Consider the following 52,375-nt stretch of genomic DNA (forward strand, 5'->3'; position numbering starts at 1 on the left):
GCATATGGGGACTGGATGGGGCATTGCCGCATCCGGCATCGCGATGCTGCTGGTGACTGCGATCGGCCGCAAACTGCGAATTGCTGATCCCGGCGCTGTCAGCGAGACAGAGGTCAAGCAGATGGCGCACCCGGAAGAGGTGCTTGGTCTAACCGGTCGCAGCGGTCCCATCCTCGTCGAGATAGACTATGGCGTCGACCCCGAGAAAGCGCGCCAGTTTTATGAACTCATGCAGGATGTGGGTCAGTTCCGGCGACGCAACGGCGCGTATCAATGGTCGCTTGCGCGTGATGTCGGCGACGGGTCTGCCTGGGTCGAGCGGTTCAGTTGCCCCACTTGGCACGACTATCTGCGGCAGCGCGATCGCATGACTGCGCAGGATCGTCTGGTCCATGAACTCGCGCTGGAAGTGACCCGGACCGGACAAGTGGAACGCGTGCGCCGGTTTCTGGAACGACCTACAGGTTCGGTGCGCTGGCGTTCTGAAAGTCGCGATCCCGGCGTATTGGTGCCCTTCAGCCCAACCTCTGGCTAAGCACGCAAGAGCGAAGGGCGGTTAGTTTGGGAGATACGCGTATGTCCTCGTCTGCCATTCCGATCGCGCGATGCGCACCCAATTTTCGCGACGTAGGAGGGCTTGCCGCAGGCGGGGGTAGGACGGTGCGGTGCAACGTACTCTATCGTTCGGAACACCTTGCCCCGCCAGAGCAAGACGCAGCAGTCCTGGCGGCACTGCGCATTCACAGCGTGATTGATCTTCGCAGCGACCGTGAAAGGGCCCGGGCGCCGAATGCATGGCTGCATGCCCAAGGTGCCCGGATCCACGATTTCGATGTCACGGCAGACTTCCGCGCCCATGCCATGCCGCACCAAGCTCTGCTTGACGATCCCGGGGAGGGCGGTGCGATCGTGATGATGACCAGCACCTATCGGGAGCTGCCTCACGCCGCCGGCAAGGCGCTGGGCGAGGCGGCCGGTCTTGTCGCGCGTGGCGAAACGCCGTTGTTGGTCCATTGCACGGCGGGCAAGGACCGGACGGGATTTTTATGCGCGATGCTGCTGATCGCGGCGGGCGTTTCACCCGATGATGCCATGGCCGATTATCTGGCCAGCGAAGGCCGGGTGCATCCCCAGGTTCATTTATCTACCAAAGCGGTGATGGCGGATGTCGGCATCGACGCGAGCGATGCGATGCTACGTGTGTTGGGCGGCGTCCGGCGCGAATTCCTCCAAACGTCGCTTTCGGAAATTGATGCCGCGTTCGGAAGCATCGACGCTTACCTGACGCATGTGGGCGTTGACCGCGCCGCGGTACGGGCTGCTCTGGTAAATTAAAACTTGAACGCCGCTGCGGGGCTGTCGCGCCACTCTGCAAGGTCCGTCGGGGTATCGATATCACAGGCCAAGCCTGCTGCAGTGACGATCGTACAGGCATTCCCTGCTTCTCGTTGATGAAACATCAGGCTGCCTGCGCCGAAATGGAATGCGAACGGTCTATTGTCGGCGATGGCGATTGCGTTTGTGCCGTTCCCATGGCGATCCGGGGCGATGGCGCAGCCGGACGATGCGGCGGCGTCCAACAACGCCTGAACCTCTTCCCCCGTCAGGCTCGGCAAGTCGGCATGAATGATCGCGAACGGGCCAGGGGCCAACACGGCACGTGCCAGGGCCAGTTCCATGTTGAGGCCGCGACCATGATCCTCCAGCCAGCCATGGCCGGCTGCGCTGGCGCGGGGCGAAAGCAGGATCACGCGGGCGAGAGGGCGCGCGATGCGACAAACGTGCTGCATCCACTGTTCGGTCAGGCGAACTCGCTCTGCTTTGGATACCGCGCCGGCCAGGCGTTGCTTGCGGTCGTCGGCCGCCTTGAACGGAATGACCAGGTTCCAATTCATCGCATGGTGTCTGCCAGAGCCAGCGCAGCTTTCGCAACGCGCACCTTGTCCGCCAGGCTGTGCATCAGCGTATCCGCATGGCAGACGACGATACCTTCGGGCAGGGCGATCGACGGGTCATCCCGCTCGTCCACCAGCATCGCGTCGATGATGTCGCCGTAGAATTCGGCCACGGCGCAGGCATTGTGCGCCAGGCCCAGCTCAGTCATGATCTTGCTGGTGGGACCTTTTACAGCCTGCCCGCCGACCAAGGGGGATACCGCTACCACTGGCGCGTCGGTCTGGCGCAGGGCGTCGGCGATCCCCGGCACGGAAAGGATCGGCGCGATACTGAGAAAAGGGTTCGATGGCGCAATGATGACCGCGCGATTGTCCGGATCGGTGATGGCCGCCACCACATTCTTGGCAGGCTTCGCGTCGGCCTCACCCATAAACGAGATGTCGCGGACGATGGGGGCGCAGCGCTTCTCGACGAAGTAGCTCTGAAAGGGCAGATCGCCCTCATCTGTGTGAACGATAGTGGCCAAGGGCTGGTCCGTCATCGGCAGCACGCGCATCGTGATGCCCCAGCTTTGCGCGAAGCGCCGCGTGATATCCGACAGGCTTCGGTCATCGCGTAACGCCTGCGTGCGAAGCACGTGCAGCGCCAGATCGCCATCACCCAGATTGAACCAATCGGGCGCGCCGAGGGACTTGGCGGCGTCCATGAACGACCAGGTTTCCCCGTCACGCCCCCAGCCTTGCGCGGCGTTGGCCTTGCCCGACAGGGTGTAGAGCAAGGTGTCAATATCGGGAGAGATGCGCAGCCCCATGTGCTCGAAATCGTCGCCGGTGTTGACGATCGCGGTGATTTCGGCGTCCAGCCCGGCATGCGCCATCCCCAACGCCAGCTTCGCGCCGCCGACGCCGCCTGTCAGGATCACGACCTTGCCGCCTTGGGCCGGGCTTTCTGTCATCGGAACAGGTCCTCGGTGATGGGGCGGACCAATGCCTTTGCAGGCGCATCCGGTGCGGACCATGACAGACCGCGAACATAGACGGCGGGGATGCCCTCTGCGGCCTCGCCCGCGACAAGGCCGGCCGCGCTGGCGATCATGTCAGCCAGTGCCACTTGCGTCACCATCAACAGGCGCCCGTCACGATCGATATCTCCGCGCTGATCGATGATGGAGGGCAGCCCGGCCGCGCCGATCGCCACATTTACCGTGCCCATGCGCCAGGGGCGGCCAAAGCTGTCGGATATGACGATGGCCGGTGCGTGCGCGAAGCGGGTGGCGAGCGTGGTGTGCAGGGCGAGGGCAGACGCGTCGGCATCCTCTGGCAGCAACAGCACTTTTTCGGCATTCCCCTTGCCAAGGTTGGAGCGATCGATCCCGGCATTCGCCATGACATGGCCGCTATGATGACGCGTCACCAGAACTTGCGGCGTTGCGCGGATGATGGCGGAGGATTCGCGCAGGATCAGCTCGATCACGCGGGCATCGCGAGCGGTGTCCGCCGCCATGGCCAGCGCCTGCGGACCGGGCTCGACAGTGGCAAGATCGACCATGCGACCTTCCGCCTTCGAGACGATCTTCTGTGTGACGACGAGCACGTCCTGCGGCTGCGGTTCGATGCCAGCAGCCGTCACGGCATCGGCAAGAAGGGCGGCCAGATCCGCCCCCTCGCTCACTTCCGGCAAGCCATGGAGCGGGTGAAGCTCCAGCATTCGTCTTGGCCTATTCTGCGGTGTGTAGGCGCGTCAGCCGAATGCCGGCGCCATCGGCGGAATAGGTCTTGTTGATGAAGATCAGCACCGAGGTCAGCGCTTCGGCTGCCGCCGAGTTCGCCAGCGCACCAGCATGGATACCGCGCATGCCCATGAGTTCGGCGAGTGCTACGATCCGTTCACGCGCAGCTTTCTCGTCGCCGAAAATCAGCACGTCGCAATCGATCTCCTCATCGGTGATCAGCTTGTGTGCCGCCACGTTGTGGAAGCCGCTGACTATGCTGACGCCTTCACCCAGAATCGCCTGCGCGCGTTGCGCGGCGCTGCCCTCCTTCGGCAGCTGTACGCGCATCACCTTGGGCGGCACCAGCGGCACCGTGGTATCCACCACCAGCTTTCCTGCAACGTGGGGAGCGATCTCGCGCAAAGTCGCCTCATGCGCGGAGAATGGCACGGTGACGATGACGATATCCGCTCCGCGCGCGGCGTCGGCGTTGGCCATGCCGCGAGCGTTGTGACTCAGAGCTTGCGCTGCGTTTTCGGCGCTTTCAGCCGTACGCGAGCCGATGATCACGTTGCGTCCGGCCATGGCGAGGCGGCGCGCAATCGCTGAACCGAGATTGCCCGTGCCGCCGAGGACGGCGATGACTTCAGAGGTATTCTCGAAGCTATTCATGCGAGTTCGACCAATCCTTGGTTTACGTAGAGGGTAGAGCGGCGTTGCGCAGTTCGGTTCGCAGCGCGTGCCATGGCGGCCATCGCGTTGGGATCACAGATCTGGCCGTGCTGGCCGCCGGCGGAGCGCGTGATGGATTCGTCCATCAAGGTTCCGCCCATGTCGTTTACTCCCGCACCCAGCAACCGCGTCACGCCGTCAGGGCCCAGCTTCACCCAGCTGGCCTGGATATTGGTGATGAGCGGATGCAGGACGAGGCGGGCAATGGCGTGCATCATCAGCACCTCGCGGGCGCTGGGACCAGAGCGGGACAGGCCCTTGCGGGCGATCGGTGCACCCATGTGAACGAACGGCAACGGCACGAACTCGGTAAAGCCGCCGGTTTCCGCCTGAAGGTCACGGATCGCCAGCAAGTGCCGCGCCCAATGATCGTAGCGGTCGACATGGCCGAACATGATCGTGGCGGTGGATCGTAGGCCGACGCCATGGGCGGCACGCATCACCTCCAGCCATTGCGCGGTCATCAGCTTGTCGGGGCAGATAACCGCGCGCACTTCGTCGTCCAGGATTTCCGCCGCGGTGCCGGGCAGGCTGGCAAGACCCGCGTCGCGCAGCCTCGTGAGGTAATCGGGCAAGCTGAGACCCAAGGTCTGCGCGCCGTGCGTAACTTCTAACGGCGAGAAGGCGTGCACGTGAAGGTCCGGCGCGGCATCCTTCACCGCTCGCACGACGCTCAGATAATAGTCCCCGTCGAACTCCGGGTGGATGCCGCCCTGCAGGCAGACTTCGGTAGCCCCCCGCTGCACCGCATCGACCGCGCGCTCCGCCACTTCGGCCAATGGCAGGCGATAGGCCGGGCCGCGTTCCGATCGCGTGCTCCCCTTGGAAAAGCCGCAGAAGCCGCATTTGTAGAGGCAGATGTTGGTGTAGTTGATGTTGCGATTGATCACGTAGGTAGCGACATTGCCGCGCGTTTCGTACCGTAGCAGGTCGGCACCCTTCGCGATCCGGGTGATGTCGCCGCCCTCCGCACTGAACAGCGTGACGATGTCAGCCTCTGGCAGCCGCTCGCCTTTTGCGGCTCTGGCGATGATCGTCTCGATTTGCGCTGACAAGGCGGTATCGCCGATGGGCAAATCGAAAGGCATGGTTTGGGCGATGCCGGGGCGCCATCCGTCCACCACGGGCAACCCACGCGCATCGACGACTTCGCGAACTCGGCGGCGCAGCGTCGGATCCAGCCATGTGTCAGGCTGCTGGGCAAAGTGTGGCCCGATCGCCAGGCGCTGTTGCAGGACGCGGCCCGTACGCGCCGTCAGCGTTTCCAGCAGTTCCAGTTGCGGCCAAGGCGCTTCCGGATTCACGTGGTCCGGCGTGACGGGCGAGACGCCGCCCCAGTCGTTCACGCCTGCGCGGAGCAGTTGCACGAAGCTTTCGGGCTCATGCAGGTTGGGCGGCGCCTGGATCGTCATCCGCGCGCCCAGGATCAGCCGGGCTGCGGCGATGGTCCAGAGATGCTCCTCCAGCGAAGGTTCCGAGTGATGAGCCATTCTGGTGTCAGGCTTGGCTCGGAAGTTTTGGATGATGACTTCTTGGATATGGCCATAGCGGGCGTGAAGATCGCGAATGGCGACCAGGGCCTCAATCCGCTCCATCCGGGTTTCGCCGATGCCGATCAGCAGTCCGGTAGTGAAAGGCACGGCGGCGCGGCCCGCCTCCTCGATCGCAGCCAGGCGCAGGGCGGGGGCCTTGTCTGGCGAGCCGTGATGCGGGCCGCCTGGCTCCGTCAAACGAACGCTGGTGCTTTCCAACATCAGTCCCATGGAAGCGGAAACCGGGCGCAGCGCTGCGTAGTCCTGTGCATCCATTAGGCCTGGATTCAGGTGAGGTAGCAAGTTGGTTTCCGCCAGGACATCCGCCGCGCACTGGCGCAGGTAGCCCAGCGTGCTGGCAAAGCCCATGTCGGACAAGGCGTCGCGCGCGGCATTGTAACGCGCCTCTGGCTGATCGCCCAAGGTGAACAGCGCCTCGCGGCAACCCATGGCCTCACCCGCCCGCGCGATCGCCAGCACCTCGTCCCGCGTCAGGTAAGGCTTGATGTGGCGGGGCGTGGTGGCGAACGTGCAGTAGTGGCAAACGTCGCGGCACAACTGGGTGAGCGGAATGAAAACCTTGCGCGAATAGGTGACGAGCGCGCCAAATCCCGACAGCGTCAAAGCCTCCGACGCCGCCAGCATTTCTGTCAGCGGCATCGCCTCGAGCGCGGCAACCACCTCGGTCGCCGTCGCGCCGGTCATGGCGGCGATCGTACCGGGACGCTGCATCAGCATGTGCCATCTTTGCAGGAGTGGAGGGCCGCGTTCCCGGAGCCGGTTGTTTGATGCGTCGTTCTTATCATCGTGGCCTCTCTCAACCCGGCGCGGTGCGGCATCCCGGCTTCCCTGTCACCCGGCCGGCATGTCGCGCGCTGGTCGCGACATGCAGATGAGATGGAAGAAGGGATCAGCGGCCTTTCCAAACACCGGGACGCTTCTCGACGAACGCGGTCATGCCTTCCTTCTTGTCCTGCGTGGCGGTCAGGATCTGGAACAGGCGCCGCTCGGTCAGCAGGCCTTGCGCCAGATTGGTTTCGAACGCGATGTTGACCATTTCCTTGTTCACCATTGCAGCCATTGGCGGCATCGCGGCGATGGCCTGCGCCGTCTTCAGCGCCTCTGCCACCAATTGATCGGCGGCAACGATGCGCGAGACGAGGCCCGAGCGCTCCGCTTCAGCTGCGTCCATATTGCGGCCGGTCAGGCACATCTCCATCGCCTTCGCCTTGCCCACGGCGCGCGTCAGACGTTGCGATCCGCCCATGCCCGGCGCGACGCCGAGCTTGATCTCGGGCTGGCCGAACTTCGCGGTATCGGCTGCGATGATGAAATCCGCCATCATCGCCAGCTCGCATCCGCCGCCCAGCGCGAAGCCGGCGACGGCAGCGATCCAGGGCTTGCGCGTGGCGACGACGCCAGTCTGCCAACCGGAGAAGAAGTCTTCCAGGAAGAAGTCCGCCGCGTCCTTGTCGACCATCTCCTTAATGTCCGCTCCGGCCGCGAACGCCTTTTCACCGCTTCCGGTCAACACCGCGCAGCGTTGTGTGACATCGGCGTCGTAGGCGTTGAACGCCGCTGTCAATTCCGTCAGCACCTGGCTGTTCAGGGCATTGAGCGCCTGCGGCCGATTGAGCGTTATCAGCGTAACGGCACCCTGCTGCTCGACCAAGATGGTTTCGTACGTCATGATAATCGCTCTTCTTGCTCCACTATCGCTTGCGCTTATATAGCGCCGTCGTTGACCGCAAGCGCATGGCTGATTTTGCGGTGAAGAGACGCCTCTCATAGGTTTAGCGGAACGAAGATGCCAAGCCCGGAAGGCGGGTCTTGGGCAGTCCGGTGGCTTCTTATCATAACCATCATGCATTTGATGTGTTTAGAGGGGACTTGCATCAGTGTGCTGATCGTTGCCCTGTCAGCACGTTGCCGCCTCGCCGGCGATCGTGGTGATATTGCGCATCCCGGCGAGGAACATGCCAAGACGATTTGGCCGACCACGGGAGATGGCACGCAATGACAATGACAGTGAAGTTGAACGATGGCCATGTGATGCCCCTGTTGGGGCTGGGCGTGATGCAGATCGCGGACGACGATACGCCCCGGGCGATGCGCCAGGCGGCGGACCTGGGCTATCGCCTGTTTGATACAGCACCGGTCTATGGCAACGAAGCGGGAACCGGTCGGGGCGTACGCGAATGTGGCCTGCCGCGCGAAGACGTGTTCGTCACCACGAAGCTGTGGAACACCCGCCAAGGCTATGACGAGGCGTTGCGGGCCTTTGATGAAAGCCAAGCTGCGCTCGGGCTGGACTATGTCGATCTGTACCTGATCCACTGGCCGGTTCCGCATCGTAACCTCTACCTTGATAGCTGGAAGGCTTTGATCCGGCTGCGTGACGAAGGTCGGGTGCGTTCGATCGGGGTATCGAATTTCATGGTCGAGCATCTCGATCATATCGTGGCCGAGACAGGCGTGGCGCCGGCGGTCAACCAGATCGAATACCATCCGGCCTGGCAGCAGCGCGAAGCCGCCGAACGCGGGCGCGCCCATGCCACGGTGACGCAAGCGTGGAGCCCGCTGGGCCGCGGGCCGATCTTGTCTGATTCGCGGGTCGTGGAGGCAGCGGCCCGGATCGGCTGCACCCCGGCCCAGTTGGTGCTGCGCTGGCTGACGCAATCGGACATCGCCGCGATACCCAAGGCTTCCGGCGAGGCGCACATGCGTGAAAACCTGGAAAGCTTGAAACTGGAACTGGATGCTTCCGCGATCGCACTTTTGGATGGGATGCACGATGTGGCCGGACGGATCGGCCCCGACCCTCACGTTTTCGAGAACTTGGTACGGTGATGCCGCTGGCGACGAGCCAGACGGTTCGTCGCTAATAGATCCGATTATCACATGGGCGTAGTCCATTCGGAACAGAACCCGTTGACCAATTCCTGAAAACAGCGTCTAAGGCGTTCTTCTTAATTTGAGCGACGGAGCACGTCGCCGACCTTGAGAGGAACGTCGATGACCGATGCTGACGCCGTGCCGGCCGCGCTGAGCGCCATGTTCGGACTGACCGGCAAGGTTGCGCTGGTCACGGGCGGGGCGGTCGGCATGGGGAAGGCGTGCGGCTTGGTCCTGGCGGCGGCGGGTGCCACGGTTGTGCTGGCTGACGATGCGGATCGTATCGCATCTCTCGCCGATCTTCCCAGCACCGTTTCCCTCGCTACTATCGACATAACGTCACCAGCCTCAGTCGAGCAGGTGGTGAGCGATGTCGCCAAGGCGCACGGCGGGATCGATATCCTGATCAATGGCGCGGTGGTCAATCACAACAAGCCGCTGCTGGATATCGATGCCGAGGAGTGGGACCGGGTCCAGGCGGTGAACCTCAAGGGTGCGTTTCTGATGATCAAGGCGGTGATACCGCATATGCGCAATCGCGGCGGCGGCCGGATCATCAACATTACCACGATGGGCAGTGTCCATCCGGTGCTCAACGGCAACGGTGCCTATTCCGCGTCACGCGCGGGACTCAACCAGCTGACTCGCAATGTCGCGCTGGATTTTGCTTCCGATCAGATCACGGCCAACGCCGTCCTGCCGGGCGCGATCCGCACCGAAACGATCAATCCCGATTTCCGGCCCACCGGTCCCGGTGCGGACATGACCCGCCACGTCGGCGGATTCGGCGTGCCCGAGGATGTGACCGGGCTGGTGCTCCTGCTGGCCAGTCCGGCGGGACGATACATTTCAGGTCAAGCGATCGCCGTGGATGGCGGCTTCCTGATCGGCTGATTACAAAGGACAAGAACGATGACGATCGCTCAGGATGTAATCTACTCGCTTTATACCATCCCCGATAAGGTCGCGATCGTGACCGGGGCCGGCTCCGGGATCGGGGAAGCCACCGCTACGCTGATGGCTCAGGCAGGCGCCAAGGTCGTCGTCGCCGACCTGATCGAGGAAGAGGCGCGGCGCGTCTCCGATGCGATTGTCGCCGCCGGTGGCCAGGCCATCGCGATCAAGGCCGATGTCTCCGAGGAGATTGATGTGCAGGCCATGGCCGCGCGCACGGTGGAAACGTTTGGCGGGATCGACATTCTCGTCAACAACGCGGCCTATCGCCCCAAGGCCGACTTCTTCGAGATGGCGGTCGAGGATTGGGACAAGATGCACGCGGTCAACACGCGCGGCACGTTCCTGTGCTCGCGCGAAGCGATCAAGGTGATGCGCTCGCAAGGCAAGGCGCGCGGCGGGGCGATCGTGAACGTTTCCACCATCGGCACCGCGCTGCCCACGATCGTCAACAACGTGCATTATGATAGCTCCAAGGCAGGTATCAACTCGATCACCAAGAGCACGGCCAGCGAATTTGCCGCCGATGGCATCCGGATCAACGCGGTGATGCCGGGCGGCGTCGATTCCGGTGGATCACGCAAAATGCGCGAGGATCCGTCGATGAACCTGCCGATGCGGGGCCCGATCATGATGCCCGGACGCTTGCTGCTTGGTGTCGCCCAGCCCATCGAGCTGGCCAGCGCCATCCTGTTCCTCGTCAGCCCCGCCTCCAGCTACATGACCGGGCATATCATGGCGGTTGACGGCGGATATCTGGTGGGATGACCGAGATGATAGGAGCTACGCAAGGTAGCAAGCTGGATGTCGAGCCCGTTTTCGATACGGTTGAGCGCCCCCCCCATGTCGCGCCAGAACTGGTGGTCGATTTCGATTACCATGCGCCGATCCCGGACGGGGAGGATAACTACACGGTCCTCTCCCGCCTGCAGCAACACGGCCACGATATCTTGTGGACCCCGCGCAACGGTGGCCACTGGATTACCACGCGTGGTGAGGATATTCGCTGGGTCCAGGAGAACTTCGGGATTTTCAGCCATGAAGTCTTCACCATCCCGCGTGGTACTTCGCGGATCATCATGCCCCCGCTGACGGTCGATCCGCCACTTCATGCGCGCTATCGCGCCGTGTTGAACCCGTTCTTCACGCCAAAGAAAGTCGCGGTGCTTAAGGAAAAGGCCAGCGAACTTGCCATCGATCTGATCGAAAAGATCGCGCAGCAGGATCGGTGCGAGTTCGTATCGGAATTCGCCAGCGTTTTTCCTGTGATCATGTTCCTGGGTATCGTCGATCTTCCGTTGGAGATGCGCCAGGACTTCCTGGACTGGGCGCATACCTTCATGCTGGGTGAAACCCAGGCCGAGCGCGATTCCGGCTTGGGCAAGGTCCTGGGATACCTGAATAAGGTAACGCAGGAACGGTACGCCAATCCCGGCACGGACCTGATGAGCGCGATTGCCGCCTGGCGGGACAATCCGCGTTTTCAGGGTGAGAACGAAGTGCAGGGCATGGCTGCGCTGATCTACTTCGGGGGCCTGGACACGGTCGCCTCCGCGATCAGCTTCATGATCCGCCATCTTGCCAAGAATCCCGGACACCGCCGCCGTATTCTGGAAGACCCCGCGATCATTCCGCGCGCCGCCGAAGAGTATCTGCGGCGCCACGGCCTCTCGAACACCGGCCGCCTGATCATGTCCGACGTGGAGCGCAAGGGTGCGACGATGAAGGCGGATGAGATGATCATGGTGCCGATCGGGTGCTCCAGCATTGATGATCGGCTGTACAAAAACGCGATGGACGTCGATTTTGATCGGCCCGAACTGATGACCGAAAGCGGGATACCCACGCACAATACTTTCGGAAATGGTCCTCACAAATGCGTGGGCGCACCGCTGGCGCGGGCCGAATTGCAGATCGTTTTGCAGGAATGGTTGCCGCGCATCCCGGATTTCCGCCTTGATCCCGAAAAGCCCGTCCGCATTCACATGGACTCGGTCCCGGGCATCGAGGAGATGCATCTCCTGATCGGTAAGGAGTGAGCCGCGTGGCACAATGCTTCCTGCCATTGGGTGGCTTCTATCAGTTTGGCTACGTCACTCGCGATCTCGACGCCGCGGTGGTGACCCTGGCTGAACAATTCGGCGTGACGCGCTATCGTCGCAAGCGAAGCTCGGAGTGGATGGAAGCGGTTCACGCCTGGGTCGGCGATAGCCAGATCGAAGTCCTGCAACTCGGGCCAGGCGCGCCGGAGATGTACCATGATTACGTCCCCGAAGCCGCCGGTGAGTTGCGGCTGCAGCATCTGGGACGGCGCGTGGAAACGATGGAGGATTGGCGGGCGCTGGAACAGGCGATTGCGAAGGGCGGCTTTGACACGCCGATGAATGCTTCGGCGATGGATGGACAACTGCGGGCGATCTACGTCGATACGCGAAGGCTGCTCGGTATCTATAGCGAGTACGTTCACTTCGCCGGGGATGCCTTGCGCATTTATGACGATGTTCCCCGCAACGATCCTGCCCGCTGATACCTGGTTTTTTGGAGATGACGATGATCGCCGAGGCCGACCTTACACTTCTGCCAAAACCCGTGTTGATGATCGGTGATCGTCAGCTGGAAAGCGCCAGCGGCGGCACGTTCCAGCATATCTACGCGGCGACCGGCAAGCCCACCGGCAATATCCCCCTGGCGGGCGTGGCGGAGATCAACGAGGCTGTCGGCGCCGCGCGCCGCGCCGCGCCGCTCTGGGCCGACATGCCGCGCAACGAACGCCGCGATGCGCTGATCCGGTTGGCTAACCTGCTGCGGAAGAATGCCGGGGAACTGGCAGGCATCGGCACGATCGAAAACAGTATCCCGATTACCATCCAGTCTTATGGTCCACATACAGCCGCCGACAGTTTCCTCTACAACGCCGGATGGACCGACAAGATCGGCGGCGATGTCATCGCCACATGGCCAACCCTCGCGTTGGATTATACGCTGGACGAGCCTTACGGCGTGGTTGCGGCCATCATTCCTTGGAACGGGCCGATTTATGCGTTGGGCATGTTGCTGGGCCCGATCCTGGCGGCGGGCAATGCCGTGGTGGTCAAGCCGCCGGAACTGGCCCCATATTCGGCGCTGCGTTTCGGGCAGCTGTGCCTTGATGCCGGGATTCCTCCCGGCATCGTCAATATCGTTACCGGCGGGCCCGAAGCGGGTGCGGCGCTGACCAGTCATCCCGGTGTGGACAAGATCAGCTTCACCGGCAGCGGCGCTACCGCGCGGCATATCCTACAATCTGCTGCCGTCCGCTCCACGCCGGTGCACCTGGAACTGGGTGGCAAGTCCGCCTCGATCGTCTTTGACGATGCCGATCTTGATGCCTTCGCGCGGCAGTCTTTGCAGGGTGCTAGCAACAACAGCGGGCAGGGCTGCATCAACCCCACCCGCATACTGGTGCAGGCCTCGATCTACGACGAAGTGCTGGAGCGGATGAAGCGCGTGGCAGAGGGGATCGTGGTCGGCGATCCTACCGATCCTTCCACCGTGATGGGGCCCGTCGTGGATGAGCGGGCGGTCAATCGGATCATGGGAATGATCGACCGGGCGCATGGATCGGGTGCGCGCCTGCTGACGGGCGGTGAGCGTTTGGGCGGCGCCATGGCCAATGGCTTTTACATCGCACCCACCGTGTTCGCCGACGTTCCGCACCAGGCAGAGCTTTCACAGCACGAGGTGTTTGGCCCGGTCATTGCCGTCACCCGGTTTGAAACTGAGGAAGAGGCGATCACCTTGGCGAACGGGACGGATTTCGGTCTGGCCGCCTACGTCTGGACGCAGAACCTGCAACGGGCCCATTGCGCGGCGAAGCAGCTGGTGGCTGGCAATATCTGGGTGAACGGTTTCACCGGCATCCCCACCGCCGTGCCATTTGGAGGATATGGCCAAAGCGGCGTCGGGCGTCTGGGCGGCATTCACGGGATCCGCGAATTCCTTCGCCCGAAGAACATCTTCGTCTCGCTGTCACGACCGGCAATGGCGGGGAGGTAGTTCGCATCGTTCTCAACGGCGATGGCTGGCACCTCTCGGCCTTGCGAGCCACACCAGTCACGCCACGGGGCGTGGTCATCGCCCTCCACGGCGGAGCGCATGACGCGCAGTATTTTCATCACCCTTCCGCCCTGGACAACTCGCTGCTCCATCTTGGCGCAGGTTTGGGCTTCGATGTGGTGGCGTTGGATCGGCCCGGCAACGGCCATAGCGTGGCGGGATTCAGCGATGGGGCGACTTTCGCAGAACAGGTTCGGATCATCCACGATCTCAGCCGCTCCCTGGGAAGCGATCGTAGCCTGCCAGTCTTCCTGATCTGTCATTCGTTGGGCGCGGTGCTGGCGCTGCTCGCGGTCACGTCGGCGGAAGGTGCGGCGATCGCCGGGATCGAAGTCGCCGGTGCGCCTTTGCGCTTTACGCCTGAACAGGATCAAGGCATTCGCGCAAGCCTTGCCCAGGCGACCGACCGTGGCGATGCACTGCTACCGCGTAGTGGGCCGGAGATGCTGCGTGCGATGTTCTTTGGTACGGACGGAACATTCGACCCGGCGGTGATCAACGATGATCCGGTCAACCATCAGGCGGTGGTCAAGGAAATCAAGGAAGTGGTCGACTTCCCGGCCCGGGCGCAAGAGACGGTGGAGACGATCGGCACACCGCTGCGCTGGACCTTCGCGGCGCAGGAGGTATCGTCGCTGCTGACCCCCGAGCTTCCCGCCGAGGTGGCGCGTTGGCTGCGCCACAGTCGCGGTGGGCGGATCGTAATCCAGCAAGATAGCGGCCACAACATCCGCTTGCACCGCGTGGGCCGCGCGTATCACCTGAGCGTACTGGCTTTCTTCGAAAAGATGATCGCCCGCAATATGGGGTAGAGCCACCCCAGCGATGATCCCCGCGCAATACGCCGAAGCCTCCGATCGACCGGATCAATCGGTGTTGAACAGCCAGGGTTCGGCCACCTTGGCCGCATGTTCGATCGCGCCATAGAAGTGCTCGCTTGAAAAAGCCGGCAGCCCGATCAGAACATGCTTGAAGCCGAGGCGCTCCAACCGCGCCAGATCATCGCGCGTTGGTGCATCTTTGGCGAACGTCTCCGGATCACGGTCGTAGAGCATCGTCTCTGCATAGAGGAAGACGTTGGTAAGGGATGCCGGATCGCGCCCCTGTTCGCGCACCGCGGCGTTCAACTTCTCGATGCCCTCGTCAAGGCTGGTGCCAAACGTACGCTCGTAGGTGTCGGTCGGTAGCCATCCGTCACCCGCTTCGGCGATGATTTTGAGGTTCTTCTTTAACAAACGGCCCCCCATGATCAGCGGAGGGTATGGCTCATTGACCGGATGCGCGACGCTTGATTCCTCGTATTTCACGAAGTCTCCGTCATACGATGAAGTGCGATCCGCCCACATGCGCTTGATGGCCACCATGATTTCATACGCCCGGTCGACACGGGTCGCAAATTCGATGCCATGATTGCGCAATTCCGGTTCGTTCCACCCGACGCCCATGCCAATGATCGCCTTGCCGCTGGCCATGTCGGCGACGGTAGCGATCCGGTTGGCGAGCGTCAGCGGATCGTGTATCGGCAGCAGCAGGATCGAGGTTCCCACCAGCAACTTTGGCGCGACGGCCGTCACTGCGCCCAGCGTGATCAGGGGATCGGGCACTGATCGATAGAAACCCGGTACGCCGGTTTCCTTGTAGAATTCGGGTACCGGGGTGGATTCAGGATAGTGGTGATGCTCGCCACAAAAGAACGACGCGAACCCTTTGCCTTCGACCGCTCTGGCTTGTTCCAGCACGGGGACGAAGCCGGGGTAGACGACGGCTTGCACACCAACTTTCATAATCACTCTCCGATGGCCACACCTTTTGATGCGACGGGCTTCTTGGCGTCTGACCCGATGGCGGGGAGGGCCTGCACCAAATGTGTCAGATCGGCCGATCACGGACAATCGCCCTTTGCATCACGGTCGTGTTTTCGATCGCGTTGGGCAATGCGTCGGATGGCAAAAGTGAGTGGCATGACTGGCGACGCTGCGTCGTTTCCAGCCCCCACCTAACCTTTGGTCTTAGGAGCGGTGCAATATTCGAGGCGGCGCGGGTTGCCCGACATCGCCCGCCCTTTCAAAAGGGCAGGCACGGCCCTCCTCGGTAGAAGCCCAAATCTATCAACGCCGTTTCGACAGTGTGAGAATCTCCAAAATCAGGCTCTTTTTTGGGAATGTGAGCATGGAGATGCATGGGCCGATCAGACGGATTCAATGCAGCCGCATGCGTTCGCACGATCGCACAATTGTGCGAGAGACCCTCATTCATCCGCACTCTTTTTGTCAGTACCTGCCGGCCGGCAGAGCACGCAAAATCGGGCTCCTTTGTCCGAGGGTAGCAGCACCAAGGTCCCGCCATATGCGTCGAGCAAGGAACGAGCGATGGCTAAGCCCAGACCGGTCCCGCCCTGTTCTCGCTTACTTGTAAAAAACGGCTCGAAGATGCGCTCCGCATCGGCGGCGTGTACGCCTGGACCATTGTCCACCAGATCGAAGAGCACCGCCTCGCCTTGTTGCGCCAGAGTGATTACCAATTGAGAGGCGCCGGCATGATGCGCGTTTTCGACGAGAGTGGACAGCAAAGATTCCAGCGCGTCGGTATCGATTGCGACCAAGGTGCGCGTGGTGGGCATTTGCAGGGAAATAGCGAACCCTTCGGTAGAGAGTGCGTCCGCGATCGCGAGGAGGACGGTACCGGCATCGGCAGTTGCGCCTTGCTCTCCGACCATGACATCGGCCCGCGCCAGTTCCATCAACCGCCCTACGAGGCGCGACAGGCGCTTGGCGTCTGCGGACATGTTGGTGAGGAAGCGTTCGCGCTCTGCGGTTGTCATCGTGGCGCCATGGTCCTGCAGCAGTTCGATCCCGCCCGAGATCGCAGCCAAGGGCGTCTTAAACTCATGGCTGACCGAAGCGGCGAAGTCCCGCAAGTAGCGCGAGCGCTTGACGATGCTCTGCGCCATCAGGTCGAAATCTTCAAACAAGGCGCGGATCTCTACAACCTGCAGCGAGGGCTGGTGCATGTCCACGCACCGGCCCGAGGAAAGCTTACGCGTCGCTTCGCTCAGACACTCGATCGGGCGCACGATCGCGCGCGACAGCACCGCCGAGAGCACCAGCAGAATGGCGAAAATCGCGATGATGCCGAACGCGATCTTTCCACGATCCTCGTAGATGCCAAGAAACAGTGCGCGGGGCGAGCGGGAGACCAGCAGGATCGCAACGATCTCGCCGTTGACGCGGATGGGCCGTGCGTGATGAAGGCGGATGTTCGCCGCGCGGCTCAGCCACTCGATCGTTCGACCACGGGCATAGCCGGCGTTCTCGCGTAGCACCGTCACGGCGGATCCGGCTTGCGCCGCATAGACTTCGGGCAGGCTGGCAAAACTACGACTGGCTTCCGGGCCGTTGAGCAGGATGCCGTGCTTGTCAAGCATCAGGATCGACGCTAGCGTCGTTATCCTTGTTTCCTGGAATGCGGGCATCATCTGGTGAGCCAGGATCAGTGCCGCGGCATCGGGTACCTGCTGTGTCGACTTAGCGGGTGGGCGCGGCGGCAGGATGGGCGATGAGCGCAAATCCACTTCAGGGACCTGATCATTGTAGCGGGTGGGCGGCTTGCGTGGTGTGGGGGGTCTCCTGAAATGGGATGCCCCGCGCCATGATGCCTGCTCCCGCCGCCAACGCCGAGCCTTGCGCCAGCAGTTCGGCCTCGGTCCGGCGCACCAGCGCATTCTCATAGACACGCAGGAAGATCGCGCCGAAGCCAGGCAGCGCGGCCACGAAGAGCATCGTCGCAAGCAGGATCGTGCGGAGCCGGACAACCGGCCAGCGTTCCGCTACCCAGGCCTTGACGGCGGTGATCATGAAGTAACCGGCACTCCCGCGCAGGCACCCATGCGATAGCCGACGCCAGCGCGGGTCTCGATCACATCAGAGCCCCCCGCATCTGCGAACTTGCGGCGTACGTTGCGCACGTGGCTGTCGACGGTGCGGTCTGTGAGCGCGAAACCCGAACCGCGAAACCGGTCGATGATGTTGTCGCGTGAGAAGATGCGCGATGGCATGGCAAGCAGGGTACGCAAGATGGTGAATTCGGTAACCGTTAGACTGACCTCCTGGTCGCGCCAATGCGTCGTCCAGCTTTCCGGATCGAGGCTGAGGCGGCCATGACGCAGCACCGAGACGTTCTCGACTGCGGGAGGACGCGCGGCGGTGCGGCGCAGGATCGCAAGCGACCGCGCGACGACTTCACGTGGAGAAAAAGGTTTCACCACGTAGTCGTCGCCGCCAAGCTCGATGCCGAGCACACGATCGATCTCGTCGTCGCGCGGAGACAGGAAGAAGATTGGCACGTCGCTGCCGGCACGTAGCCGGCGGCAGACTTCGAGCCCATCCATACGCGGCATGTTTATGTCCAGAATGACCAGGTCGGGCGCATGCCGCTCAACTTGTGCCAGCGCGGCCTCGCCGTTGGCGGCTTCGATCGTGTCGAGGCCGGCCTTGCCGAAGGCGAAGACGAGCAACTGCCGGATATGCGGATCGTCGTCGACGATCAGGATGGTGCTGGACATGGGGCACATGATCATTTCCGGCTGGCTCCTGTCAACGTGGGAGAGGGCTCTGCCTGTGCCGTTGGCGTGGGTGCCAGCATTGGTGCGAGCTTGGGCGGTGGGGGCAGCAAGTTACCGTCGCAGTCGCGATAGCCCGGGGGAAGGGCGACAGGCCTAACTCGTTCCAAGATCTTCGCGGCTTGTCGCAACCGCCACGTGTCCAGCAGGCCGCCCTCGCTGTTTTCGTGGTGAAGCAACGCATCGTAGGCTTGCATGCGCACGGATTGCACCCGATCGCGGAACCTGAGCGGAAGGTCGTGGCGGCTCTCGATCGCCAAGAGCGGCAGCACGGCGGAACTTCCCAGCTGGCTCAGATAGCACAGGTCGAGCGCGGCACCTTTGCCGCCACTTTCATGGGCATGCTCGACATTCCATCGTGCTGCAACCACGCCCAAGTCGACGAAGCAGCATGCGGTGGCCGAACTCGACATTGATGCCCAGGTCGATCACCGCAGTCCGGAAGCACAAGGGATCGAACTCGAGCGACAGCACAAGATCGGCCCGGCGGCTGCGCGCATGGCGGGGCAAGGGCTGGAGAGCGAGCGGCTCGAAGAGCATCTCGCGATCGCCCGCGCCAACGGCGATCCCGAGCAGTTGCAGGCGATCGAAGCGGGCGCAGCCTTCTGACGGGGCTTGGCGTTGCGAATTGCTATATCTGTCAAAGGCCCAACCTGGGCCTTTCCAAGAAGTGGCCCCCACGTTGGGGACCACGAGCATTTTTGGGCTCACTAATTTCACATAGTGTCCCCCATCTGCGAGAGCTGCCTTGGAATTCGATGGGATCTAACGAGCCGGACACGGCTAAAAATACCGCAGAATTCCGCGGTTTGTAAACCTGTCGGGGATGTCCTGAGATCGAGAGTTGGAGCGGTGAAGGGAACCGTGAAATCGGCCAAACACGCAGAAATTTAGCCATTTCTATGAGACTGAGTCTGCCACATACCCCCAATCATACCCCCAGCCGGTCTGATTGCGGCAGCACTTTTGTCATCGGGGCGGCGACTCGACCGGCTTCCAAAATAGTCCTGCCCGCCTCAAACGCCGCGTCAGCTTCGCACGCCGCTGGTAGCGCGACAATGTTCTCAGATCGATCTCGGGCTCAAGTCCGGCTTTCGACCGCCCAGCTTGGAACAGTTTAGAGCACACCCTACGCAGTGTACTGCTGTGTTCATGGGAAAAAATGCCGTAAAATCAGTACGCGAGATGCTGGGCTTGTTTGGCAGCGGGCATGCCGTTGAAGGCCATCTGGTCCCCGCAAATGACCGGAATTCCGCGACTTTCGAACCCAGTTTTGATATGGGCGATGGCCATATGGTCCCCATGCGGCGAAAGCCCGGGCGCCGGGCACTTCTCGATGGCAACTTTGCGCGGCGCAAGCTGCCGCTGCGCGAGACGGAATACTGCATCTGGGATACCGAACTGGCAGGTTTTGGCCTGCGTGTTAGGCCAACCGGCAATTACTATTGGTTCGTTCGTCTGCGCCATCGCGGCAAGCATCGCCGGATTACATTAGGCAGGGTCGACGAACTTTCGGCAGAGCTCGCGCGGGCACAGGCCCGTCGATTGCTCGCCGAGGTGGCACTCGATGGTCTGCCCAAACGCGCCGTGGTTAAGGCGACACCGATCCTGTCCGATTTCGTAGACACCTACTGGGACGATCTTTCGCGCGTATGGAAAGCCTCGACGACCAAGCGAAATTGGAACGCATGGAAGACTGTCATTGCACCAACATTCGGCGCGATCCGCGTGGCGGACATTCTTCCCGCCGACATTCACCGCTGGCGGGACGATTGCGCAAGCACGCGGGAGGGGCTGTTCAATCGCGCCCTGCCGGTCCTGGCGGCGCTGCTTAAATATGCCGAGGCGCTGCGCTTGCGGCGGAAGGGCTCCAACCCTTGCCGAGGCATGCCGAGATACTGGCGCGAACCGAAAGAGCGATACCTGACGCCGGCAGAGTATCGCCGGATTGGAGCGGCCTTGCGTGAGCAGGAGGCAGCCTTTCCCGGGCAGGTTGCGATTACGCGATTGCTGCTGTTCACCGGCGCGCGTGTCGGGGAAATTCTGAATCTTCGCTGGGAGTGGGTGCAGCCGCCGCGCTTGCTCCTGCCAGACAGCAAGACTGGAGCAAAAACGATCTGGCTCAACAGCCAGGCACTCGAAGTGCTTGAGGGGATCGAGCGGCACGAGAACACCACTCTTGTGTTCCCAAACCGTGCCAGGACAAGGCCCCTCAATTTCGACAACTGGTGGCTCCCTTTCCGTGCGCGCTGCGCTTTGCCGGATGTCCGCGTCCACGACCTGCGGCATAGCTTCGCCTCTACCGCGATCATGGACAACGTGCCGCTCGCGACCATCGGAAGGCTTCTCGGGCACGTCCTGCCCGAAACGACTGCCAAGTATGCCCATCTGTCCGATGACGTGATCGGCGATGCGGCAGATCGCATCGCGGGCTCGTTGGCGCAGGCGATCGGACTGCGGCCATGACCGCCACCAGTCTCAAGCGGATCGTCGAGGAGGCGCTCGCTGAAGTCGGCGCAAACGTCAATTTCTTGCTCGTGCCGAAGGGAAAGGCCCGTTCCACCACCTGGCTCGGGATCGAGCACGGCTTCGGCATCCGACACTACCCCAGTGGTCGCAATGTCTACATCGTGCAGACGCGCATGGCAGGGAGGCTGCGGACGGTCACCATCGGCCCGGCCTCGGTCCTTACCCGGCATCAGGCACAGATGGTCGCGCGGCGCGTCATCGCCTACGCGCAGGTCGGCCGCGACCCGGCGACCGACCGCAAGCGCATCCGCTCCGCGCCTCGGTTCGACGATTTCCTCGAAGAGTATTGGTCTCGCTGGTCACCGCAATGGAAGGCATCGACGCTTGCGACACATGATGGCTATCGCCGCCAATATCTCGACGGGGCCTTCAAGGGTGTCTTCATTGACGAGATGAACGAAGAGCATGTCACCAAGTGGTTCGCGGACCTCAACAACCGCACTGGCCCCGGCGCGGCGAACCGCACGCTCGAGATCCTCAAGAACATGCTCAACAAGGCCGAGGTCTGGGGATACCGGCTCGAAAACACCAATCCCTGCCGCTCCGTCAGGCCCAACAAGCGCAGGCAGTGCGAGCGGTTCTTATCCGCCGAGGAACTGGCGCGGTTTGGTCAGGTGCTTACCGACCTGCGCGCAAGCGACAATCCCACGATCCGATCTGGGTGCGGCGTCATCACGCTGCTGCTGCTGACCGGTTGCCGCTATCGCGAGATCCTCACCCTCCAATGGCAGGACGTGAAGGGTAACCGCCTCCTCCTGCGCGATAGCAAGACAGGTCCGCGCACCGTCTGGCTCGGATCGGCTGCGCGCGAGGTCATCGACAGTCTGCCCCGCCATGCGAAAATTCCCTGGCTGTTCTGGAACTACCAGTATCGCAGGCCGATCGGCTGCATCCAGCATCTCTGGCGGACAATCCTTGAACGGGCCGATCTTGGCAAGCTGCGCATCCACGATTTGCGCCATACCTTCGCCAGCCATGCCGCGATGAGCAAGGAGACTTTGCCGATGATCGGGCGGCTGCTTGGTCATGCCAACAATCAATCGACCGCGCGATACGCCCATCTCGATGATGAGCATCTGCTCGATGCCGTGCAGCAAGTTGGAGATGCCGTCGAGCGGCTAACGGCCGGGCACTTGATAGGTGCAGGCGCCGAACAGCCGCTTGGTCACCATTGAGATGACGGCAACAAAATTTGATTGACTGAATTGGGGTGAAAAGCGGGCTTGCAGATGATACGCTGGCAAGATGGTCGATCAAGCCCCAGGCGTTCATCTCGAAGTTGAGACTATGGGGGCAAGCGGGGGCATTTGCGACTGCTGTGGTCTTGAGAGCCGTTCCGTGTGGGGGATCGTACATAGCAGACAAGCAACTGTGGCGGCATACTGGATACATTGGACAGAGGGACATCTTGGTGAGGCCGGGGCTAATCTTGATCTTGTTCTTGGACGATGGGGCAACGACACGACTCCCGATGACCGTTTCGGCGTAGCGCTCATCCATCGCCAATTGGCCGACGGTACTCCGTCTCTCATGGTGGTCGATGCGGATGCGAGACCGATAGGTAACGGAGAGCTTGCGGCGGCAGCTCTGTCGAGGGATCAGGTTATTGGTACACCTTTGGCGGCTCAAGTTTTCGACCTCGTCGATGCAATTTACGAGCAAGACGGTCGGTTTTTTTGATGATTCAATGCACACCTTGAAATCTTGCGATAGCGGCTCGACTTTGAAGGAGAGAGCCTTCTTCAAATACACGCGAAAACGGTGAACCTTCTTCTTAAGCTACTCCCTGGAGCGCAGAAATTATTGTTATAAATTCATAAATTATTTTTTACGTCAATCATTCAACGACGAATAGCGTACGGATTGGCGGTTACATTGCCCGGCAACGAAAGCCAATGAATCAGGTCCACGCGGTATTCTTCATCCTTCTCGTTCAATGCGCCGAATCCTTCTGGCAGATCCACATTGAAGAACACCTCCGCATATCTTCCATTCTCCACACCTTCGTCGAAAAACAGCTTCATTCGGATCGGCTCGTCTTCGATTAACGCCGGATTTGAAGCTATACCTACCGCAAGGCAGTCGACGGAGGATGGGAACTTCCATCTATTAGCCATGGCATCATTCTGGCGAGAAAATATTTTGCTCAAAAGGTTCGGTTTCATTACTTGCGGTGCAGCGATGTCATAGTAGTCCGCCATCAAATCTAGCAGTCTATCACTTTCGACGCCGCGTGAGTGCAGAGTCACCGATCCCCAAAAACTGTGGAAGGCATCATCGTCTTCCCCATCGACCTGTTCTTGCCAGCCGGAAACTGGAATAACTGCATCAAAACCAACAGGTTCGTACGGCGTGGCGTCTGCTCGGAAAGCTAATCGCCAAGCAGATGCGGAATCATCGTAGTCTTTGTTAATAATCTCGAATGTCATGTCGCACATTGGCGGAAGGCCATCATTTACTTCTTCAAGGTTTGAGAATACGTGAACCATTGTCGACCTGCCGCATTTCAGATGAGGGCTTTGTGCCGATTTTCAGAGTTTGTCACAAGCCGGGCGTAGCACAATTCGGGCGTTGCATCGGAAGGCGACCTTCCGTGCAGATTGCGCCGGAGATCGGCCAACCCTCGAGGCCGTGAAGTTAGTCCACTCAGCATGCAGCGTTTGACCCAAAGGCACTTTTCGCTCGCGTGAGAGGATTCCTTTGTGCGAATGAAGGCGAATGCCAGTGGTAAAGCCTTCCATCTTGCAATGGGCGCGCGAAAGCGCGGGGCTTTCGCTTGAGGAAGCGGCGGCTAAGGCGGGCATAAATGCCGCCCGAGGCGTTTCAGGCGCTGATCGTCTGCTCGCCTTAGAGACTGAGGAAGGCGAGGTTTCGCGGCCGGTTCTGCTGAAGATGGCAAAGATCTATCGTCGCCCGCTTGTCTCGTTCTACCTTGATGAGCCTCCGGCTCGCGGGGACCGGGGCGAGGACTTCCGGACCCTGCCTGACCGCCACACCGGCGGCGAGCCGCTGGTGGATGCGCTGGTGCGCGACATACGTTCCCGGCAGGCCGTGGTGCGTGCCGTGCAGGTGGAAGAGGAGGAGGCCGAGCCCCTCCCGTTTATCGGTTCTATGTCGCGCAATGATGGCGTTGGCCCGGTGCTGGCATCTATCCGCCAAGTGCTTGGCCTCGACCTTGCGGCCTTTCGTGCTCAGGGGTCAGCAGATGCTGGCTTCGCCCTGCTGCGTAGCCGCGTCGAAGCCGCTGGAATCTACGTGCTGCTGATCGGCAATCTCGGAAGCCATCACTCGGCAATCGATGTCGATGCTTTCAGGGGCTTCGCTCTCGCCGATCCAATCGCACCGTTTGTGGTGATCAACGACCAGGACGCCAAGACCGCTTGGTCGTTCACCCTTTTGCATGAGGTCGCTCACCTCTGGATAGGGGCGACCGGCGTGAGCGGAGGGCATTTCGAAGGCGCGGTCGAGCAGTTCTGCAACGATGTCGCGAGCTCATTCCTGCTCCCGCACCGAGAGCTCGATCACCTTCCAATCACCCGCGCAACTGACATGGGGGAAGCAGCACGTTTGGTGACGGAGTTTGCCCAAGAGCGGTTGGTGAGCCGTTCCTTGGTAGCCTACCGTTTGTTCCGCGCGGACAAGATCACCGAGCGCACATGGCGCGCGCTGACCGATACGTTTAGGACGCAATGGCTGCAAAGCCGCGCGGCCCAGCGAGAACGTGCGCGGGGCATGGACGGCGGCCCTAACTACTACATTGTCCGGCGCCACCGCCTCGGCGCAGCATTGCTCAATTTCGTGGCCCGAAACATGAGCGAAGGAGTGCTAACGCCAACCCGCGCGAGCAAGTTGCTGGGTGTCAAACCCCGCAGCGTGCACACGCTGCTGAGCGGCGCTGCTCTTGCCATCGAGCAGGGTGCCTGACGCATGGTGTACCTGCTTGATGCCAACGTGCTCATCACGGCGCAAAATCTCTATTACCCTGTCGATGCCGTGCCGGAGTTCTGGGAATGGCTGGTCCACATGGGCAACGCGGGCGAGATCAAGATGCCGATCGAGACGCTCGAAGAGGTGAAGGACGGCAGCAACGACGCCGAGCGTGACCTGCTGTTCGCGTGGATACAGGACGATGCGCACAGAGCTGCGATCCTTTTTGACGAGGACGTTCAACCCGCATTGGTCCAGCGCGTCACCAACCAGTACGCACCAGACCTCACGGACGATGAACTCGAGGCAATCGGTCGCGATCCGTTTCTGATCGCTCATGCCTTGGCTGACCCTGCCAACCGATGCGTAGTGACGACGGAAGCATCAAAGCGCAGGCAACAGCGGCAGAACCGCCGTATCCCCGATGTCTGCGCGGATGTCGGCGTTCAATGTTGCGACACGTTCACGATGCTTAGAGCGCTGCGATTTAGCACGCGATGGAGAGGGTAAATGCCTCTGGAACGTTACGTGCCGATATGCGGATTGATGACTTGCTCGCGTTGAATGACCCTCGCTGGGCAAACCTTACCCATGCTTACGGCTCCGCAGCGGACATCCCTGCATTGCTCCACTCACTCGCATGCGGAGCAGAGCCAACTACATCCCCCGAGAGCGAGCCTTGGTTCAGCATCTGGTCTAGCCTCTGCCATCAAGGCGACGTCTTCGATGCGTCATACGCTGCCGTCCCGCATATTGTAGCGATCGGGTGCAACGAAGCTTTCCCAATCAGCTTCAACTTTTTTCAGTTTCCTGCCGCAGTCGAGATTGCGCGAGCGACTGGACGTGGACCGGGCGTTCCCGACCACCTTCGAGAAGCGTATTTCGTCGCCATCAAGCAGATCGAGGAATGCATTACCCGACACCTCGTGCACGATTGGGACCAAGACACGTTGCTTTCCGCTCTGGCCGCACTAGCTGTAGCGAAAGGAAACCATAGGGTTGCAGAGGCAATAATGAACCTGGACGAGAATCTGATCCAGCGACTGATCGATCTCGACTTCGAAGATTAGCTCTGGTTGGCGAGTACTTGCCTATTTGATTCGATGCTCATCGAGCCACGCCAACGTTCCCGGCCAGTGGCGTTTGTGCGCCTGCTGACGCAGCGTGCCGTCTCCATCTCTTGCTTTGGGATCGGCACCCGACCGAAGCAATGTAATGACGGCACGATCATCATCCAGAGAGAGCACGACCGTAGTTCCGTCATCGTCTTTGGCGTTTGGATTGGCTCCCGCTTTCAGCAATACCTGAGCCACTGCAGGGTCATTTGAGCCCATTAACGGCGTCCAACCGATGCTATCGCGAGCCTCCAGCGGAACGCCAAGTGAGACCAGTGCAGCAGCCATCTCTACCCGCTTGGCGCTGCCCGCATCGGCACAACGCCCGTAGCTGCTCCGAAGCTCGTGCAGTGCATTTCCGTTTTCTCCAGCCGCTTTCGGACTTGCTCCCGCTTCGACAAGAGCTTTCGCAATCTGGGCGCTGCAACCCATGTCACTCAGGAATGCCGAGTCCAGGCTCTTCTTGGTCATCCGCGCGACTTGTTCCGCGCGCTTCATCTCGTCAAAAAGGGTAACGTTGCCAGTTTCGGCTGCATATTGGGCGATCACTGAGCCGATGGTCGCGGACTCGTTCGACCGCCCAGGAATCCCAACACCGACCGTCATCGACAAATCCAACCCTTCGGCAATTGCTGCTTGGATCAGCTCATTGGCACCAGCCTGCTCTGGCGGCCACCTGTTCAGTTGGATCGCGGACCGGACCAATTCGGCAGCATCTCTTGATCGAAAATTGAATCCTTGGGCCTTGAGCAGCGCAACCGTTTGAGCGTTCCCGCGAACCCACCGATCTGTGCCGGCGACTTCATCCACCGCATCTTCCAGAGCTGTCACGCTGGCCGGCATTCCGACTTCTTTGCCGACGTAATCGACCACGCGCTTTGTCACCTTTCCGACGCGTAGGGTCAAAGCGTAGGTCGGATTGTCAGTCACCCCGGCGACATACTCAGACTTCATTCCCATGAAGTGAGATGACCGGAATCTTTCAATCAAGTCGGCGACGGCTTGGGGGCTAACCTGTGCATCCTGATTACCCGCCCACAGAACGTTTTGTCCGTTGAACATGCGGTGCACCTCTGCAGCGGTGCCAGCAAAACTCATTTCGCGCGTGGAAAAGCGGATCTTCCCATCGCCCTTGATCGTCACCCGATAATCCGGGCAAGTTCCGTAACAAGCACTCCGCTCGAGAGTGATCTCTACGTCTTCCGGCGCAGCGACAGGGAACGGCACCGACGTGTCGGGCGGGATTTCGGGAGGATCGAATTCAATCGTAATTTCTCCCACTGCTTGGATCGGTTTGCCGTCGAACGATTGTGGCCGGAATTTCCACTTCCTCGCCGCAGCCACGGCCGCGCTGGCATCGCCGTCGAACCGGTAATCTGAAACCTTTGCGTCGGTGACGTTTCCGTCGACATCGACGGTCACCAAGACTGAAACCTGGGAAAATCCGGATACCCCGGGGACGCGCACTGACTCGGCTCCGGAGATCCGTTGAGAAGACAACCCATAGACGCCAATTTTCGGAGCTGATTGGGAAGAGGCTGAGCATCCTTGGAACGCAAGAAGCGCGATCAATGCGTATGAAAATCGCTTCATTTTCATGCCAATCGCCCCGTCTCCAACACATTATTGATGGACGGATTGAACGGCTTTCACAAGCTTATCCCAGCAGCGCATATGACGATGGCTATTTGGTCCCCAATTGCGAACAAAAGAGGCCCAACACCTGGCACGAGCTTATTTGGGCTGGCCAAACTCAACCGCTCGAATGCCGCGCTTAGGCGCGGAATTCCAAGGAATTCAGGTCCATGTTTCCATGGACAAGGTGGAGCGACAACGGGTCCAGCGAATGCAGTTTGAAACCGGCTTGACCGGCACACCGTACGCGACAAATCGCCCAGAAAAATCCAGAAAACTGGGGACTTCAGGTAGTGGCAGCTTCTCAGTCAAATCTGACTTGGCCGCCGTATGCTAGTCAGTTTCAACTTGCCGGGTAGCTAAAGTGCGCAAAAGCCGATGTTTTTTGATAGGCACACTACCCATGTGCGTGACGTGATTTTGACTTGTCGGGACCTGGCGCTCAGATGGCGTTCGTCCTCCCAACGATGCAGTAAAGTCAGCCGATCGATTGCCTGAAGCGCCGAATTGAGATCGTTTTGGCATCAATTGTCACAATGAATTGATTTCCTTGTCGCTCCACCTTGACAGCACCGAAGTGCATCTGCCGATGGTGGTTGGCGCAAACGATCATAATGTTGGTGGCAGACAGGGATCCGATTTCCAGTGCCGAGACTGGCGTCACATGATGGGCTTCGACGTAATGTTCGCCATCTGGCTTCAAGAACCCCAACGCCTCCATTCCGAGCGCGTCGCATATCTGGCAGCGGAATCCATTCGCACGCTTTAATCGCGCGCCAATGCTGCCACGTTCGATAGACTTGCTAACCCGCTCACGAACAGATGGTTTCCGATCAAGCAGCTTTAGCTCGATCTCAGCCAAGTCCTCTTCATCGACTTTCCCCGCAGGGTCCACGACATCGGCCTGTGCAGATGGAGCCAGTCCCTCAGCCCATTTGCGGACAGCGGCTTCCCGCTCGGCCAGCTCCTTGCGCCAAGGTATGGCGGCTTGGCCAGGCAACAAACGTGCATTAGCCCTGATCTCGTCAAAGACCGATGGAAACCATTTAGACGTTTGCGCCGCTTGTCGCATCGTCGCCACGGGGAATGACCATTTGCGCCCTTCCTGTGACCACGCGTTGGCAAACTGCTCGACCACGCAAAGGCCGAGCGGGGGCACGCCAGCCTGATAGCAGGCAAAATCAAGCCGTGACTGGATGTTGCCCAGCACCCGGCCATGACGAATAAGATCCTCGAAGCCCAACATCGTGCCAACGTCGGCGTTGGTATAGCCCTTTAGGATGCCGCCATTCCGCTCGGCCTTTTCGGCCAGCCAATCAAGAACCAGCTCAGTGCGTTGTTGGGTCAATGTGCCGGAATCAGCGGGCGGCTTTTCACTGTCATTGGGCAAGCCTAGCGTCCGATGCGCATACCAACGCGCGCGCGCTGAAAACTCCTGAGGATGATCGACAATGATTTGTTCGAACGAAAGCGCACGCATCTCCGCCTGATCAAGCACTTCAAATCCCTGCGTCACCTTGGAGCGGGCGACGGTCACTTCCGCCGAATCGATCAGGCCGCGATTGCGCAAAATCCGGAACGTGTACTCTGCATTTTTTCCATCACGCTTCTGCAGGGCGACATAGCGGCCGATCGCGTTGACGATGCGGTCTTCGGCAGGGGAAAGATCGGCGAGATCGAGGCCGGTCTTATGTTCAACCATGATACGCCCAAATTCGGCATATCTGGCTTCGATTGCCTGATTGATTTCCGGCGTACCCGCACCGCGCTGTGCGATGCGGCGTTCAAGGATGCCTAGGCCTTTGTGGTCTGCAACGCCCGCAATGATAGTGAGCAGGTCGGTCGCCATTAGGCTTGCGCGATCTTTGCTTGGATGAAATCGAAGATCGAGCGGAACGGCTCAAAATGCTGGGCATCTAGGCCCGGAACGACATCCTGTGCAAAATGAACTTTGTCCCCAATGAAGCGACGCCAGCCAGCCGGATGCTCCGGGTCCACGGCGAAATGTGCCTCAAGGCCGGCAACATCATGAAACAACAGCTCGATGGTGAAGCTGGATTGGTCGCCGTATGTCCTCCCCGTATTGGCGTTACAGACCTGATTGCGAACGCTCAGCCCCACAGGAACAGGCAGCATCAACGCGTAGCCAGGACGATTGTCGCGCTTGCAAGCCAAGCCTCTTGCAACATCATTCTCTTCGAGGGTGCCATTGAGGATGTTTGCCTGCTTCACTTTTCCGACCGCAGCCCAATCGCCATAGGCATTGTCAAAATCGAAAAGCGCAAAGAACGTCCGCCCGGGGTTTCCTTGGTAGAGTTCATCCCGCCCCATTTGCTTGCGCAGGTGACCACAGTCAAAACACTGAGCTATCTCAAAAGGCGGGGGCACTCCCGGATACAGTTTCTGCCACGCCGTTTTGATGATCTCAGCGTCTGTGACGCCTTCAGTAAACAAGACCGATCGAGTTGTATTGGCGAGAAACTGCTCAATGTTGAGACTCGCCTCAGTCTCAGAAAACGTGATCAGCCCCGCCGACAGCGAACGGACAATGGTGGATTTGTCCGGCTGGTCGATGGTCACCCCCGCAGCGCCGGAAGAAAACAGGCGAATGCGATTGTCGCATCGCGCGGCCACGGTCGATGCACTGTGGCTGCTCAGCAAGATATGGTTGGTTTGTGCCGCCTCAGCAGAAATGGCGCTGATCTGGTCGAGGAAATCGAATTGCCATTCCGGGTGGAGGAAAGCGTCGGGCTCATCCAGCAGGGTCAGGCAATTGGGGTTCTTGAACAGTTCCGAAACCGCGAAGAGGTAGACGGACTGGAACTGGCCATCGCTGAAGTGGTTCAGGTCCGAAACTTCCAGCCCGTTTAGGGCAACGCGGATGCTGATGTCGTCCAGCATCCCGACTATCCGCAAGGCATCGAAGGAGCGGAAGATTGTCTCTGATGTCAGCTCGCCGTACGCCTCTTGGAACACATCCAGATTGCATTCGAGGGTGTAGCGATCCTTCTCTCGGTCGTATAGCGTGCCGGGGGTAAAAGCACTCGACATGCAGGCAACGAGCTGATCGAGGAAGGTCCGAACCACCCCGGTTGCCCCCCAGAACAGCTGCTTATCTTCGAACGGGTCAAACTCGCCGGTGCCTGCAAATCCAGGCCGCTTGAGTACGATCCGCACGGTCCGGCTATTGTTGAGAATGCCCAGCTTCTGGCACAGATATTGCCGCGCCAGGCTCGCTTCGGGCAGCAGCATCAACACCACGATGAGCAACTTCTTGCAGGCCGGGCCGATGCCGACAAAGCGCGGGATCATAGTGGCGTCCGCGCGGCGCAGGGTGTCGCGGTATCGGTCCTCATACCGCTTAACCAGTGCGGTCACATTGTCGTTTTGGCCGGAATAATACACCAGCACATTGTCCGGCAGCGGGGTGGCGCCAAGGGTGCGGCGGCCAGCATCGTCGTTGATGTTCAGCAGGCCATCACGCCATGCGATGCGTGTTGCCGCCCCGGCAATTTCGAAATTGATTTCATAGTCGAAGCCTGGTCCCGGTTCATCGGCCCTAAATCGGAAAATGTGGTCAAAAATCTCGATCAGGGCTTCGAGGAAGTTGGACTTGCCCGATCCATTCTTGCCCACGAAGATGTCGATGAAGCCGTCACCATCGAAGCCGATCGAGAAATCACGAAGGTTTTTGTACTGGCTTATCCAGACTGAACGCAGACGCATGGCCGCTTACTCGCTGTCCGCTGGCGGCTTCAGAAACATGAGCTGTGCGCCAAGCAGATATTGCGCCAGCACTGAGACCCTTGCAGCGGCTCCATCCAGACCGTCCATCGCCGCCATCACTCTGTTAGGGAGATTCAACTCGCTCTCTCGAAGGGCTCCCAGAAGCACATTCTCTGCCAGAAGCATCGACTTCTCGTTGTCTTCGCGGGAGCGGGGCGCTTCCAGCAGTGCGCCAAGCCATTCTGAACTATCCGCCCACTTGCGTTCGAACCGCTCTCCCTGCTCGGAGAAAAGCACTGCCCAACTCTGGTTTGCATAGAAGCTCACATGGTGCGGCTCGTGCAACGTAGGCAGCACAATCGACGAAGGGCTGAAGATGGCAGACGCCTTGGAAACCATGGTCCGGTTTCTGGTGTGCGTCAGCAGATCCTGAGGGTTCTCGATCTGGCTGGTGGCATAGATGACATGGTTCCCCGCATGCTCTAGCCTTTGCAAAGCCAGATGCTGTGCAAAGTTGTCATTACGGTGAAGGTTCATTCGGAACACAGGCTTGTGCGCGAAGAAGGGCGATGAAAATTCAACTGCCCTCAATGTCTTCATCACCATCGATCGCTTGAGCTGGATAAACAGAGGGATCGACCCGTCCATGGCCACTTCCACGTCGTAGCCGTCAGTCTTTTCAGCGTGCTGGCTGATGAAATCTGGAGCCTTGGGGAAGCGCCCACCGCGCGTGTACTTGGTCTCAAGCTCCCGGAGGAAGCAGTAGCCGAACGACAGTTCGGTAAAGTCGGGCCAAGGCATCAGGCGGCGGCCTGATCGACGATGGCGTCGGCCAGGTGGCGGCGGGTTTCGGCGGCGTCAGAAAGCCGCGCCTTCAGTGCATCGCACAGCGCCATGAGTTCATCAACTTTAGAGACGATTCGGTGTTGTTCGGCTAAAGGTGGGAGTGGGATCGGCAGTTCTCGTAGAATAGACAAATTTAATCCTTTGTACGCAATCCCACGAAGATTTTCTAATATATGATTCCAAAAATACGGCGATAGCATAGCGTAAACGATATAATTATTCGAGATTTTTTCTGAAACCGGTATGACAGCGACCTCGCGCGCAACATTATATCCAGACAATTCGCTTGGAACGGTCGAAACGCCACCAAGTGTTCCGCGTATATTTATTACAATTTCGCCGCCCACGAGCCGGGTCCGAACATACTCCTCTTCAATTTCCGGCGCTACATTTCGGACGCTAGAAAGATCGAGGAAACCCGGTTTAACATCACTGCACCTGAGGGTCGGCACCCCTCCAACCGCAGGCTCAGGCCCCAGCTTTATAACACCGTAAGATATATCTCGACTGGGATCGAGTAATTCCTGCACACTCACCCAAGCCCAGTTCTTCGGACATGAGAAGGCGGGCGATTTGTGCTCCTCAGTGTCCTTGCGCTTGCGCGTCGAGTTACTAATGCGTTTGATCAGATCAGACGCCGCTTCCTCAGCTGGCATCTGTCTTTCCAGCAGTCCCCGAATGGCTAGATCGAGAATCTTTTGTTTGAGAGCTTCGATGCTGGCTTCCGTGGTGAAGAGCGTATCGAAATGCCCTCCCACCCGAGCCCAGTTGGCGGCGAGGTCTGCTGCGTCGGCGCTTTTCACCAGCGTTTCGAGCAGAGTTTCCACCAGCACCTGATGCGCCGCCAGCGCGTCCGCGCTCTCCCGTTCCAGCGCATCGCACAGTGCCATGAGTTCATCGACCTTAGCGACGATGCGGCGTTGTTCCGCTAGGGGCGGTAACGGAAATGGCAGTGCCAAAAACTTTGCGCGCGAAATGCCGCCGATGATGCCCGTCATCTCTTTCGAGAAGCACTCAAAGAAAAAATCTGACAGGTAAGTGCACAGCACATACCGAGGATCGACCTGAGGCCAAGGCTCATTAGCGATTAGTTTGTTGCCGAAAGCGATCGCACGGTCACTAACAGCCATTTTGCGGCCCGCGCTTCCGCCCTCAGCGCAAATGAAAACCGAATTTGGTCTGGCAATGTTGAATCGCTGATCGTCAAAATCGACAATGAGCCCGTTGTCGTAGTCAATCGGTTCGAAGCCGTATCCGACATCCTTGGTCGCTACGAAAGGCCACCCTTCAGAATTGGCCTCTAGTTCAGACCGGACAGCCGCATTAATGCTATTCCCAGTGAATATATTGCCGGTCTGCCAAAGCGGCAGCCAAATCCATCCCGATGGAAGTTCGAAAGGCTCGCCACTAGGTTTTGCGGGGCCCTTCGCGTTCTTGATTTCCTTTGCCTTCAGGCGTCGCTGGCGCTCCTTTTCGATGCTTGGTAGCAATTTGATGGCGGGCTCATCTGCTGGGTCTTGCGGCACAAGCTTTCCGCGCACCGCCAGATCGAGAATCAACGCCCGCAGCCGCTCGATTCCGTAGAGGCTAATTCGCTTGCCACCACCGCGACCGGCCCCGCTTTTCCGCTCGATTGCACCGGTCCAGATGTCGAGATTATCGGCGACCAGCGCCGCAATGTCGCTCACGCCTTGCCCCCCAGCGCGTTAGCCAGAATGCCCTTCAATTGGTCGCGGATCGACTGGATGCCCGCCTGCTGCTGTGCATACCGGGTCAGCAATTCGTCCGGATCATGGCTTTCAGCCTCGGGGGTGTGGGGGTTCTTCAAATCAAGGTTGTAGCCGCGCGCCGCAACATCGGCTGCGCTGATTTTCCAAGCCTGCTCTGTCACTTGGCGTGCGCGAAACCCATCAGACTCGTCGCCCCACCATGCCTGCTCCGCCTCGAACTCCTCAAACCGCATCGGTTTGGTCTTGTTGTAGCTGGTGACCCCTCCCGGATAGGGGTGCTTATAGAACCAAACGTTCTTCGTCGGCGTGCCTTTGGTGAAGAACAGGATATTCGTCTTGATACCGGTATAGGGCGCAAACACGCCATTGGGCAGGCGCACGATGGTGTGCAGATTGCACTCCTCGATCAGGCTCTGTTTCAGGGTAGACTTCACCCCTTCGCCGAAAAGGAAGCCGTCGGGCAGGACCACGGCAGCGCGGCCTCCCGTTTTCAGCATCCGGATGATCAGCGCCATGAACAGGTCCGCCGTTTCGCGCGTGCGCAGATGGGCGGGGAAATTGTTCTCGATCCCGTCTTCCTCCATCCCGCCGAAGGGCGGGTTGGTGGCGATCACTGGCACGCGGTCCTTCTCGGTGTAGTCGGTGTAGGCGCGGGCCAGCGTGTTGCCGTGCTTGATGCCGCTGGGGGTATCAATGCCGTGGAGGATCATGTTGGTGATGCACAACATGTGCGGCAGCGCTTTCTTCTCCACCCCGCGAATGGTGCGGTTAAGCATCTCCTGATCATCGGGCGCGTTGATGGCCTTGCGCTTGTGATCGATCGCGCAGGTCAGGAAGCCGCCGGTGCCGCAGGCTGGATCGAACACAACTTCATCCAGCCGTGGGTTGAGCCGGTCGATGATAAAGCGGGTGAGGGCGCGAGGGGTGTAGAACTCACCGGCATTGCCGGCGCTTTGCAGATCCCGGAGGATTTGCTCATAAATGGCGCCGAAGGTGTGGCGATCCTCGCTATTATTGAAATCGATCTCATTGATTTTGTTGATGACCTGCCGCAGCAGAGTGCCCGACTTCATGTAGTTGTCGGCTTCTTCGAATACGTCCCGTACAACTTGAGCGCGGCGACCAACCGCCCCTTGGGTGGGCAGGTCACCTTTGAGCTTCGGAAACAGTTGCAGGTTCACAAAATCAAGCAACTTCTCGCCCGTATCACCCTGCCGATCTGCCGCCCAGCTGCGCCAGCGCAGGTGTTCCGGAAGGGGGGATTGGAAATCGTCGTCGATCAGCTCAAGCTCAGCCTCGCGGTCGTCGAGGATCTTGAGGAAGAACATCCAAACCAGCTGACGAATGCGCAGTGCGTCGCCGTCCACGCCGACATCCTTGCGCATGATGTCCTGGATGGATTTGATGACACCGGAAACGTTGCTCATTTGCCCAAACTCATTCGTTGCCTGCCTGCTCGTAGATCTCGTCTTCGAGCTCCCTCAGCGCGGCCTCATAGGCAGCTTTGCCGCCGAACGCACCTTTGATGATCTCCATCGGCGTGCCGAGCTGGGTGAACGGTTGGAGGCGGAGAACCTTTGCATCTTCAATGGTTTCGACTCCATCGTCGGCGTATTTCTCTAGCAACGCTTCCAGCACCGCGCGGGCCTTTTCGCCATATTTCGCAAAGTAGCCACGCTTCTTCACCTTCTCCGCCCGCTCGCGCCGGGTGAGCGGCGGCGCTCCGAAAGCCACGTGCACCAGCAGATCGAAATCCCCGAAATCCTTGCCGACTTCCTCGGCCAGGTTTTCCAGAATGACGCCACGCTGTTCCAGCTCATCGATGATGGCCTGTTTGCGTTCGCTGGCGTTCCAGTGCCAGATGAAGTCATCGAGCGAAGTGTATTCGGCGGCGATCTGCTTGCGCGCATAAGCGCGGTAGGATTCGGTCACCAGCTTGCCGTCGCTGCCAATGTATTCGACGCGCTCGTTCATGACGCGGGCAGTTACGCCGCTAACCACGAATTTGCGGGTGCCGGTGGTTTCGTCATCATCGTCGTCATCGCCGCCATCGCCGGTTTCCCGATCATCGTCATCCGGGCCGGGATCGTTGGGATCGTCGTGTCCGTCGAGGATGACGATTGGCGGACCGTCAAAGGCATCGTCGCGGAACAGCTCGGTCGCCTTCTTGAAATCCATAATGGTGAAGAAGAACTTGTTGTTGTCTTCATCGATCCGCGTGCCGCGCCCGATGATCTGCTTGAACATGGTCATCGAGTTGATCGTGCGGTCGATGACGATGAGCTTACAGGTCTTGGCATCGACGCCGGTCGTCAGAAGCTGAGATGTGGTGGCAATGACCGGGTACTGCTCTTCCGGATCGATGAACCGGTCGAGCTCGGCCTTGCCCTCGACGCTGTCCCCAGTGATGCGCATGACATACTTGCTGTTGTCCTTCGCGAGCTTTCCCGCCGCATTGACGATGGCTTTGCGCATCCGTTCAGCGTGGTCGATGTCTTCACAGAAGATAATGGTCTTCGACATCGGATCGGTCGCCCGAAGGAATTTCATGACCTGTTCGGCAACCAGCTTGGTACGCTGGTTGAGCACGAGCGTGCGGTCCATATCGCGCTGATTGTATTCGCGGTCTTCCAGCGGCGAGCCGAGGTCGTCGATCATCCCGGGCTGCGGCGTCCAGCCCTCGACATCGCGGTCAATGTCGATCCGGATCACCTTGTACGGCGCAAGGAAGCCGTCCTCGATGCCTTGCTTCAAGGTGTAGGTGTAAACAGCGTCGCCGAAATAGGTGATGTTCGAGACGTACTCGGTCTCCTTAGGAGTTGCCGTCATGCCGATTTGCACTGCGCCGCTGAAATACTCCAGAATCTCGCGCCAGGCAGAGTCGTCCGCGGCGCTGCCCCTGTGGCATTCATCGATGACGATCAGGTCGAAGAAATCCCGGGACACGGTCTTGAAGATCTTGTCCGCCTCATCCGTCCCGGTGATGGCCTGATACAAGCCCAGGTGGATTTCGTAGGCTGGGTCGATCTTGCGGTTCTTGATCTTCGTCATCGCCGGGCCGAACGGCTTGAAATCGTTGACCAGCGTCTGATCGACCAGAATGTTGCGATCAGCCAGAAACAGGATGCGCTTGGCCGTCCCGGCCTTCCACAATCTCCAGATGATCTGGAACGTGGTGTAGGTCTTTCCGGTCCCGGTTGCCATGACGAGGAGGACGCGCTTCTGCCCCCGCGCCACGGCTTCGACGGTGCGGTTGATGGCATCCAGCTGATAATATCGAGGTTCTTTGCCCGAGGCATCCACGTGATAGGGCTGCTGAACCAGTGGCTCGACGTCATCCGCGATCTTGTGAAACCGGCGATATCGGTCCCACAGTATCTCAGGCCCGGGGAACACATCCATTCCGAACTCGGTTTCAGCGGACTCCCCGTCCGGTGCGGCGCGATTATGCTCGGCAAATCCGTCGCCGTTTGAACTGAAGGCGCTGGGAACGTCGATAATGTCAGCATAGCCCATTGCTTGCTGAAGCCCGCTGCTGACCGTGTGCTTGTTGTCCTTCGCCTCCACGACCGCCAGCGGCAAACCCGGCTTGAGCGAAAGAACGTAGTCCGCGAACTTGCGCTTCTTCTTGTTCCGGGATGACAGATTACCGCGCACGACAACCGGGCCGGGAGCGAGAGTCACTTCCCGGCGTATCTGCTGCATCTGATCCCAACCCGCCTGCTTGATCGCAGGCGTGATGAACAGGTCGCAGATATCAATCTCGCTGCATTTTTTCTTTTCGGCCTCGTCCACCCCGTCCGCCCCGTCTTGGGATCAATGCTAGCTCTTAATCTGAAAGGCAAAACCTGATCATCGTCACGCTAGCAAATGGTGCCCTAAAGTCATCCAGATTTCGCCATCTGGTGCTGGCGCGCAAACTGCCTGCGTGCCCAATGGCGGTCCTGTTAGCGGGCCTTGCCCCGAATTTTCCCAATCAGCGCGCGAATGTCCGGATCATCCAGGGGGTCGGCAATTGCCTGCGAGCCTCCTGAACGGATCAATTCCGTCTGCCGGTGCAGCGGCACGGTCCCGTAACTGGTGAAGGTGGTCAGCACGTCGGAATGCCCCAGGTTCTGGCTCCACGCCTTCATTTCTTCGGGGGACAGGTCCAGCGTCATGGCATGGCGCACCAGCATGTCGCGGAAGCTGTGCGGATTAAAATAGGGCAGACCCGCACCTTCGAATGCCCGGCGGAATACTTCGCGGATCGGGCTGCTTGATGCCCAGCCATGCCGCGCAAGCCCTTGCGGCTGGAATCCGCCAGTTTCGCCCAGGCCCATTGCGGTGGCCGGAAACAGCGGATCGTCTGGTCCTGACAGGTGCACGTCGCGCAGTTCAGCCACCCATTCCGCCAAGATATCCAGCGCGCCATCGCAAACCGGCATGAACACGGTGCGGAAGGTCTTGGAAAACTTGGTCGCCACGGTGCGGGCATCCTGTTCGACAAAGCCGCCGTCCACATTGACATGCCCCAGTCGGAAGGTGGCCAGCGCCATGACGCGCGCGCCGGTGATCGCCGCAAAGGCCACCAGCGCCCGGTCGCGCCGTTCCAGCGCGGTGGCGGCCGGCATTGCGGACAAGGCGCGGGCCACCTGTTCCAGTGTCGGGACGGGCTTGTCACGCCGGGCACGGGCGATGGCGGCATCCTTTTCGCTCAGATTGAAATAGTCGGCATCCGCATATTCGATATGCGAACGGAAACCGGGTTCGCGCGCCAGCCATTCGAAAAAGGCTTTCAGATCGCGCAAGGTCGATTGCACGGTTGCCTTGCTGAGCCGTTCGCCGGAACGTTCGCCCAAGGCTTCACCCAGCCGCCGCTTGAAGGCCACCGCCTGTTCGCGGTGAAACCGCTTGAAGTCCTTGTGGCCGGCGCCCGTTTCAAATCGCGCGAGCGACTTGGCCACTCGATCAATCGTTGCCGGATCACGCCCCTTGGCTTCAGCCAGAAAGCGGAAGTAATTCCGCTTCACCCGTTCGTTCGATGCGTTGTGTTTTGCCATGGTCTAGCCACGCCTCTTGAAGTCACAATTCAGGGAAGGGGCCGTCTGCCCACTTAGGCGTGGCAGGCCTTGCGTAAACTGGACGGTACAGCCGGGCATGAGCTTGACAATACCGGCTTCCCGGACCCGACGGTGCATGATGGTTTCACAGCATTCGCACAGAGCGCGAAGGTTGCCGCTGCCGGGTCGCATCGGCACGAAATCGACCATGCCCAACGCCGGGGCGCGGGGCGAACGGGAGCGGAAGCAATAGAGCGTTCCGGGCGGACAAGGCTGCTTGCGGCTGGCATTCCGGTTGCCCAGAAAGCCGCGCACGGCGGCCCCGTGAAACAGGACCGGGCGGCCCTTGTCGATTGGTTCCAGCCCCTTGGCCTGCCAGTGCCGCACGGTGTTCTTATGCACGCCAAGACAGCGCGCCAGTTCCTCGACACTGTAGCTCCGGTGCAGCTTTACCCGGTTAGGATTGACCCGGCGGGCGGGCATTACGGCTTAGTCCTGCCCGTCCACTAGGCGGCGGATTGAATCCGCTTTGATGAGCGTGCGCGTACCCAGCTTGAAGGATTCCAGCCGCCCGGCGGCAATCATGGCGTAGATGGACGTGCGCCCCATGCTGAGCAGTCGGGCGGTTTCATTGATCGAATAGGCCAGCTTGTTCATGCGAAACACTCCGATGACACTGGCGGGTGCCAGCGTGCACGGACGTGGATCGACAATTTCAACGCATGGGTCGGCCTGAAATGGCCGGAAATGCCATCAACGAATTTTCGGCGTTTCAATCATTTGAATTATCTTGGCGGCGCGTTGCCGCACTTGGCTTGGCGACGGTGCTTCCTGCACCTGCTGCACGAACCAATCAGAAATCAGTGCTTCAATTCGCGCTTGCGCCCCGGGGCCGGTGGGCAAGCCGTCTGGGTGCTGTGCCTGGGAAATCACCGAGGCCATTGCGCCTTCCCAATCCCACTTTCGGGGACGGCCGACAGGCTTGCGACGGTCATGCTGTGCCGCCGTAAACCCAATGGTCTGGCCCAGCTCCATCGACGGCAACAGCATTTCTATCTTGTCGAACTCGAAACTCAGGCCCTCGATATGAGCTTCAAAATCAGGGCGCTCCAATTCAGTGTCGAGAAACTCGGAGTTGCTGAAAAACATCTCGTTCAATTCGCCAACGCCGGGGATCGAGTCTGCTTTCAGCACGCCATCCTCCCAATCGATTTCTGAAGCGTAAAGGAAGAATCCAATATCAAGCAGCTTGGGCTCTTCGTTTTCGTTCCAAGCGTATGGTTCTTCGTCGAACCGACTGAAAGGCTCTTTCCCAATCAATTTTACCGCAAGTTCATCGCGGTATTCTTTACGAATAGCGGCGTCCATCTCAGGACCAGAAAGCTCACCAACTTTGTCTAGCAGGCGCGATGTGAAATCGGCGACGTCACCGTAAGCCTGCACCTTCCCTTTTCGCGAATATACATCAAGCCCTTCATCGAAGGCCATCCATCTCAACATCCTCTGAACCCAAGGCCGGGGAGCCGCTTGCGAAAGGAAGGCTACGGCCTCACGCGATGAAATAAGCTTCATGTGCGCGGATTAGCACGGCGCGGCAACTCAACGATAGTTGCGCCTTTCCGAAGCTGATCCAGATAGTCCGACCACCACTGCGCCATTTCCACCCGTTCTTTCCAATGCGCGCCCCGGTGATAGGCCGCGCGCACCTTGTCGGTATCGCCGTGGGCAAGTGCCCGTTCGATTGCGTCCGGGTTCCACTTTCCGCTTTCGTTCAACAGGGTGGAAGCCATCGCCCGGAAGCCATGCGCTGTCATTTCATCGGTCGCGTACCCCAGCCGCCGCAGTCCGGCGTTGATTGTGTTTTCGCTCATGGGGCGGGTGCGGGTGCGCACGGAAGGGAAGACGTAGCCAGACGGGCCGGTGATCGCCTCCACTTCGTGGAACAAAGCCATCACTTGGCGTGAAAGGGGGACGTGGTGCGTCTTGCGGGACTTCATCTTGCCTGCCGGTATGATCCAGAGCGCGCCGTCCAGATCGATTTCGCTCCATTCGGCATGGCGCAGTTCACCGGGGCGGACAAACACATGAGGCGCAATCTGCAAGGCGAGCTTGGTAATCCCGCTGCCCTCGTAATCATCGATGGCGCGCAGCAGTTCGCCCGCCTTCTTTGCGTCGGTGATTGCACCGTAGTGGGTGACGGTCGGCGCAGTCAGTGCACCGCGCAAGTCGCGGGTAGGGTCTGACACCAGCCGCGCCGTTGCCACGGCATAGCGAAACACGGCCCCGGCCAGTTGCAGGCTGCGCCGGGCGCTTTCCAGCTTCCCCTTGCCTTCGATCCGGCGAATGGCCGTCAAAACGTCCGCCGGTTGAATCTCGCCAATGGGCAGTTTGCCGATGGACCCGCAGACAAGAGACAGCAGATACTCGCTGCGCGTGGCGGTCGCAGGTGCCCAACCTTTGGTGCCGTCGCGCCGCCGCTTCTCGCAATATTCACCGCAGATCGCCTTGAACGTATCCGCCGCCTGAATGCGGGCGCGCAACTTCTCGCGCTGCTTTTCCCGGGACGGGTCTTTGCCGAGCGCGATCAGTTCCCGCGCTTCCTCGCGCCGCCTGCGAGCTTCACCAAGTCCGATTTCAGGATAGGCCCCGATGGCCAGCAGCTTCTCGCGCCCATCGACGCGATACTTGAGCCGCCAGAGCTTTCCCCCGGCTGGCGTGATCAGCAGGAACATGCCGCCGCCGTCTGTCAGCTTGATCGCCTTTGTGCCGGGCTTTGCATTGCGGATGGCTACATCGGTCAAAGCCACGGGATTGCCTGCCTTTCAGGGGGCCATACCCCCCAATATACCCCCAAGCATGGGGGTATCGACTTGGCCGTTTTGCGTATACCCCCCAATCATACCCCCAGCGACTGGTGGCTGAATGCAAACGCGGGCGAACGCTTGCGGCTTGATAGCCGCTAAATACCTTGGTTTTTGGGGGTTTGTCTAGACGCCTGCGAACATCGGCGGACAGGAAAATGGAGCGGGTGAAGGGAATCGAACCCTCGTCACTTGCTTGGGAAGCAAAAGCTCTACCATTGAGCTACACCCGCGTTCGGTCGCTTCACTGGCATTGGGCGGGGGGAAGGTCAACGGGGAAACGTTGCACGGCGGTTCAGTCGAAGGAGACTTTGCCGCGCCCGGCTTTGACGGAGCCGCGCAGTTTTTTGCCCTTGATGCGCTGTTCCTTGCCGACGCGGTTCAGGCGGCTCTTGGCACGCTGCGCGGGCAGCTGCTGCGCCTCCTTCAGCAACTCGGCCAAGCGCTCTCGGGCATCGGCGCGGTTAGCTTCCTGCGTGCGAAAGCGGCGAGCGGCGATCACCAATTCGCCCCGTGCAGTCATCCGGCTGCCTGCCAGCTCTTTCAGTCTTGCAAAGATGGGCGGCGACAGGCGCAGGGCGTAGATATCCAGGCGCAACTGCACGGCGGTGGCCACCTTGTTGACGTTCTGGCCGCCCGGCCCCGACGCTGCTATGAAGCTTTCGGTCGCCAGCGACTGGGCGCGCTCGATCAGTTCGTCAGCCATCGTCGTTTTGCTGCGCTGCATCGGGTGCAGCAAAACCGAGCGCAGCGAAATCCTCGGGGAAGGGGGCCTGCGCAACGATCGGGGGCTTGCCGTCGCGGGGGACTGTGAGGGCGGCGGCATGCAGCATGGTGCGCGCGGCGTTGTTGCCTTCGCCGTAGACGGGGTCGCCCAGCAGTGCCGCGCCAAGGCCACTGGCGGCGTGGACGCGGATCTGGTGCGTGCGGCCGGTTTCGGGGCGGAATTCGACCAAGGTGCGGCCCTCATGCTCGGCCAGCCTGCTCCAGTGCGTGATGGCGGGCTTTCCCTTGCGCGCCGGGATCATGCGCCAGCCATCCTTCATGGTGCTGACCTTGGACAGTGCCAATTCGATCGTGCCCGCGTCTTGCGCAATCACGCCATCGACGATGCCAAGATAAACCTTCTCCACCGTTCGCGCTTCGAACGCGGCGGCAAAGCGCTTGAGCGCCTTGGGATTGCGCGCCAGCAGGAGGCAACCGGATGTATCACGGTCCAGGCGATGAACCGGCGCGGGATCACGCTGGAAGTTGAGGCGCAAGTGCTCCAGCTGATCGTCCAGGCTGGGGCCACCGGTGCGGGGGGCGTCGAGCGGCAAGCCCGCTGGCTTATCGATGACAAGCGCCTCGCCATCTTCGAAAAGGATCGCCGGCACGCTCATACCACCGCCTCCGCGATGCGGCGCACGGCTTCGTCCAGCTTCGCCTCATCGGCGGCAAAGCTGATGCGAAAGCCCTCCCTGCCACCGAATGCGGAGGCAGGGACCACCGCAACGCCGTGGTCCAGCAGGTGCAGCACGAGTGCAGCATCGTCACCGAAGCGATCCATCAGCGGTGCAGCATCGACCATGCAGTAGAAAGCGCCTTGCGGAACCGGTGTGGAGAGGCCGGGGATGGCGTTGATCGCGCTGACCACCTTGTCGCGGCGGGTGCGAAAGCGTTCGCGCCAGTCGGCCAGGAATTCCTGCGGGCCTTCGAACGCGGCGACGGCCGCGGCTTGGCTGATCGAGCAGGGATTGCCGGAGGAGTGGGATTGCAGCTTCTCCATCGCGCGGATCAGCCATTCGGGGCCGGCAGCCACGCCAATGCGAAATCCGGTCATCGCATGGCTCTTGGAAACGCCCGAGATCGTGAGGATGCGATCCGCCAGATCGGGGAATTGCGTGGCTAGCGTGACATGCGGTTTCCCGGTGTAGTTAAGCGGTGCGTAGATGTCGTCAGACAGCACCATCACGCGCGGATGACGGCGCAGCACGTCACCAATGCTGCGCAGCATTTCAGGCGGGTACCATGCCCCGGTGGGGTTGCCGGGGCTGTTCAACAGCAGCCACTGCGTGCGCGGACCAATCTGTGCTTCCAAATCCGCGCCGGTGAACAGGTAGTCGCGGCCGGGTGACGTGATCAGCGGCACCACCTTGCCCCCGGCGAAGCGCACGATCTCAGGATAACTGACCCACCAGGGCGCGGGCACGATCGCTTCCTCGCCTTCGCTGATCGTCGCCAGCAGCGCGTGAAAGATCGCTTGTTTGCCTCCGGCGCTGACGGTGATCTGCGAGGTCGGTACCTCGATACCCAGATCGCGCGCGAAGTGGAGGGCGGCGGCCTGCTTCAGGCGAGTGGTGCCACCCACTGCGGTGTAGCGCGTCTCCCCGGCATCCAAAGCGGCCTTGGCGGCGGCGATGACATGCGGCGGGGTGGCGAAGTCCGGCTCACCCACAGAGAGCGAAATGATGTCCACCCCCTGTTCGCGTAGCCGGGTGGCCCGGTCTGTCATGGCGGTGGTTTGCGAAGGCGCGATGCGCTGAAGAGCTAGGGAGGTTTGCATCAGGTAAGCAGCCGGGCAGGCATCAGGCCACGCAGGGCGTTGCCGATCAGGAAGCCGGAGGCCAGATCATCCAGGGTCAGCGCGGCTTCGACGGCGCGGCCTTCGTCCAGCAAGGACCGGCGTAGCACGCCCGGCAGCAGGCCGAGCGACGTCGGCGGAGTGAGGAGGCCGCCGTCACGTTCGACGAAAATGTTGGTGAAGCAGCCCTCGGTGACGTGGCCGTCATCGCGCAGGAACAGCGCTTCGTGGGCGCCCGCATCTTTCGCAACGGTGAGGCCCGCCTCGTAAAAGCGACGGTCGCTGGTCTTGTGGCGCAACCGCCAATCGCCCTCATCCACGGGCAGAGGCAGTACCGCGCAGATCGCGGGTTGCGGCAGGAGAGGCGGGATATCGGACAATTCCAGAGCGAATGCCCCGCTGCGCGAAGCGACGATGCGCAGAACCGATGGTTTGTCGGCATCGAAGCACAAGGCTTGGATGGCATTGCGCAGGGCATGGCGGTCAAACGAGAAGTCCAGCGTTTCCGCACTACCGCGAAGCCGTTCCAGATGCAGTTCCAGCAGCGGAATGCCGTTCTCCGGTGTGAAGCGCATGGTTTCGATCAGATCGAAACGAGCGACTTGTCCGGTTGCTGGCCCTGCCGTGGGGCTCCTTCCCGATTGTCGCACGAAGCCCCCTTTGACCAGGCACTCCCGCCATTCGGGAAGCGCTTGCGAATCCGCGACGATTGCGGAGCCGACGCCCAGAACCGCTCGGCCGCCGGGTTGGTTGCCCCCCGTGCCGTCCGTTTCCAGGCGAAGGGTGCGGATTGCCACATTGAACGCCGCATCGCCAGAGGGATCGATCCGGCCGATACTGCCACAATAGAGCTGCCGGGGATCATGCTCGACCTCGGCGATCAGTTCCATCGCCCGGATCTTGGGCGCGCCCGTGATCGAACCGCAGGGGAACAGTGCCCTAAGCAGATCGAATGCATTCCGATCAGGCGGCAGTTCGCCGCAGACGGTGGAAACCATCTGATGCACCGTGGGATAGCTTTCGATGGCGAACGGCTGTTCCACACGAACCGAGCCGGGGCGCGCCACGCGGGAAAGATCGTTGCGCATCAGGTCGACGATCATCAGGTTTTCGGCGCGATCCTTGGACGAAGCCGCCAGATCGGCGCGCAAGGCTTCGTCCTCCGCCGTATCCCCGCCGCGCGGCCGCGTGCCTTTCATCGGGCGCACTCGGACTGCTTTGCCCGCCAGGCTGAACAGCAGTTCGGGCGAGAAGCTGAGCCACCAATCCGCGCCGTCATGCACGATGCCCCCGTGCCCCGCCGCCGCGTTGGGCCGCAGCGCGGTGTAAAGCGCCAGCGGGTCTCCGGCCCATGGCCCGGCCAGCGGAAACGTCAGGTTGGCCTGATAGATGTCCCCCTCGGTGATCGCCTGCTGCAATCGCGCGAAAGACTGTTGATAGGCCCCCGGCGAGACTTGCGGTTCCAATGGGCCGATGCTGGCGGGAAGACCCTTGTGCCGGCGCTCAAGCCATGCGGGCATGTCCGCTGCGGCGATGGAAGTGTAGCCCGCGAACGCGCCAAACCACAGCAGCGGCGCCTGGCCCGATCGCGCGGGCAGGAGCGGCGCGAGGCGAGGTTCCAGCGCCAAGCCGGCTTCGTATGTCAATATTCCGGCCAGGTGATGACCTTGGCCGGAAAGCGCTTCCAGCCGGGCGAGCGCGGGCAACACGTCGGCAGGGCGCATCGCGGTCACGACGGCCACCGGATCACGATAGAGCCGGGCGGCGGCGGCTCCTTCGTGGCGCGCATCGTCGAGCAGCACGAATGGCGCGGCGGCCAGCGGGCGGTCCGCGTCAGGGTAGCCCAGAGCGGGTTGGTCTGGATCAAGGGCATCGGCGGTCGGCACGGCAGGTGCCTTAGCGGGCGCGGCGCGCCGTGGCAAAATCCCTCTCGCACAGGGCGCGAGTGCGGCTTATCGTTGCTCGCTGAAATACAAGGAGCGCGCGGATGGCCGATATCTTTCTGGGGCTGGGCGGCAATGGTGAGCGGCAGGAAATGCGGCTTTCGCGTGCGAACCGGCATGGCCTAGTCGCCGGCGCGACCGGCACCGGCAAGACGGTGACCTTGCAGACCATCGCCGAGCAGTTCTCCGCCGCCGGAGTCCCGGTGTTCCTGGCCGACGTGAAAAGCGATCTTTCCGGCATCGCCATGCCGGGCAGCCCCACCTTCAAGAACGCCGCCATCCTGGAAGCGCGCGCCGCCGAGATCGGGCTTACCGACTACGCTTATTCTGATAAGCCAGCGGTTTTCTGGGACCTGTACGGCGAACAAGGCCACCCGATCCGCACCACGATCTCGGAAATGGGGCCGTTGCTGTTGGCGCGCTTGCTGGACTTGAACGAGACGCAGGAAGGCGTGCTGAACATCGTCTTCCGGTACGCGGACGAGCAGGGACTGCTGTTGCTGGATTTGGAAGATCTGCAGGCGATGCTGGTCCACACTGCCGAAAACGCTGCCACGCTGACCACCAGGTACGGCAACGTCTCCAAGGCCAGTGTCGGCACGATCCAGCGCCAGTTGCTCGGCCTGGAAAGTCAGGGCGGTGCGCAGTTTTTCGGCGAGCCGGCGCTGGAAATCAACGACTTCATCCGCTGCGACGAGCGGGGGCGCGGCATGATCAACGTGCTGGCGGCCGACAAGCTGATGCGCAGCCCAAAGCTCTACGCCACGTTCCTGCTGTGGCTGCTGGCCGAATTGTTTGAGACGCTGCCCGAGGTGGGCGATCCGGAGAAGCCGCGTCTGGTGTTCTTCTTCGATGAAGCGCACCTGCTGTTCGACGATGCACCCAAGGCGCTGCAGGAAAAGGTCGAGCAAGTCGTGCGGCTGGTCCGGTCCAAGGGCGTTGGCGTCTATTTTGTGACGCAGAACCCGATCGACGTGCCGGAACAGATCGCCGGGCAGCTGGGCAACCGCGTGCAGCACGCGCTGCGCGCCTTCACCCCGCGTGACAAGAAGGCGATCAAGGCAGCTGCCGAGACCTTTCGGATCAATCCCGAGCTCGATGTCGAGCAGGCGATCACCGAGCTGAAGACGGGTGAGGCGCTGGTCTCCACGCTGGAAGAGGATGGTGCGCCGTCCATCGTGCAGCGCACGCTGATTGCGCCGCCGCGCTCACGCCTGGGGCCGATCACGCCCAAGGAGCGCGCGGTGATCCAGTCGGTCAGCCCGTTTGCCGGGAAATACGACGAGCGGGTGGATCGGGAAAGCGCCGAAGAGGTGCTGGCGGCCAAGGCGGCCGACGCTGCCGCCACCGCGCAGGAGGTGGCGGAGAAGGGCGAAGAGGCGGTCGCCCGGCAGGAGCGCAAGAGCCCCGGCTTGTGGGACGGTATCGGCGGCAAAGTGGCGCGTGCGGCGGCCGGGGCGGCGGCGGCCAGCGCGGGTTCGATCCTGGCCAGCTCGATCCAGGGCAAGACCAGCCGCGCCAGCCCCCGCGCCACAGCCGCCAGCGCGGCGGCGGGGACCATCGGCAACACGCTGGACAAGGCGATCGGTATTCCCGGGCTAGGGCGGTTCGCGCGCAATCTCATTGGCGGGCTGATGCGGTAGGGGCGGCCCGCTTTCCCGTTCGTGTCGAGCCAAGTCGAGACTCGATGGATTGGCGCACAGGTGTCTCGACTTGGCTCGACACGAACGGCCGTATCGGAACAACCTTGCCTCCACCCGGATCAGCTCCGGGCCGGCATCACCCCAGCGGCAGGCGCAACTCTGCCGTCAGCCCGCCTACCGTGCCATCGCGCGCCATGCGGTTGGCCAGATGCAAAGCACCACCGTGCTGATCGGCGATCGCGCGTGCCAGGGCCAGCCCGAGCCCGGCGCCCCCGGTTTCGGTATTGCGTGAAGGGTCGCCGCGCATGAACGGCTGCATCATCGTTTCGATCGAGGCTTCGGGAATGCCGGGGCCGTCATCCTCGATCCGGATCACCGCCGTATCCTTGTCGCGTGCCAGCGAAATGCGCGCGGTTTGGCCATAGCGCAGGGCGTTGCCGATCAGGTTGCGTAACGCTCGGCGCAGCCATGTGGGGCGAAGCTCCATCACGGCGCGCTCGGTATCGCCCAATTCCACGGCTTCGCCCATATCCTCGAACTCTTCGACCACGGCGGAGACCAGCGCCGATAGCTCGGTGCGCTCCAGTGGATCGCTGGGGCGGCCGACACGCGCGAGCGAAAGGATGTCATCCAGCGTGCGCACGATGTCCTCGATCGTGGCGGCCATGCGGGCGCGCTCGGTATCATCCTCCACGGATTCGATGCGGACGCGCAACGCGGTCAGCGGGGTCTTCAGGTCATGCCCGATCGCCCCCAGCATCACGTCCTTTTCGTCCAGCAGCGATGCGATGCGCCACTCCATGGCGTTCAGTGCCACGATCAGGCGGCGCATGTCTTCCGGCCCCATCGGCGTGACTTGTCCGGAGGGGTCCTGCGTCGCCGCGAAGCGTGCGACCTGTCGCGTCAGTGCGTCCAGCGGACGCGTGATCCGGCGCAGGATCAGCGCGACCACACCCACCAGCACGACATAGATCGCCAGCGTCTGCAGCAGCAGCGGCAGCAGCAGCGCATCCGCCAGTGGCGGTGCCCGCACCCGAGCGATCATCCATCCGCCCGTTTGCGGCGCGCGCACTCCGGCGATGTAGAGATCGGCCCGCCGCGCGTGGGCGATCACTTCCTGCGGCAACGCCAGCCGCGCGGCTCGCCGGGCGAGGGCCGCGCTGGCGAACGGATCGGCTGCGACCGGGCGGCGCAGCACGACCACGTCGGTCACGGGAAAGTCTTGCGTCGCCAGGATATCGCGAAGCTTCTCCTCGGCGCTCAGGTCGCGCTGCTCGCCTGGCAGCAGCGGAGCTTGGCCGCGCGCTTGCACGGGGTAGCGATGCAGCCGTTCGCTGAACAAGCCGGGGCCCATGCGCATCTGGCGTGGTGCTCGTTCCATCCCGCGTGTCTTGGCGATCAGGCGAAAGGCCAGCGCGCTCATTGTTTCGGCCTGGAAGCGCTCTCGCTGGGCCCTATAGACCAAGGCTGCGCCCAATCCCTGAACCAGCAGCAGCGCCGCCGCGACCGCCAGCAGCATCTGCCCCATCAGGCTGCCGGGGCGGGGCAGTTTCAATCCTGGTCTGCCGTGATACGCTTCACGTCCGCGGCCAGCATGTAGCCGCCGCCCCACACCGTCTGGATCAATTGCGGATTGCGGCTGTCCACCTCGATCTTGCGGCGCAGGCGACTAACCTGATTGTCCACCGCCCGGTCGAACAAGTGGGCCTCGCGCCCCTGCACCATGTCGAGCAGGCGATCGCGATCCAGAACCTGGCGCGGATGCTCCAGGAAGGCCAGCAGCAGCCGGAACTCGACCGAGGAAATGGCGACCACCGCGCCGTCCTTGTCGGTCAACCGCCGCTTCAACGGATCCAGGCACCAGCTTTCGAATTCGAACAATTCGTTCTCGCCAGTGGGCGCAGAGGTGCGCGAGGCGCGGCGCAGGACGCTGCGGATGCGGGCGACAAGTTCGCGCGGCTCGAAGGGCTTTGTCACATAATCGTCCGCGCCGATTTCGAGTCCGACGATACGATCGGTCGCCTCGGCCCGCGCCGTCAGGAAGATCACGGGAATATCCCGGCTTTCCACCAGGTGCCGGCATAGCGACAGGCCGTCTTCGCCCGGCATCATGATGTCGAGCAGGACGATGTGCGGCTTGTCTTCCTTCAGGCGGCTGCGCGCTTCCGCTGCGCTGGCGGCCGCGGTCACGAGGAACCCCTGGCGAGTGAGGTACTCCGCCAGGGGTTCACGCAAGGCCGCCTCGTCATCGATGAGCAGCACCTTGGGGGGTGCGGTATCGTTCATTCCCGGTCCGCTCTATCCTCAGCCTTGTTCGCGTTGCGCGCGCATCTGCTGCCACTTGACCTTCATCTGCTCACGCATGGCGGCGCGTTCCTGCGGCGTTACCTGACCATCCTTGTTCGCGTCCATAGCATCAAATCGCTGGAGGGCACGGGCGGTGAAATCGGCCTGCGTGATCGAGCGATCGCCCTGCGCGCCGGCCATCTTGCCCATCATGCCGCCACCACGGCGATGGCCCCAATGACCACGGCCCTGCTTCATCGGGCCATTGTCCGCCATGAATTCGGCCTTGCTGATCTGGCCGTCGTTGTTGGTATCCAGCCGCGCGAACCGCTTTTCCTTGCGGGTTTCGCGCAAGGCCTGCCAATCGGTGCGATCAAGCTTGCCGTCCTTGTTGGCATCCATGCGGGCAAAGCGCTCCTGCGACTTGGCCTGCACTTCAGCGCGGGTCATCACGCGATTGGGATCGCGGCCTTCGCGCGCTTGGTCCTGTGCCGGAGCGGCGATCGCGGTGCCGCCCAGCACGAGTGCGGCCATCGAAATGCCGAGGATTAGGGTTTTCATCTGTCTCTCCAAAACTGGTGCCCATCAAAATGGGAAAGCCGCAGTCCGCGCCAAGGGAGGGGGAAACGCGTCCTGCGACTTTCTGCGTCCTCTTCTAGAGGCCTTTTGTCGCGCAGTTATGCCAGTTTAACAGCACTTTGTGATGATTTGTATCATCCGCCGCGGCTGGTTCACCCAGCCGCAAGATCGACTTTCACGCTATCGCGCTCGATGTTGCGTGCCTTGGCCGGCGGTGATGAACAAGGCCGTAGCCTGTCCATCGACATCGGCGGTGTGCCACACGCCCGGCGTATTGATCGCGTATTGCCCTGCAGTCAGCGTCACTGAAGCAGTGCTGCCGTCAGCGGCTTCCTGGATCAGCGTCATTTCGCCCGCCACGCAGATCACCATCTCGTCCCCGGCGGGATGCATCTCCCAACTGGTCCAGCACTCGGTGAAATCGTAGAGCGAGACGAGGCGGCCTTCCGCGCCATCGGCAGCCGTGCGGGCCGCATAGGCCTCATACCATGCCATGCCGGCGAAGGCCGGTTGCGCCACGGCCTTCGCCCCCAGCCCGAGGTGCGCAGGATGCGTGCGAAGATCGTGTGCGATGGCGCCCATCAGCCCGCTATCGGCTGGCAGCGCGCTTCGAGCCAGGCGCGATCCTCGCCTTCCAGGCGCGGGCCGATCACGGCCAGGACTTGCGCATGATATGCGTTCCACCAGGCGATATCGTCCGGTGTCATCAGCGAGAGGTCGAGCAAAGAGGCATCGAACGGCACCAGCGTCAGCGTTTCGAAGCCCATGTAATCATCCTCGGCCCCATCGATCTGGCGCTTCTCGACCAGCACGAGGTTTTCCAGCCGGATGCCGAACGCGCCCGCCTTGTAATAGCCGGGCTCGTTCGAGATGATCATGCCGGGCACCAGTTCCTGATCGGTGCCCGCCTGGCCGCCCGCCGACTTGGCGATGCGCTGCGGACCTTCGTGAACCGCCAGGAAGCTGCCGACGCCGTGGCCGGTGCCGTGGGCGTAATCCAAACCCGCTTGCCACAGGAACTGGCGCGCCAGCACGTCCAGCTGATGCCCCGCCGTGCCGCGCGGGAAGACGGCTCGGGCAATGGCGATGTGCCCCTTCATCACGCGCGTGAAGCGGTCCTTCACTTCGGCGGAGGGTTCGCCCGCACCGCCAACCCAGACGGTGCGGGTGATGTCGGTGGTGCCGTCCGGGTACTGACCGCCCGAATCGACCAGATAGACGCTGCCAGGCTCCAGCGTGCGATTGGTCTCTTCGCTGACGCGGTAGTGCATGATCGCGCCGTTCGGCCCCGCGCCGGAGATCGTGTCGAACGACAGATCGCGCAGGTCGCCGCTCTGCTGGCGGAAGTCCTGCAACGCATCGGCGGCGGACATCTCTGTCACGGTGCCGGAGGGGCCGTTCTGTTCCAGCCAGCGCAGGAAGCGGGAAACCGCCGCGCCATCGCGGGCCTGGGCATCACGGTGGCCCTGCTGCTCCACCGGATTCTTGATCGCCTTGGGCAACACGGCAGGATCGCG

At 61.2% G+C, this 52,375-nt stretch carries 50 protein-coding genes and 1 tRNA gene; 17 read left to right on the forward strand and 34 right to left on the reverse strand.

Going from position 1 to position 52,375, the window contains the following annotated elements; all coding sequences use genetic code 11:
• Both ACHWRX_RS10960 and ACHWRX_RS10965 read left to right on the forward strand, forming a co-directional pair.
• Nucleotides 1-535, forward strand: a 535-nt coding sequence (locus tag ACHWRX_RS10960) for an MFS transporter (protein ID WP_394659226.1), incomplete at its 5' end; no start/stop codon positions are given.
• 41 nt (nucleotides 536-576) lie between these two features.
• Nucleotides 577-1,335 (forward strand): tyrosine-protein phosphatase, encoded by a 759-nt coding sequence (locus tag ACHWRX_RS10965; protein WP_394659227.1) that lies wholly within the window; start codon nucleotides 577-579, stop codon nucleotides 1,333-1,335.
• Here the strand turns inward: ACHWRX_RS10965 and cofC are convergent.
• The 6 genes from cofC to ACHWRX_RS10995 form a co-directional block, all read right to left on the reverse strand.
• Nucleotides 1,332-1,895, reverse strand: coding sequence for a 2-phospho-L-lactate guanylyltransferase (gene cofC / locus ACHWRX_RS10970; RefSeq protein ID WP_288486452.1), 564 nt, complete (start codon nucleotides 1,893-1,895; stop codon nucleotides 1,332-1,334). The two genes, ACHWRX_RS10965 and cofC, sit on opposite strands and share 4 nt — an antisense overlap.
• On the reverse strand, nucleotides 1,892-2,851 hold the full coding sequence (gene cofD / locus ACHWRX_RS10975) for a 2-phospho-L-lactate transferase (RefSeq protein WP_394659228.1): 960 nt from the start codon (nucleotides 2,849-2,851) through the stop codon (nucleotides 1,892-1,894). Before cofD ends, cofC begins: the two co-directional genes overlap by 4 nt.
• A complete protein-coding gene (gene cofE / locus ACHWRX_RS10980) occupies nucleotides 2,848-3,603 on the reverse strand; it encodes a coenzyme F420-0:L-glutamate ligase (protein WP_394659229.1) in 756 nt (251 codons plus the stop codon). Before cofE ends, cofD begins: the two co-directional genes overlap by 4 nt.
• 10 nt (nucleotides 3,604-3,613) lie before the next feature.
• Nucleotides 3,614-4,279 carry an NADPH-dependent F420 reductase gene (gene npdG, locus ACHWRX_RS10985; protein WP_394659230.1) on the reverse strand — a complete coding sequence of 222 codons (666 nt, stop codon included), beginning with the start codon at nucleotides 4,277-4,279 and terminating at the stop codon, nucleotides 3,614-3,616.
• Nucleotides 4,276-6,603, reverse strand: a complete 2,328-nt coding sequence (gene cofH / locus ACHWRX_RS10990; protein WP_394659269.1) for a 5-amino-6-(D-ribitylamino)uracil--L-tyrosine 4-hydroxyphenyl transferase CofH — start codon at nucleotides 6,601-6,603, stop codon at nucleotides 4,276-4,278. Before cofH ends, npdG begins: the two co-directional genes overlap by 4 nt.
• Nucleotides 6,604-6,781: 178 nt before the next feature.
• On the reverse strand, nucleotides 6,782-7,561 hold the full coding sequence (locus ACHWRX_RS10995) for an enoyl-CoA hydratase-related protein (protein WP_394659231.1): 780 nt from the start codon (nucleotides 7,559-7,561) through the stop codon (nucleotides 6,782-6,784).
• A gap of 326 nt (nucleotides 7,562-7,887) precedes the next feature.
• Here ACHWRX_RS10995 and ACHWRX_RS11000 point away from each other — a divergent pair, with 326 nt between their 5' ends.
• The 7 genes from ACHWRX_RS11000 (at nucleotide 7,888) to ACHWRX_RS11030 (ending at nucleotide 14,627) form a co-directional block, all read left to right on the forward strand.
• A complete protein-coding gene (locus ACHWRX_RS11000) occupies nucleotides 7,888-8,721 on the forward strand; it encodes an aldo/keto reductase (protein WP_394659232.1) in 834 nt (277 codons plus the stop codon).
• Between the two features lie 165 nt (nucleotides 8,722-8,886).
• Entirely contained in the window at nucleotides 8,887-9,660 is a 774-nt protein-coding gene (locus ACHWRX_RS11005; protein WP_394659233.1) for an SDR family NAD(P)-dependent oxidoreductase, read from the forward strand.
• An 18-nt stretch (nucleotides 9,661-9,678) separates the two neighbouring features.
• Nucleotides 9,679-10,488, forward strand: coding sequence for an SDR family NAD(P)-dependent oxidoreductase (locus tag ACHWRX_RS11010; RefSeq protein WP_288414597.1), 810 nt, complete (start codon nucleotides 9,679-9,681; stop codon nucleotides 10,486-10,488).
• The gene (locus ACHWRX_RS11015) at nucleotides 10,485-11,759 is read left to right on the forward strand and encodes a cytochrome P450 (protein WP_394659234.1); all 1,275 of its coding nucleotides are present in this window, start codon (nucleotides 10,485-10,487) and stop codon (nucleotides 11,757-11,759) included. Before ACHWRX_RS11010 ends, ACHWRX_RS11015 begins: the two co-directional genes overlap by 4 nt.
• A gap of 5 nt (nucleotides 11,760-11,764) precedes the next feature.
• Entirely contained in the window at nucleotides 11,765-12,247 is a 483-nt protein-coding gene (locus ACHWRX_RS11020) for a VOC family protein (RefSeq protein WP_288414594.1), read from the forward strand.
• Between the two features lie 23 nt (nucleotides 12,248-12,270).
• Nucleotides 12,271-13,755: an aldehyde dehydrogenase family protein gene (locus ACHWRX_RS11025; RefSeq protein WP_394659235.1), complete on the forward strand. Its 1,485-nt coding sequence runs from the start codon at nucleotides 12,271-12,273 to the stop codon at nucleotides 13,753-13,755.
• A 71-nt stretch (nucleotides 13,756-13,826) separates the two neighbouring features.
• Nucleotides 13,827-14,627, forward strand: coding sequence for an alpha/beta hydrolase (locus tag ACHWRX_RS11030; RefSeq protein ID WP_394659236.1), 801 nt, complete (start codon nucleotides 13,827-13,829; stop codon nucleotides 14,625-14,627).
• Between the two features lie 54 nt (nucleotides 14,628-14,681).
• On the opposite strand, the gene ACHWRX_RS11035 is transcribed toward ACHWRX_RS11030, so the two are convergent.
• The 5 genes from ACHWRX_RS11035 to ACHWRX_RS11055 all read right to left on the reverse strand — a co-directional run bounded on the left by ACHWRX_RS11035 (nucleotide 14,682) and on the right by ACHWRX_RS11055 (nucleotide 18,846).
• A complete protein-coding gene (locus tag ACHWRX_RS11035) occupies nucleotides 14,682-15,554 on the reverse strand; it encodes a TIGR03619 family F420-dependent LLM class oxidoreductase (protein WP_394659237.1) in 873 nt (290 codons plus the stop codon).
• Between the two features lie 509 nt (nucleotides 15,555-16,063).
• Nucleotides 16,064-17,239: a sensor histidine kinase gene (locus ACHWRX_RS11040; RefSeq protein ID WP_394659238.1), complete on the reverse strand. Its 1,176-nt coding sequence runs from the start codon at nucleotides 17,237-17,239 to the stop codon at nucleotides 16,064-16,066.
• 160 nt (nucleotides 17,240-17,399) lie between these two features.
• Nucleotides 17,400-17,669, reverse strand: a complete 270-nt coding sequence (locus tag ACHWRX_RS11045; RefSeq protein WP_394659239.1) for a hypothetical protein — start codon at nucleotides 17,667-17,669, stop codon at nucleotides 17,400-17,402.
• Nucleotides 17,666-18,376: a response regulator transcription factor gene (locus ACHWRX_RS11050; protein ID WP_394659240.1), complete on the reverse strand. Its 711-nt coding sequence runs from the start codon at nucleotides 18,374-18,376 to the stop codon at nucleotides 17,666-17,668. The genes ACHWRX_RS11045 and ACHWRX_RS11050 overlap by 4 nt, the downstream gene beginning before the upstream one ends.
• Before the next feature lie 11 nt (nucleotides 18,377-18,387).
• Nucleotides 18,388-18,846 (reverse strand): hypothetical protein, encoded by a 459-nt coding sequence (locus ACHWRX_RS11055; RefSeq protein ID WP_394659241.1) that lies wholly within the window; start codon nucleotides 18,844-18,846, stop codon nucleotides 18,388-18,390.
• Here ACHWRX_RS11055 and ACHWRX_RS11060 point away from each other — a divergent pair.
• From ACHWRX_RS11060 to ACHWRX_RS11075, 4 genes are all read left to right on the forward strand, one after another.
• Nucleotides 18,830-19,042, forward strand: a complete 213-nt coding sequence (locus ACHWRX_RS11060; protein ID WP_394659272.1) for a hypothetical protein — start codon at nucleotides 18,830-18,832, stop codon at nucleotides 19,040-19,042. The genes ACHWRX_RS11055 and ACHWRX_RS11060 overlap by 17 nt on opposite strands.
• A 693-nt stretch (nucleotides 19,043-19,735) precedes the next feature.
• Nucleotides 19,736-20,899 carry a tyrosine-type recombinase/integrase gene (locus ACHWRX_RS11065; RefSeq protein WP_394659242.1) on the forward strand — a complete coding sequence of 388 codons (1,164 nt, stop codon included), beginning with the start codon at nucleotides 19,736-19,738 and terminating at the stop codon, nucleotides 20,897-20,899.
• Nucleotides 20,896-22,137: a tyrosine-type recombinase/integrase gene (locus ACHWRX_RS11070; RefSeq protein WP_394659243.1), complete on the forward strand. Its 1,242-nt coding sequence runs from the start codon at nucleotides 20,896-20,898 to the stop codon at nucleotides 22,135-22,137. Before ACHWRX_RS11065 ends, ACHWRX_RS11070 begins: the two co-directional genes overlap by 4 nt.
• Nucleotides 22,138-22,333: 196 nt before the next feature.
• The gene (locus tag ACHWRX_RS11075) at nucleotides 22,334-22,642 is read left to right on the forward strand and encodes a hypothetical protein (RefSeq protein ID WP_394659244.1); all 309 of its coding nucleotides are present in this window, start codon (nucleotides 22,334-22,336) and stop codon (nucleotides 22,640-22,642) included.
• Between the two features lie 161 nt (nucleotides 22,643-22,803).
• Here the strand turns inward: ACHWRX_RS11075 and ACHWRX_RS11080 are convergent, their stop codons facing one another.
• Complete coding sequence (locus tag ACHWRX_RS11080; RefSeq protein WP_394659245.1) at nucleotides 22,804-23,451, reverse strand: hypothetical protein; 648 nt, start codon at nucleotides 23,449-23,451, stop codon at nucleotides 22,804-22,806.
• Nucleotides 23,452-23,686: 235 nt separating this feature from the next.
• Between ACHWRX_RS11080 and ACHWRX_RS11085 the strand changes: the two genes are divergently transcribed.
• From ACHWRX_RS11085 to ACHWRX_RS11095, 3 genes are read left to right on the forward strand one after another with little or no spacing between them, the layout of a single operon-like run.
• Nucleotides 23,687-24,886: an ImmA/IrrE family metallo-endopeptidase gene (locus ACHWRX_RS11085; protein ID WP_394659246.1), complete on the forward strand. Its 1,200-nt coding sequence runs from the start codon at nucleotides 23,687-23,689 to the stop codon at nucleotides 24,884-24,886.
• 3 nt (nucleotides 24,887-24,889) lie between these two features.
• Nucleotides 24,890-25,399: a DUF4411 family protein gene (locus tag ACHWRX_RS11090; RefSeq protein ID WP_394659247.1), complete on the forward strand. Its 510-nt coding sequence runs from the start codon at nucleotides 24,890-24,892 to the stop codon at nucleotides 25,397-25,399.
• A gap of 26 nt (nucleotides 25,400-25,425) precedes the next feature.
• Complete coding sequence (locus ACHWRX_RS11095; RefSeq protein ID WP_394659248.1) at nucleotides 25,426-25,959, forward strand: hypothetical protein; 534 nt, start codon at nucleotides 25,426-25,428, stop codon at nucleotides 25,957-25,959.
• 21 nt (nucleotides 25,960-25,980) lie between these two features.
• On the opposite strand, the gene ACHWRX_RS11100 is transcribed toward ACHWRX_RS11095, so the two are convergent.
• The 17 genes from ACHWRX_RS11100 to pabB all read right to left on the reverse strand — a co-directional run bounded on the left by ACHWRX_RS11100 (nucleotide 25,981) and on the right by pabB (nucleotide 46,227).
• Nucleotides 25,981-27,603, reverse strand: a complete 1,623-nt coding sequence (locus ACHWRX_RS11100) for a DUF6438 domain-containing protein (RefSeq protein WP_394659249.1) — start codon at nucleotides 27,601-27,603, stop codon at nucleotides 25,981-25,983.
• Nucleotides 27,604-28,117: 514 nt separating this feature from the next.
• Nucleotides 28,118-29,488 (reverse strand): hypothetical protein, encoded by a 1,371-nt coding sequence (locus ACHWRX_RS11105; RefSeq protein ID WP_394659250.1) that lies wholly within the window; start codon nucleotides 29,486-29,488, stop codon nucleotides 28,118-28,120.
• Nucleotides 29,488-31,365, reverse strand: a complete 1,878-nt coding sequence (locus ACHWRX_RS11110; protein WP_394659251.1) for an ATP-dependent endonuclease — start codon at nucleotides 31,363-31,365, stop codon at nucleotides 29,488-29,490. Before ACHWRX_RS11110 ends, ACHWRX_RS11105 begins: the two co-directional genes overlap by 1 nt.
• Nucleotides 31,366-31,371: 6 nt before the next feature.
• A complete protein-coding gene (locus ACHWRX_RS11115; RefSeq protein WP_394659252.1) occupies nucleotides 31,372-32,166 on the reverse strand; it encodes a hypothetical protein in 795 nt (264 codons plus the stop codon).
• Nucleotides 32,166-33,899 carry a restriction endonuclease subunit S gene (locus ACHWRX_RS11120; RefSeq protein ID WP_394659253.1) on the reverse strand — a complete coding sequence of 578 codons (1,734 nt, stop codon included), beginning with the start codon at nucleotides 33,897-33,899 and terminating at the stop codon, nucleotides 32,166-32,168. Before ACHWRX_RS11120 ends, ACHWRX_RS11115 begins: the two co-directional genes overlap by 1 nt.
• The gene (locus ACHWRX_RS11125; RefSeq protein ID WP_394659254.1) at nucleotides 33,896-35,368 is read right to left on the reverse strand and encodes an N-6 DNA methylase; all 1,473 of its coding nucleotides are present in this window, start codon (nucleotides 35,366-35,368) and stop codon (nucleotides 33,896-33,898) included. Before ACHWRX_RS11125 ends, ACHWRX_RS11120 begins: the two co-directional genes overlap by 4 nt.
• A gap of 10 nt (nucleotides 35,369-35,378) precedes the next feature.
• Complete coding sequence (hsdR, locus tag ACHWRX_RS11130; protein ID WP_394659255.1) at nucleotides 35,379-37,736, reverse strand: EcoAI/FtnUII family type I restriction enzme subunit R; 2,358 nt, start codon at nucleotides 37,734-37,736, stop codon at nucleotides 35,379-35,381.
• Nucleotides 37,737-37,888: 152 nt separating this feature from the next.
• On the reverse strand, nucleotides 37,889-38,983 hold the full coding sequence (locus tag ACHWRX_RS11135) for a tyrosine-type recombinase/integrase (RefSeq protein WP_394659256.1): 1,095 nt from the start codon (nucleotides 38,981-38,983) through the stop codon (nucleotides 37,889-37,891).
• Between the two features lie 3 nt (nucleotides 38,984-38,986).
• On the reverse strand, nucleotides 38,987-39,466 hold the full coding sequence (locus tag ACHWRX_RS11140) for a helix-turn-helix domain-containing protein (protein WP_394659257.1): 480 nt from the start codon (nucleotides 39,464-39,466) through the stop codon (nucleotides 38,987-38,989).
• A 6-nt stretch (nucleotides 39,467-39,472) separates the two neighbouring features.
• Nucleotides 39,473-39,640, reverse strand: a complete 168-nt coding sequence (locus ACHWRX_RS11145) for a helix-turn-helix domain-containing protein (protein ID WP_394659258.1) — start codon at nucleotides 39,638-39,640, stop codon at nucleotides 39,473-39,475.
• 96 nt (nucleotides 39,641-39,736) lie between these two features.
• A complete protein-coding gene (locus ACHWRX_RS11150) occupies nucleotides 39,737-40,471 on the reverse strand; it encodes a hypothetical protein (RefSeq protein ID WP_394659259.1) in 735 nt (244 codons plus the stop codon).
• An 80-nt stretch (nucleotides 40,472-40,551) separates the two neighbouring features.
• Complete coding sequence (locus ACHWRX_RS11155; RefSeq protein WP_394659260.1) at nucleotides 40,552-41,790, reverse strand: tyrosine-type recombinase/integrase; 1,239 nt, start codon at nucleotides 41,788-41,790, stop codon at nucleotides 40,552-40,554.
• Between the two features lie 213 nt (nucleotides 41,791-42,003).
• Nucleotides 42,004-42,077, reverse strand: a tRNA-Gly gene (locus ACHWRX_RS11160).
• 62 nt (nucleotides 42,078-42,139) lie between these two features.
• On the reverse strand, nucleotides 42,140-42,550 hold the full coding sequence (gene arfB / locus ACHWRX_RS11165; protein ID WP_394659261.1) for an alternative ribosome rescue aminoacyl-tRNA hydrolase ArfB: 411 nt from the start codon (nucleotides 42,548-42,550) through the stop codon (nucleotides 42,140-42,142).
• Nucleotides 42,543-43,226, reverse strand: coding sequence for an RluA family pseudouridine synthase (locus ACHWRX_RS11170; protein ID WP_394659262.1), 684 nt, complete (start codon nucleotides 43,224-43,226; stop codon nucleotides 42,543-42,545). The genes arfB and ACHWRX_RS11170 overlap by 8 nt, the downstream gene beginning before the upstream one ends.
• Entirely contained in the window at nucleotides 43,223-44,389 is a 1,167-nt protein-coding gene (locus ACHWRX_RS11175) for a pyridoxal phosphate-dependent aminotransferase (RefSeq protein ID WP_394659263.1), read from the reverse strand. The genes ACHWRX_RS11170 and ACHWRX_RS11175 overlap by 4 nt, the downstream gene beginning before the upstream one ends.
• Nucleotides 44,389-46,227 carry an aminodeoxychorismate synthase component I gene (gene pabB / locus ACHWRX_RS11180; RefSeq protein WP_394659270.1) on the reverse strand — a complete coding sequence of 613 codons (1,839 nt, stop codon included), beginning with the start codon at nucleotides 46,225-46,227 and terminating at the stop codon, nucleotides 44,389-44,391. The genes ACHWRX_RS11175 and pabB overlap by 1 nt, the downstream gene beginning before the upstream one ends.
• A 167-nt stretch (nucleotides 46,228-46,394) precedes the next feature.
• On the opposite strand from pabB, the gene ACHWRX_RS11185 reads away from it, so the two are divergent.
• A complete protein-coding gene (locus ACHWRX_RS11185) occupies nucleotides 46,395-47,993 on the forward strand; it encodes a helicase HerA-like domain-containing protein (RefSeq protein WP_394659264.1) in 1,599 nt (532 codons plus the stop codon).
• 136 nt (nucleotides 47,994-48,129) lie between these two features.
• Here ACHWRX_RS11185 and ACHWRX_RS11190 read toward each other — a convergent pair whose 3' ends face one another.
• The 5 genes from ACHWRX_RS11190 to ACHWRX_RS11210 all read right to left on the reverse strand — a co-directional run.
• Entirely contained in the window at nucleotides 48,130-49,512 is a 1,383-nt protein-coding gene (locus tag ACHWRX_RS11190; protein ID WP_394659271.1) for an ATP-binding protein, read from the reverse strand.
• Nucleotides 49,513-49,544: 32 nt separating this feature from the next.
• Nucleotides 49,545-50,279, reverse strand: a complete 735-nt coding sequence (locus tag ACHWRX_RS11195; RefSeq protein ID WP_394659265.1) for a response regulator — start codon at nucleotides 50,277-50,279, stop codon at nucleotides 49,545-49,547.
• A gap of 18 nt (nucleotides 50,280-50,297) precedes the next feature.
• Nucleotides 50,298-50,840 (reverse strand): EF-hand domain-containing protein, encoded by a 543-nt coding sequence (locus ACHWRX_RS11200; RefSeq protein ID WP_394659266.1) that lies wholly within the window; start codon nucleotides 50,838-50,840, stop codon nucleotides 50,298-50,300.
• 198 nt (nucleotides 50,841-51,038) lie between these two features.
• Nucleotides 51,039-51,440 carry a cupin gene (locus ACHWRX_RS11205; RefSeq protein ID WP_394659267.1) on the reverse strand — a complete coding sequence of 134 codons (402 nt, stop codon included), beginning with the start codon at nucleotides 51,438-51,440 and terminating at the stop codon, nucleotides 51,039-51,041.
• A partial coding sequence (locus ACHWRX_RS11210; RefSeq protein WP_394659268.1) for a M24B family metallopeptidase occupies nucleotides 51,440-52,375 on the reverse strand: 936 nt, incomplete at its 5' end. The genes ACHWRX_RS11205 and ACHWRX_RS11210, both read right to left, overlap by 1 nt.

The organism is uncultured Novosphingobium sp. (assembly GCF_964277725.1).
Lineage (GTDB): Bacteria > Pseudomonadota > Alphaproteobacteria > Sphingomonadales > Sphingomonadaceae > Novosphingobium > Novosphingobium fluoreni.

Excerpts from the sequence above, each read along its gene's own strand:
- ACHWRX_RS11140 (WP_394659257.1), bottom strand. The coding sequence starts at position 39,466 with ATGCCCGCCCGCCGGGTCAATCCTAACCGGGTAAAGCTGCACCGGAGC.
- ACHWRX_RS11185 (WP_394659264.1), top strand. The coding sequence starts at position 46,395 with ATGGCCGATATCTTTCTGGGGCTGGGCGGCAATGGTGAGCGGCAGGAA.
- ACHWRX_RS11195 (WP_394659265.1), bottom strand. The coding sequence starts at position 50,279 with ATGAACGATACCGCACCCCCCAAGGTGCTGCTCATCGATGACGAGGCG.
- ACHWRX_RS11095 (WP_394659248.1), top strand. The coding sequence starts at position 25,426 with ATGCGGATTGATGACTTGCTCGCGTTGAATGACCCTCGCTGGGCAAAC.
- ACHWRX_RS11040 (WP_394659238.1), bottom strand. The coding sequence starts at position 17,239 with ATGCTTGACAAGCACGGCATCCTGCTCAACGGCCCGGAAGCCAGTCGT.
- ACHWRX_RS11175 (WP_394659263.1), bottom strand. The coding sequence starts at position 44,389 with ATGCAAACCTCCCTAGCTCTTCAGCGCATCGCGCCTTCGCAAACCACC.
- ACHWRX_RS11025 (WP_394659235.1), top strand. The coding sequence starts at position 12,271 with ATGATCGCCGAGGCCGACCTTACACTTCTGCCAAAACCCGTGTTGATG.
- ACHWRX_RS11200 (WP_394659266.1), bottom strand. The coding sequence starts at position 50,840 with ATGAAAACCCTAATCCTCGGCATTTCGATGGCCGCACTCGTGCTGGGC.
- ACHWRX_RS11135 (WP_394659256.1), bottom strand. The coding sequence starts at position 38,983 with ATGGCAAAACACAACGCATCGAACGAACGGGTGAAGCGGAATTACTTC.
- ACHWRX_RS11065 (WP_394659242.1), top strand. The coding sequence starts at position 19,736 with ATGCGGCGAAAGCCCGGGCGCCGGGCACTTCTCGATGGCAACTTTGCG.
- npdG (WP_394659230.1), bottom strand. The coding sequence starts at position 4,279 with ATGAATAGCTTCGAGAATACCTCTGAAGTCATCGCCGTCCTCGGCGGC.
- cofE (WP_394659229.1), bottom strand. The coding sequence starts at position 3,603 with ATGCTGGAGCTTCACCCGCTCCATGGCTTGCCGGAAGTGAGCGAGGGG.
- ACHWRX_RS11050 (WP_394659240.1), bottom strand. The coding sequence starts at position 18,376 with ATGTCCAGCACCATCCTGATCGTCGACGACGATCCGCATATCCGGCAG.
- ACHWRX_RS11105 (WP_394659250.1), bottom strand. The coding sequence starts at position 29,488 with ATGGCGACCGACCTGCTCACTATCATTGCGGGCGTTGCAGACCACAAA.
- arfB (WP_394659261.1), bottom strand. The coding sequence starts at position 42,550 with ATGGCTGACGAACTGATCGAGCGCGCCCAGTCGCTGGCGACCGAAAGC.
- ACHWRX_RS11170 (WP_394659262.1), bottom strand. The coding sequence starts at position 43,226 with ATGAGCGTGCCGGCGATCCTTTTCGAAGATGGCGAGGCGCTTGTCATC.
- ACHWRX_RS10965 (WP_394659227.1), top strand. The coding sequence starts at position 577 with ATGTCCTCGTCTGCCATTCCGATCGCGCGATGCGCACCCAATTTTCGC.
- ACHWRX_RS11190 (WP_394659271.1), bottom strand. The coding sequence starts at position 49,512 with ATGCTGCTGGCGGTCGCGGCGGCGCTGCTGCTGGTTCAGGGATTGGGC.
- ACHWRX_RS11100 (WP_394659249.1), bottom strand. The coding sequence starts at position 27,603 with ATGAAAATGAAGCGATTTTCATACGCATTGATCGCGCTTCTTGCGTTC.
- ACHWRX_RS11115 (WP_394659252.1), bottom strand. The coding sequence starts at position 32,166 with ATGCCTTGGCCCGACTTTACCGAACTGTCGTTCGGCTACTGCTTCCTC.
- ACHWRX_RS11000 (WP_394659232.1), top strand. The coding sequence starts at position 7,888 with ATGACAATGACAGTGAAGTTGAACGATGGCCATGTGATGCCCCTGTTG.
- ACHWRX_RS11070 (WP_394659243.1), top strand. The coding sequence starts at position 20,896 with ATGACCGCCACCAGTCTCAAGCGGATCGTCGAGGAGGCGCTCGCTGAA.
- cofD (WP_394659228.1), bottom strand. The coding sequence starts at position 2,851 with ATGACAGAAAGCCCGGCCCAAGGCGGCAAGGTCGTGATCCTGACAGGC.
- ACHWRX_RS11015 (WP_394659234.1), top strand. The coding sequence starts at position 10,485 with ATGACCGAGATGATAGGAGCTACGCAAGGTAGCAAGCTGGATGTCGAG.
- ACHWRX_RS11005 (WP_394659233.1), top strand. The coding sequence starts at position 8,887 with ATGACCGATGCTGACGCCGTGCCGGCCGCGCTGAGCGCCATGTTCGGA.
- ACHWRX_RS11090 (WP_394659247.1), top strand. The coding sequence starts at position 24,890 with ATGGTGTACCTGCTTGATGCCAACGTGCTCATCACGGCGCAAAATCTC.
- cofC (WP_288486452.1), bottom strand. The coding sequence starts at position 1,895 with ATGAATTGGAACCTGGTCATTCCGTTCAAGGCGGCCGACGACCGCAAG.
- ACHWRX_RS11045 (WP_394659239.1), bottom strand. The coding sequence starts at position 17,669 with ATGATCACCGCCGTCAAGGCCTGGGTAGCGGAACGCTGGCCGGTTGTC.
- ACHWRX_RS11010 (WP_288414597.1), top strand. The coding sequence starts at position 9,679 with ATGACGATCGCTCAGGATGTAATCTACTCGCTTTATACCATCCCCGAT.
- ACHWRX_RS11150 (WP_394659259.1), bottom strand. The coding sequence starts at position 40,471 with ATGGCCTTCGATGAAGGGCTTGATGTATATTCGCGAAAAGGGAAGGTG.
- ACHWRX_RS10995 (WP_394659231.1), bottom strand. The coding sequence starts at position 7,561 with ATGACGTACGAAACCATCTTGGTCGAGCAGCAGGGTGCCGTTACGCTG.
- ACHWRX_RS11125 (WP_394659254.1), bottom strand. The coding sequence starts at position 35,368 with ATGAGCAACGTTTCCGGTGTCATCAAATCCATCCAGGACATCATGCGC.
- ACHWRX_RS11055 (WP_394659241.1), bottom strand. The coding sequence starts at position 18,846 with ATGTCGAGTTCGGCCACCGCATGCTGCTTCGTCGACTTGGGCGTGGTT.
- cofH (WP_394659269.1), bottom strand. The coding sequence starts at position 6,603 with ATGCAGCGTCCCGGTACGATCGCCGCCATGACCGGCGCGACGGCGACC.
- ACHWRX_RS11145 (WP_394659258.1), bottom strand. The coding sequence starts at position 39,640 with ATGAACAAGCTGGCCTATTCGATCAATGAAACCGCCCGACTGCTCAGC.
- ACHWRX_RS11110 (WP_394659251.1), bottom strand. The coding sequence starts at position 31,365 with ATGCGTCTGCGTTCAGTCTGGATAAGCCAGTACAAAAACCTTCGTGAT.
- ACHWRX_RS11205 (WP_394659267.1), bottom strand. The coding sequence starts at position 51,440 with ATGGGCGCCATCGCACACGATCTTCGCACGCATCCTGCGCACCTCGGG.
- ACHWRX_RS11080 (WP_394659245.1), bottom strand. The coding sequence starts at position 23,451 with ATGGTTCACGTATTCTCAAACCTTGAAGAAGTAAATGATGGCCTTCCG.